This is a genomic window from Paenibacillus sp. cl6col (genome assembly GCF_900102125.1).
In the GTDB taxonomy this organism is placed as follows: Bacteria; Bacillota; Bacilli; order Paenibacillales; family Paenibacillaceae; genus Paenibacillus_B; species Paenibacillus_B suaedae.
This window is the reverse complement of sequence record NZ_FNAZ01000003.1, coordinates 464,458-522,128: the sequence shown is the minus strand read 5'-3', so window position 1 is coordinate 522,128 and position 57,671 is coordinate 464,458. Positions and strand designations below refer to the sequence as shown.

53 protein-coding genes and 1 pseudogene (2 of these 54 only partly in view) are annotated in these 57,671 nt (G+C 48.2%); 50 read left to right on the top strand and 4 right to left on the bottom strand.

All coding sequences use genetic code 11. The annotated features are described in order from the left end of the window. The 5 genes from typA to BLS15_RS28945 all read left to right on the top strand — a co-directional run. Nucleotides 1-19 carry the 3' end of a translational GTPase TypA gene (gene typA / locus BLS15_RS10420; RefSeq protein ID WP_021256779.1) on the top strand. Its footprint begins 1,829 nt before the window's first position, so 19 of the gene's 1,848 nt are visible here — the last part of the coding sequence; its start codon lies off the left edge, out of view; its stop codon occupies nt 17-19. Between the two features lie 40 nt (nt 20-59). After that, nucleotides 60-344 (top strand): YlaH-like family protein, encoded by a 285-nt coding sequence (locus BLS15_RS10415; RefSeq protein ID WP_021256778.1) that lies wholly within the window; start codon nt 60-62, stop codon nt 342-344. 60 nt (nt 345-404) lie between these two features. After that, nucleotides 405-683 carry a hypothetical protein gene (locus BLS15_RS10410; RefSeq protein WP_028531282.1) on the top strand — a complete coding sequence of 93 codons (279 nt, stop codon included), beginning with the start codon at nt 405-407 and terminating at the stop codon, nt 681-683. A gap of 12 nt (nt 684-695) precedes the next feature. After that, a complete protein-coding gene (locus BLS15_RS10405) occupies nt 696-1,841 on the top strand; it encodes an LCP family protein (protein WP_021256776.1) in 1,146 nt (381 codons plus the stop codon). A gap of 82 nt (nt 1,842-1,923) precedes the next feature. After that, the gene (locus BLS15_RS28945) at nt 1,924-2,085 is read left to right on the top strand and encodes a hypothetical protein (protein ID WP_155987174.1); all 162 of its coding nucleotides are present in this window, start codon (nt 1,924-1,926) and stop codon (nt 2,083-2,085) included. Nucleotides 2,086-2,158: 73 nt separating this feature from the next. Here BLS15_RS28945 and BLS15_RS10400 read toward each other — a convergent pair whose 3' ends face one another. Further along, complete coding sequence (locus tag BLS15_RS10400; RefSeq protein ID WP_021256775.1) at nt 2,159-2,692, bottom strand: YhcN/YlaJ family sporulation lipoprotein; 534 nt, start codon at nt 2,690-2,692, stop codon at nt 2,159-2,161. A gap of 156 nt (nt 2,693-2,848) precedes the next feature. On the opposite strand from BLS15_RS10400, the gene BLS15_RS10395 reads away from it, so the two are divergent. Next, the gene (locus BLS15_RS10395; RefSeq protein WP_021256774.1) at nt 2,849-4,186 is read left to right on the top strand and encodes a PhoH family protein; all 1,338 of its coding nucleotides are present in this window, start codon (nt 2,849-2,851) and stop codon (nt 4,184-4,186) included. 154 nt (nt 4,187-4,340) lie between these two features. After that, on the top strand, nt 4,341-5,705 hold the full coding sequence (locus tag BLS15_RS10390; protein ID WP_021256773.1) for an extracellular solute-binding protein: 1,365 nt from the start codon (nt 4,341-4,343) through the stop codon (nt 5,703-5,705). A gap of 87 nt (nt 5,706-5,792) precedes the next feature. Here the strand turns inward: BLS15_RS10390 and BLS15_RS10385 are convergent, their stop codons facing one another. Next, entirely contained in the window at nt 5,793-6,905 is a 1,113-nt protein-coding gene (locus BLS15_RS10385) for a coiled-coil domain-containing protein (RefSeq protein WP_021256772.1), read from the bottom strand. 165 nt (nt 6,906-7,070) lie between these two features. On the opposite strand from BLS15_RS10385, the gene BLS15_RS10380 reads away from it, so the two are divergent. Then, nucleotides 7,071-8,204 carry a class I SAM-dependent methyltransferase gene (locus BLS15_RS10380; RefSeq protein WP_021256771.1) on the top strand — a complete coding sequence of 378 codons (1,134 nt, stop codon included), beginning with the start codon at nt 7,071-7,073 and terminating at the stop codon, nt 8,202-8,204. 115 nt (nt 8,205-8,319) lie between these two features. Here BLS15_RS10380 and BLS15_RS10375 read toward each other — a convergent pair whose 3' ends face one another. Beyond that, the gene (locus BLS15_RS10375; protein ID WP_021256770.1) at nt 8,320-8,556 is read right to left on the bottom strand and encodes a DUF2626 domain-containing protein; all 237 of its coding nucleotides are present in this window, start codon (nt 8,554-8,556) and stop codon (nt 8,320-8,322) included. A gap of 336 nt (nt 8,557-8,892) precedes the next feature. Between BLS15_RS10375 and BLS15_RS10370 the strand changes: the two genes are divergently transcribed. The 34 genes and pseudogenes from BLS15_RS10370 to BLS15_RS10210 all read left to right on the top strand — a co-directional run bounded on the left by BLS15_RS10370 (nt 8,893) and on the right by BLS15_RS10210 (nt 46,173). Continuing rightward, the gene (locus tag BLS15_RS10370; RefSeq protein ID WP_021256769.1) at nt 8,893-9,537 is read left to right on the top strand and encodes an RsfA family transcriptional regulator; all 645 of its coding nucleotides are present in this window, start codon (nt 8,893-8,895) and stop codon (nt 9,535-9,537) included. A 120-nt stretch (nt 9,538-9,657) separates the two neighbouring features. Next, complete coding sequence (locus BLS15_RS10365; RefSeq protein ID WP_090511351.1) at nt 9,658-10,647, top strand: ketopantoate reductase family protein; 990 nt, start codon at nt 9,658-9,660, stop codon at nt 10,645-10,647. A 47-nt stretch (nt 10,648-10,694) separates the two neighbouring features. Continuing rightward, nucleotides 10,695-11,081, top strand: a complete 387-nt coding sequence (locus BLS15_RS10360; RefSeq protein ID WP_021256767.1) for a DUF3397 domain-containing protein — start codon at nt 10,695-10,697, stop codon at nt 11,079-11,081. 176 nt (nt 11,082-11,257) lie between these two features. Continuing rightward, nucleotides 11,258-12,889, top strand: coding sequence for a bacillithiol biosynthesis cysteine-adding enzyme BshC (gene bshC, locus BLS15_RS10355; RefSeq protein WP_090511348.1), 1,632 nt, complete (start codon nt 11,258-11,260; stop codon nt 12,887-12,889). 99 nt (nt 12,890-12,988) lie between these two features. Then, entirely contained in the window at nt 12,989-14,275 is a 1,287-nt protein-coding gene (locus tag BLS15_RS10350; protein ID WP_021256765.1) for an adenosylhomocysteinase, read from the top strand. A gap of 196 nt (nt 14,276-14,471) precedes the next feature. Then, entirely contained in the window at nt 14,472-15,542 is a 1,071-nt protein-coding gene (locus BLS15_RS10345) for a DUF4349 domain-containing protein (protein ID WP_090511598.1), read from the top strand. A gap of 190 nt (nt 15,543-15,732) precedes the next feature. Then, nucleotides 15,733-16,164 carry a division/cell wall cluster transcriptional repressor MraZ gene (gene mraZ, locus BLS15_RS10340; protein ID WP_021256763.1) on the top strand — a complete coding sequence of 144 codons (432 nt, stop codon included), beginning with the start codon at nt 15,733-15,735 and terminating at the stop codon, nt 16,162-16,164. Between the two features lie 64 nt (nt 16,165-16,228). After that, entirely contained in the window at nt 16,229-17,182 is a 954-nt protein-coding gene (gene rsmH, locus BLS15_RS10335) for a 16S rRNA (cytosine(1402)-N(4))-methyltransferase RsmH (protein WP_090511344.1), read from the top strand. 14 nt (nt 17,183-17,196) lie between these two features. Next, nucleotides 17,197-17,586: a cell division protein FtsL gene (locus BLS15_RS10330; protein ID WP_021256761.1), complete on the top strand. Its 390-nt coding sequence runs from the start codon at nt 17,197-17,199 to the stop codon at nt 17,584-17,586. A 13-nt stretch (nt 17,587-17,599) separates the two neighbouring features. Further along, nucleotides 17,600-19,783: a penicillin-binding transpeptidase domain-containing protein gene (locus tag BLS15_RS10325; RefSeq protein ID WP_028531279.1), complete on the top strand. Its 2,184-nt coding sequence runs from the start codon at nt 17,600-17,602 to the stop codon at nt 19,781-19,783. Between the two features lie 129 nt (nt 19,784-19,912). Further along, nucleotides 19,913-21,847 carry a stage V sporulation protein D gene (locus tag BLS15_RS10320; RefSeq protein WP_021256759.1) on the top strand — a complete coding sequence of 645 codons (1,935 nt, stop codon included), beginning with the start codon at nt 19,913-19,915 and terminating at the stop codon, nt 21,845-21,847. Nucleotides 21,848-21,850: 3 nt separating this feature from the next. Beyond that, on the top strand, nt 21,851-23,347 hold the full coding sequence (locus BLS15_RS10315) for a UDP-N-acetylmuramoyl-L-alanyl-D-glutamate--2,6-diaminopimelate ligase (RefSeq protein ID WP_090511341.1): 1,497 nt from the start codon (nt 21,851-21,853) through the stop codon (nt 23,345-23,347). Beyond that, nucleotides 23,344-24,750: a UDP-N-acetylmuramoyl-tripeptide--D-alanyl-D-alanine ligase gene (gene murF / locus BLS15_RS10310; RefSeq protein ID WP_090511338.1), complete on the top strand. Its 1,407-nt coding sequence runs from the start codon at nt 23,344-23,346 to the stop codon at nt 24,748-24,750. Before BLS15_RS10315 ends, murF begins: the two co-directional genes overlap by 4 nt. Nucleotides 24,751-24,777: 27 nt before the next feature. Continuing rightward, nucleotides 24,778-25,740: a phospho-N-acetylmuramoyl-pentapeptide-transferase gene (gene mraY / locus BLS15_RS10305; protein ID WP_028531276.1), complete on the top strand. Its 963-nt coding sequence runs from the start codon at nt 24,778-24,780 to the stop codon at nt 25,738-25,740. Nucleotides 25,741-25,743: 3 nt separating this feature from the next. Then, nucleotides 25,744-27,162: a UDP-N-acetylmuramoyl-L-alanine--D-glutamate ligase gene (gene murD / locus BLS15_RS10300; RefSeq protein WP_090511335.1), complete on the top strand. Its 1,419-nt coding sequence runs from the start codon at nt 25,744-25,746 to the stop codon at nt 27,160-27,162. A gap of 47 nt (nt 27,163-27,209) precedes the next feature. Beyond that, entirely contained in the window at nt 27,210-28,307 is a 1,098-nt protein-coding gene (gene spoVE, locus BLS15_RS10295; RefSeq protein ID WP_021256754.1) for a stage V sporulation protein E, read from the top strand. A gap of 5 nt (nt 28,308-28,312) precedes the next feature. Next, the gene (gene murG, locus BLS15_RS10290) at nt 28,313-29,419 is read left to right on the top strand and encodes an undecaprenyldiphospho-muramoylpentapeptide beta-N-acetylglucosaminyltransferase (protein ID WP_021256753.1); all 1,107 of its coding nucleotides are present in this window, start codon (nt 28,313-28,315) and stop codon (nt 29,417-29,419) included. Nucleotides 29,420-30,163: 744 nt separating this feature from the next. Beyond that, the gene (gene murA, locus BLS15_RS10285) at nt 30,164-31,447 is read left to right on the top strand and encodes a UDP-N-acetylglucosamine 1-carboxyvinyltransferase (RefSeq protein ID WP_021256752.1); all 1,284 of its coding nucleotides are present in this window, start codon (nt 30,164-30,166) and stop codon (nt 31,445-31,447) included. Between the two features lie 113 nt (nt 31,448-31,560). Beyond that, nucleotides 31,561-32,493: a cell division protein FtsQ/DivIB gene (locus tag BLS15_RS10280; protein ID WP_051613961.1), complete on the top strand. Its 933-nt coding sequence runs from the start codon at nt 31,561-31,563 to the stop codon at nt 32,491-32,493. Nucleotides 32,494-32,772: 279 nt separating this feature from the next. Then, a complete protein-coding gene (gene ftsA, locus BLS15_RS10275; protein ID WP_021256750.1) occupies nt 32,773-34,017 on the top strand; it encodes a cell division protein FtsA in 1,245 nt (414 codons plus the stop codon). A gap of 52 nt (nt 34,018-34,069) precedes the next feature. After that, a complete protein-coding gene (ftsZ, locus tag BLS15_RS10270) occupies nt 34,070-35,203 on the top strand; it encodes a cell division protein FtsZ (RefSeq protein ID WP_021256749.1) in 1,134 nt (377 codons plus the stop codon). A gap of 238 nt (nt 35,204-35,441) precedes the next feature. Further along, the gene (spoIIGA, locus tag BLS15_RS10265; protein WP_021256748.1) at nt 35,442-36,431 is read left to right on the top strand and encodes a sigma-E processing peptidase SpoIIGA; all 990 of its coding nucleotides are present in this window, start codon (nt 35,442-35,444) and stop codon (nt 36,429-36,431) included. A gap of 97 nt (nt 36,432-36,528) precedes the next feature. Beyond that, complete coding sequence (gene sigE / locus BLS15_RS10260) at nt 36,529-37,251, top strand: RNA polymerase sporulation sigma factor SigE (RefSeq protein ID WP_028531271.1); 723 nt, start codon at nt 36,529-36,531, stop codon at nt 37,249-37,251. A 130-nt stretch (nt 37,252-37,381) separates the two neighbouring features. Next, nucleotides 37,382-38,164: an RNA polymerase sporulation sigma factor SigG gene (gene sigG / locus BLS15_RS10255; protein WP_005548072.1), complete on the top strand. Its 783-nt coding sequence runs from the start codon at nt 37,382-37,384 to the stop codon at nt 38,162-38,164. A 140-nt stretch (nt 38,165-38,304) separates the two neighbouring features. Next, nucleotides 38,305-38,592, top strand: a complete 288-nt coding sequence (locus BLS15_RS10250) for a YlmC/YmxH family sporulation protein (protein ID WP_036592529.1) — start codon at nt 38,305-38,307, stop codon at nt 38,590-38,592. A gap of 49 nt (nt 38,593-38,641) precedes the next feature. Beyond that, nucleotides 38,642-39,499 (top strand): peptidoglycan editing factor PgeF, encoded by an 858-nt coding sequence (gene pgeF, locus BLS15_RS10245; RefSeq protein ID WP_021256745.1) that lies wholly within the window; start codon nt 38,642-38,644, stop codon nt 39,497-39,499. Then, nucleotides 39,498-39,888 (top strand): annotated as a pseudogene (locus tag BLS15_RS10240) (alanine racemase); the annotation flags it as partial. The gene pgeF and the pseudogene BLS15_RS10240, both read left to right, overlap by 2 nt. Then, the gene (locus BLS15_RS10235) at nt 39,888-40,340 is read left to right on the top strand and encodes a cell division protein SepF (protein ID WP_021256744.1); all 453 of its coding nucleotides are present in this window, start codon (nt 39,888-39,890) and stop codon (nt 40,338-40,340) included. The pseudogene BLS15_RS10240 and the gene BLS15_RS10235, both read left to right, overlap by 1 nt. 2 nt (nt 40,341-40,342) lie before the next feature. Beyond that, entirely contained in the window at nt 40,343-40,615 is a 273-nt protein-coding gene (locus BLS15_RS10230; protein WP_036592436.1) for a YggT family protein, read from the top strand. 19 nt (nt 40,616-40,634) lie between these two features. Then, nucleotides 40,635-41,426 (top strand): YlmH family RNA-binding protein, encoded by a 792-nt coding sequence (locus BLS15_RS10225; RefSeq protein ID WP_028531269.1) that lies wholly within the window; start codon nt 40,635-40,637, stop codon nt 41,424-41,426. 89 nt (nt 41,427-41,515) lie between these two features. Next, the gene (locus BLS15_RS10220) at nt 41,516-42,007 is read left to right on the top strand and encodes a DivIVA domain-containing protein (protein WP_021256741.1); all 492 of its coding nucleotides are present in this window, start codon (nt 41,516-41,518) and stop codon (nt 42,005-42,007) included. 120 nt (nt 42,008-42,127) lie between these two features. After that, nucleotides 42,128-42,328 (top strand): hypothetical protein, encoded by a 201-nt coding sequence (locus BLS15_RS28525; RefSeq protein WP_139170655.1) that lies wholly within the window; start codon nt 42,128-42,130, stop codon nt 42,326-42,328. 80 nt (nt 42,329-42,408) lie between these two features. After that, nucleotides 42,409-45,501 (top strand): isoleucine--tRNA ligase, encoded by a 3,093-nt coding sequence (ileS, locus tag BLS15_RS10215; RefSeq protein WP_028531268.1) that lies wholly within the window; start codon nt 42,409-42,411, stop codon nt 45,499-45,501. Nucleotides 45,502-45,885: 384 nt separating this feature from the next. Continuing rightward, nucleotides 45,886-46,173: a DUF5665 domain-containing protein gene (locus BLS15_RS10210; RefSeq protein WP_051250047.1), complete on the top strand. Its 288-nt coding sequence runs from the start codon at nt 45,886-45,888 to the stop codon at nt 46,171-46,173. Here the strand turns inward: BLS15_RS10210 and BLS15_RS10205 are convergent. Beyond that, the gene (locus BLS15_RS10205; RefSeq protein ID WP_090511332.1) at nt 46,167-46,913 is read right to left on the bottom strand and encodes a TraR/DksA C4-type zinc finger protein; all 747 of its coding nucleotides are present in this window, start codon (nt 46,911-46,913) and stop codon (nt 46,167-46,169) included. The two genes, BLS15_RS10210 and BLS15_RS10205, sit on opposite strands and share 7 nt — an antisense overlap. Nucleotides 46,914-47,095: 182 nt before the next feature. Here BLS15_RS10205 and lspA point away from each other — a divergent pair, with 182 nt between their 5' ends. From lspA to carB, 8 genes are all read left to right on the top strand, one after another. Then, nucleotides 47,096-47,608, top strand: a complete 513-nt coding sequence (lspA, locus tag BLS15_RS10200; RefSeq protein ID WP_021256737.1) for a signal peptidase II — start codon at nt 47,096-47,098, stop codon at nt 47,606-47,608. 26 nt (nt 47,609-47,634) lie between these two features. Further along, entirely contained in the window at nt 47,635-48,597 is a 963-nt protein-coding gene (locus BLS15_RS10195) for an RluA family pseudouridine synthase (protein WP_021256736.1), read from the top strand. 198 nt (nt 48,598-48,795) lie between these two features. Then, a complete protein-coding gene (locus tag BLS15_RS10190; RefSeq protein ID WP_090511327.1) occupies nt 48,796-50,049 on the top strand; it encodes an LL-diaminopimelate aminotransferase in 1,254 nt (417 codons plus the stop codon). Between the two features lie 355 nt (nt 50,050-50,404). Continuing rightward, nucleotides 50,405-50,947 (top strand): bifunctional pyr operon transcriptional regulator/uracil phosphoribosyltransferase PyrR, encoded by a 543-nt coding sequence (gene pyrR, locus BLS15_RS10180; protein WP_021256733.1) that lies wholly within the window; start codon nt 50,405-50,407, stop codon nt 50,945-50,947. 5 nt (nt 50,948-50,952) lie between these two features. Beyond that, nucleotides 50,953-51,861: an aspartate carbamoyltransferase catalytic subunit gene (locus tag BLS15_RS10175; protein WP_021256732.1), complete on the top strand. Its 909-nt coding sequence runs from the start codon at nt 50,953-50,955 to the stop codon at nt 51,859-51,861. Between the two features lie 110 nt (nt 51,862-51,971). Beyond that, a complete protein-coding gene (locus BLS15_RS10170; RefSeq protein WP_021256731.1) occupies nt 51,972-53,246 on the top strand; it encodes a dihydroorotase in 1,275 nt (424 codons plus the stop codon). Between the two features lie 81 nt (nt 53,247-53,327). Further along, complete coding sequence (carA, locus tag BLS15_RS10165; RefSeq protein ID WP_021256730.1) at nt 53,328-54,458, top strand: glutamine-hydrolyzing carbamoyl-phosphate synthase small subunit; 1,131 nt, start codon at nt 53,328-53,330, stop codon at nt 54,456-54,458. Nucleotide 54,459: 1 nt separating this feature from the next. Continuing rightward, a protein-coding gene (gene carB / locus BLS15_RS10160) for a carbamoyl-phosphate synthase large subunit (protein WP_028531262.1) crosses the window boundary here: on the top strand, nt 54,460-57,671 show its 5' portion. 7 nt of this gene lie beyond the right edge of the window; the window shows 3,212 of its 3,219 coding nt (coding positions 1-3,212); its start codon is at nt 54,460-54,462; the stop codon falls past the right edge of the window.

Sequence of the window (57,671 nt, the reverse complement as noted above, 5' to 3'; positions counted from 1 at the left end):
ATCCGAATCCCATGTATAATGGGATTTGGACAACTTTGGCAAAGGAGTGAGCGTTTACGATGCAGGAATGGTTGGCTTCCCATCCCTTTGTAAGTTATGCGCTTATTTATCTGTTAATCGTGTATGTGTTCAATAAAGTCTTCCGTGTGCAGAAACTCCCGATATTGAAGGAGGTACTGATCTATTTGCTGATGGGATTGGGCGCGTTTGTTCTGCTCATCTTCCAAATAGACAAGCTGCCAATCATTCAATGTTTGTTTGTCGCGGTCGCTTTGATGTTCATGGTACGCATTCGCTATTTTATGGAAGCTCGCCGCAAGAAGGCGACAGATTCAAAGAACTAATGGATTGTGCGTCATCGTTATCACCATCACCGACACGCAAAGGGGAGAGAAGGCCGGATGATGAAGCTGCAAGTTGCACTATTCAATTGGCTGCAAATTCATATTGTGTCTGAGCAGCGCCCGGATGATGGGGCAGCGAAGGAGACGGTACAATTTTTTGAGACAATCTTGAAGGAGGATCATCAACTGACCTCCTTCGAGGCTTGCTTGGATGGATCGGATGAGCGATATGTCATTACGTATTGGCGGGAAGAAGAAATGAGTACAGAAGTATTCGACCGCGAAGATGCAGAGCGATTATGGCAGGACATCGAAGCGAATCCGAAATACAATGAGTAAGTGAGGTAAGATATGAATTCATCGACACCATTGCCACCTAGAACGAAGCAGAAACGGCGGAAGTCTCCTGAGAGGAAGCCCTCCGAAGGGAAGTCTTCCACGAAGAAGCGAGGGATGCCGAAATGGTTGAAGGTGACCCTTATCACCGCGCTTATCGCAGCTGTTGTCGTTATATTCATTGTCGGATATTTTGCTTGGTATGCGAACAACAAGTTGAACGATATTTCTACAGTTGCTAAACAGGGCGGCGGCAGTTCAACGGTGCAAGATACGCTTTCACCGAACAAGGAGCCTTTTTCCTTCATCTTGCTCGGTATCGACTATCGGCCAGAACTGCCTGGACGTCGTACTGATGTTGTCATGGTCGGCGCAATGCATCCGGAAACACAGGAAGCGGTGCTTGTTTCTTTGCCGCGTGATACGTATTTCGAACTGCCCGGCTATCATCCGGATAAGCTAAATCATTATTATCCGAAGTTCTTCACACTTAAGGAGCAAGGCAAGCTGGACAGCGCTACTCCAGAAGATGAGATGAAACTGATGCTTGGCAAGTATATGGGCATGCCGATCGACTATGCCGCAGTGATTAACTTCCAAGGCTTCTCTGATGTCGTGGATGCAGTCGGCGGCGTCAACGTGAACGTGGATCAGAATATGTGCTATAACGATAATGCGGATGGAACCCATATCAAGCTGAAGACAGGCCAGCAGACGCTCGACGGCAAGAACGCCCTTGACTTCGTTCGCTACCGCAAATCGAACTGCCGTCCAATGACGAAGGGCACGACAGATGCGGATCGCAACGTCCGCCAGAATGCAGTGCTGAAGGAAATCGTCGGCAACATGCAATCGCTTGGCGGACTAACAAAGGTAACAGGCGTTATTGATGCGATGGCTGATAACTTCAAAATTGATATGACACCGGATCAAATTCGAAGTTCCATTTCTACGTACTTAGGAATTAACCGCGATAACATTCACTACATTTCAGTAGATGGGAATTGGGTTAGCCCGTACATCTATCCGGACACGGTGAAGTTGGAAGAGGGCAAGCAGGCGATTAAGGATGTACTTGCCGGCAAATCATTGAAATCAACCTTATCCGGAGAAGGTGGAGCGGACTCGCAGCATGCGAATACAACCCAACCTGGCTCCTAAGTGGATAAGGGTATGCAATTTTTGAAGCATCATTAATATAATAGAGTAAAGCTGCAATTATGATGTGGAGGAGGTCTGAGTGATGTCCGAAGCTTTGATGATGGGTAATCCCTTATTGCAACATAAGATGTCCCAAGGGTCTCATCTGTTATCCGATCAAACAGGCATCGGGACGGCCTATTGCCCATCTGCAGCTGTTATGCTGGATCATGAATATGACGATGTCTTCATGCGAAAAGCCTAGTGGAACCCCACTAGGCTTTTCGTGCGTCAATATGCTTGTCCGGTCTTCACGCGGCCGTGCGGCAATCATGCAGCTACATCTGTTTTTTCAGTTTAGGCTGGTCTGTATTGCGGGATGGATCAATATGTTGGACGTCGCTTGGCATCTGCGGCACGATGCGGCCCATTATATCTGCAAGTTCTTCTGTAAAGCCAGAAATAGGGTGGCCTTGCCGAATATCAACCGCCATCTCATGAAGACGCTGATTCAAATCGATATCTGCGGTAACAAGTGCATGGGCGCCATATTTGTCTTTGCTGAGAACCTCTGCAACGGAATATTTGACAGTTCCGACTCGAGAGCGTTCTAGGCTCGCATCGACGTCAATCCCGACAATTGCGGTATTGCCGAATACGACACAGTTAACGTTGCGAACCCCCGGCACCTTCCTAGCCAGCGCAGTTAAGTGTTCGCGAACGGCTTCCCGATCGTGAATGACCGGTTTTCCATTATTCGTTGATCTCGCCTTAACTTGATTGGAGGAGTTATTCGTAGCAGCGTGCTTATTCGCGTTTCCGCATCCGGCGATGAGTCCGATGACAAGCATGGCAATTAGCAATATACGCATGAATTCATCGTTCCTTTCTTTGTTCGTTGGTCAAATAAGTAGTGCGGCATGTGTACTGACTATAGTGTGAGCGGTGCCTGCATTTTTTATGTAACACCGAGCGCGGCTGTCCGCTGGTGTTGCAAGTACGGGCATGCGAACTGAAAGGGAGATCCTATGAGTAAAATTTTTGTACTGGATACGAATGTGTTGCTGCATGATCCGAACGCATTATTTGCATTTGGCGACAATGAAGTGATTATCCCGGCAGTTGTACTGGAAGAGATTGATTCGAAGAAACGAAATGCAGATGAAATCGGGCGCAATGCCCGTACTGTTTCCCGCTTGCTAGACGGGCTCCGCGATGTAGGGCATCTTCATTCGGGGGTTAAACTGCACAACGGTGGAACGTTGAAGGTGGAGTTGAATCATCGCAGCTTTGTCAAAGTACAGGAGATGTTCGGGGAAGTATCGAATGACAATCGGATCTTGGCCGTGGCATTGAATTATCATTTAGAGCAGGAGGAACGGCAATCCGAGCCAGCAACTGTCATTCTAGTAAGCAAGGACGTGCTTGTACGAATCAAGGCAGATGTATTGGGATTGCATACAGAGGACTATATGTCAGATCGTACCGTACAATCTGGCGATGAGTTGTATAATGGCTGCGTCACCTTATTCGTTCATCCTGGGGTGATCGATGAATTTTATTCCTTCCGGCATCTCCCCATCCGCAGCTTAAATGTCAATATGTCATTTCACCCGCATGAATTCGTCATCTTGAAAGATAACATGGGGACGAGTAAGTCTGCTTTGCTCAAGGTGAGCGCAGACGCCAAGAAGCTTGAGCCGCTATTTCTCAGTAATGATCCCGTGTGGGGCATTACTGCACGGAACGCTCAGCAGCGTATGGCGCTTGAGCTGCTGCTCAATGACGATATTCCCCTTGTCACTATGGCAGGGAAGGCAGGTACAGGCAAGACGTTGTTGGCGCTTGCAGCTGGCCTCATGAAGGTGGAAGATGAGCGCAAGTATAAGAAGCTTCTCATTGCAAGGCCAGTAGTGCCAATGGGGAAGGATATCGGGTACTTGCCAGGGGAGAAGGAAGAGAAGCTTCGGCCTTGGATGCAGCCGATTTATGATAATTTGGAATTTCTGTTCGATACGAAAAAAGCTGGGGACATTGAGAAAATATTGCTGGGTATGGGCAATATTCAAGTTGAGGCGCTCACTTATATTCGTGGCCGTTCCATACCAGGACAGTTCATCATCATTGATGAGGCTCAGAATTTATCCAAACATGAAGTGAAGACAATCGTATCCCGAGTCGGGGAAGGAAGTAAAATTGTCCTCATGGGAGATCCAGCGCAGATTGATCATCCTTATCTGGATTCAGCAAGCAATGGTCTCACCTATCTGGTGGAACGGTTTAAGACAGAAAGTGTAAGCGGCCATGTCACCCTTGAGAAGGGAGAACGCTCCCGACTCGCTCAGCTTGCAGCTGATCTCCTATAGAGTCATTAGTGAGCGACAGCCCTCAGAGCCTCTGGATAGTCCCAGGGGCTTATTTTTTTGCTCTAATGACGCATTCAGATAGGGACAGCTAGTGCGTTCGGTGCTACAATAAGGAGGTGGAAAAGTCAAAAATGGTAACGTGGGAGGAGAATGAGTGCCGAACTTAAAAAAGCTGCTAGTTGCGGTTATTATGATTTTCGTTTCGTTACTCTTGCTGTCCCAATTTCATATAGATGATCAATTATTCGTACCATCACAGCCCTCAACGAATGAGGTAGCCAATCGGCCGCCTAAGGCGAAGAAGAGTCCAGAAACGTGGAAGCAGCTAAGAGTGCAGGTGAACCTGTCACCTATATCATTTATCCAACTCAATCAAGCCAATCAGACTTTTATTGACGAAACGGGCATCTATGTAGAGCTTGTCAATACGACAGATAAATTGACTGATGCTGAATGGTTCAATCAGCTGGTTCAGGAATATAGTGCGGACATTATGCTGTCAGACAGTGTTTCCGTAATGGGCTTTGCCAAAAAGGGGTGGCTGCTGCCGATTGAGCAGTCATCGAATGCTGGCTTCTCCTCTCCGGCATGGCTAATGAATCAACTGAAGTGGAATGGGTATACGTGGGGAGTACCTGCTCAGATTGATCCTTATGTGCTGGTATGGAACAAGGAATTAATGGCCGGCAGAACCAAAGAATCCTTGCCTTCTAATTGGGAGGAGTGGAAGAGGATCCTTGACCCTAGCAGTCAGGAGGGGGCTTCTGCTCTGCTTGAGCGTGGTACAGCTGCTGTAGAATTGCGTGCTATGCCTCAAGCCTGGTTTGCCTGGCATGATGGAGATAAGGAAGCCTTCTTATCGTTAATTCGGCGGTTGGGCTTGCTATGGCCGGAAGTGAATCAAGCGCCATTGATGCGTGCCGATTGGTATGCGAAGGGAGTTGCCGACAATGCGCAAGGATCCGGTCTTAAGTGGAACCAACAGTTAGCCCAGCTGGAGTCTTATCGAGCTCATTTTATACCTTGGGGAGAGAAAGCGAGCAAAACAGATACGTGGGATTTGCTGCGTGCCGGTCGAGTAGCCTTTGGGATCGTTCCCTATTCGGAAGCAGTGGCCGAGGTTAGTGAACCGCTAGCGATTGAAGCGCCAGCCGATGTACATCTTCCTGCTGGGCAGTGGGCAACAAGCAGAAGCTATATGATTGCTTCCAGTTCACAGCATGAAGCGGAGGCAAGGCAATGGATTGATTATATGACAAGTCTTGCGGTTCAGCGAGAATGGTACGATACATTGTCTGTGCTGCCTGCTCACGAACAAGCATACATAGATCGCTGGAGAGATATCCGTCGCTGGCTGCCAGATATGTTCCTGCCTCAAGCCAATCAAGGAGCGGCGTTATTTCATGCAATGGAACCGATTTATGGATGGATTGGGACAGCTGAGCTTTGGCTGAAGGGGGCTGCAACAACGGAGCAGCTCCAGAAGGAATGGAATCATTCAAGCACGATCAGCAGATAGCGGGATTGAGTATCCATCCATGGTACAATGCACTGGATACGGCCATCTGCTGATTCTCTGACGAGGAGAAGTTCTAGCCTTACCGCCTTACCAGCTGAGCGCCAGCTTGACGGTAAGGCTTTTGTCTTCAATTGTCACTTCTTTGGCTTCAATAAAAGATACGAGCTGCTTCGGGTAGAAGCCAAGATCGAATTTTTCCTCCAACTCTGTACGCGTCGACTCGGGCAGTTCAAGCCCATTGAACAACATTCGATCAACATGGAACAAGATTCGATTCTCAGGTTCCGATTCTATCGTATAATGCCCTTCGATACGTACGCTCATGCCAGAGCGCGAGCCTTCAGCGGCGATCATGCCTTCCTTGAATTGGAATGCAAAGGTTTCGAACATGGGATCCTGCTCACGGAGAAACTGATTGAGTTGTTCTTCCTTGACTGTGATCGTATAATTAGTACCCTCGATGCTAAGGCTTCCACTATTTTTGACAAAATCGGGGAGCTTGTTCATCGCATTGGCCAATGCTCGGAAATAATGACGAACTTCATAAAGTCCAACGTTCTGCCAGTAAGTTGTAAACTCTTGTATAAGTGCATTCATCGCTTTAGGATCACTGCTGGCCGATATGTCAGCGTCCAGCTTCTGCTGCAGCCGCTTGAGCCGATCGCGCTGATCAATCAGCTGAGTGCGTACCGTTGAAAGCTCCCTTTCCAGACGCATATGCTGATCTCTTGTCTGACGCAAGGCTTGCGTTTGTTCCTTATAGTCATTCATAATGTCCTGATCAGACTGGAAGAGGATCTGGAAATATTCGAATAACTGAAACATATCTTGCAGCTGATCCGCAGAGAGAACAGCCTGGAGCATCATGTCTCGTTCTCCAATATAATAAGCGCGAAGCACACGACCGGCTTGTTCTCGCTTCTGTTCCAAGGCGGCTTCGCGGGTCTGAAGCTCAGCTTCCGTTCGTGAACGTTCTTTGGCTGTCGATGCTTCCTGAACGGAGATACGATCGATCTCCTTATCCAGTTCTGTGATAGAGAGACTCTGTTGAAGCAGCTGCAGCTCTTCAGCGGTAGGCTGAATGCTCCATTGTACAGGCGAAGCTGGCTCCGCACCTGTCGCACACGGAACGATCGCGATGAGCTGCATCGATAGTAGAAGTCCGATAAGCGAGCGCCATGCGCGTGTCGTTATGGTCATGAGGCGACCTCCTTAAATAGTTGCACAACATTATCGTATGTTCAGATCGGGTTGGACATGACCTGAACTCGTGGTTGTGTACATAGAGTTGTATACATGGATGATACTTGCATGACTTAGCAAGATACTTCTATTGAACCTGCATAGATAGAAAGGAAGGACTGTATGTCTCATTATCAGCCGAATCCCGTCCTCATTCAATACTTAATTAACCAAATTGAACAATCCGATAGCAGCTGCATCCCTTTTTCGCAGTTTATGGGCACCTGTCTGTATCACGCAACAGACGGATATTATATGTCAGAACGACCGAAGATTGGGCGTAATGGCGATTTCTATACAAGCTCGAATATCGGCTCAATCATGGCTGAGATGCTTGCTGTCTATGTAGAACGACGCACAAGGGAGCGTGGCTGGGATGCTGATTCCATCACGCTGGTAGAATGGGGAGCTGGTACAGGACGACTCGCACTGCAGATGAGCCAGCGGCTTAAGTATGATCGCTTCGAAGGCTATAAGCATGTCATTGTGGAAAGAAGCCCGCATCATCAGAGACTAGTATCCGAATTGCTCGGAGGAGAGCGGGTTCCAATTACATGGTGGGATGAACAGGTGTTTGAACAAGAGGCTCCTACACGGCGCCTGTTCGTTGTAGCCAATGAACTGCTTGATGCATTCCCAGTCGAGCGCATCCGGCATCATGATGGCCGGTATGAACAGTGCTATGTGAAGTGGGATGAGGAGAAGGAGCAATTCATGCCGCTATGGCTGCCCGCAACGGAAGATATTCTCCTATGGCTAGAGGAACATGAAATTCAACTTGTGGATCAGCAAATTTTTGATGCGGGGATTGCGATGACGGCCTGGATGACCTCAATTTTAAGTCAGGTGGGGGAAGCAGAGTTCATATTTATTGATTATGGGGATGGAACGAATGAGCTGACAGCAGCACATCGGATGGAGGGGACACTGATGTGTTACCATCGTCATCAGGCTCATGACAACCCTTGGATTCATATTGGCGAGCAAGATATCACGTCGATGGTGGATTTCGATATTTGCCAGCGTGTTGCGAAGCAAGTGAATGCTGCGATCATCGGTTATATGACACAAAAGTCATTTTTACTCGAACAGGGGTTGCTAAATGAATTGCAGCAGCATACCAACCCAGATCCGTTCAGTGCGGAAGCGCGTCGCAATCGTGCCATTCGACAATTGCTGCTGAGTGATCAGATGAGTGAACGGTTTCATGTACTCCTGCTGTCTTGCGGTTCGGAATCGGAAATTGGAATATTATAAGATTCAACACAAAAGAAGCGCCAAGAGATCGCCGATCTCTTGACGCTTCTTTCTGTATCTATTCATTCTTTCATTCATTATCCGTCCGCAACAAGTCAACAGACAGTGATGCTGCTTAGTAAGGGTTTTTCATAACGAAGACGCTCCAGTACGAAAAGCCGCTGAAGCATACGACCATGTACGCCCAAAACAGCATTGTATATGTACGTTCGGACAATTTCAAGTAACCCAGCAACACAAAAAAAGCAGTCTGCATGAAGAACAGGAGCGCCATCTCAATCATGTCTCCTGCGAACGCCATCAGACCGATTACTAATGTCCAGAAGCCGAGTACGCGATACATCCGTGCCACGATTCATCCCCCTCTCGTTACGTTAAACCCAACATTTACTATTGACATTATAGCGTTCTAGCCATCTGGTGTAAACTGCCAATCTTGATGGATTAACGAACTTTTTCGGAATCTCCCCTTCATTGTGATCTATTGTATGGACAGGCATACGTATGATTCATAGAAAAAATGGATATACATTTTAGTATCCGATAGATTCTATGAACTCTACCATGGGCATAGAGATGGAATAAGCGGTTGATTACCGACTGATCATCCTTCGTCACTTGCTTCAATGCATATGGCGTGGGTGCTGTATACAACCGAATTGAATGAGTGTCGTTAGGAGGGTATCGCATGACAGCAATTAGACAAGATGCGTGGACAGCGGACGATGATTTGATTTTGGCAGAAGTGACGTTAAGACATATTCGAGAAGGAAGTACCCAGCTAGCTGCTTTTGAAGAAGTAGGGGAAAAGATTGGCCGCACCTCTGCGGCTTGCGGATTCCGCTGGAATAGCTGTGTCCGTAAAAAATATGAAGCTGCCATTCAGCTTGCAAAAGCACAGCGTCAAAAGCGAAACTATATGAAAAAGCAGCCTATTGGTGCACAGGTGGCCTCTATTGCATTGGCGGACAGTGAAGAAGTCGGCCTTAAGCCAGAGCTCATTACCGAAGAATCACTTTCCATGGATATGGTGATCCGCTTCTTGCGTCAATGGCGCAACAGTTATCAAGAGCTGTCGCGTCAATTGAAGCATACGGAGAAAGAACTGCATGAGAAGGAAGAGCAGTATCACCGTCTGCGTGAAGAGAATGAGTATCTCTCCAAACAGGTGAATGCCGTTCAAACGGATTACCGTACGGTAAATGATGATTATAAGGCGCTCATTCAAATTATGGATCGTGCTCGCAGATTAGCGATTTTAAGTGAAGAAGAGGACGACTCCAAAACTCGCTTTCGGATGGACGCCAATGGCAACCTAGAGCGAATTGAATAGTTCCATCCGCTTACAGAAAGCGTGAAGGGAGAGCATTGCTCACTCTTTGCGCTTTTTTGTGTTTTTGCATTCGGTTTGATATAACAAATAGATACTTGTACACAAGGGAAGGTGCCTGATATGGTTATCGATATTATTGGCGGGGGGTCATTGGGGCTGCTTCATGCAGCGATGCTGATGAGAACACGTAATTCAATAGATAGCAGCAATACAAAGGTGAGGATGTGGACACGAACTCCGGAGCAGGCGGAGCTAATTCGTAGTCAAGGGATTCACCTCGAGGATCTGGATGGGAGGCAGGCCCATATCTATCCAGTACATGCGTATCCGTTGGCAGAAGCAGGAGAAGTACTTGAACGGACAGGTATGAGAGCGAGCAGCATATGGTTGTTCGTGAAGCAGACACATATTGATTCTGAGCTTCTTAGTCAGTTAGAGAAGTTTCCTAGAGAGCAGACAGCTTCATTGGTGTGCTATCAGAATGGGGTTGGTCATATGGAAGCACTTAGTGCGATATGGCCGCACGAGCAATTAATATGGGCGGTTACAACGGAAGCGGCTAAGCGAGTAAATTGCAATGAGGTTGTACATACGGGGCACGGGCATACGTCAATTGGCATCTGGGAGCCTGCTGGAAGCCGAACAGAACAGAAGGAATTAGTCAATTCTTTATGTTTGTCAACAAAGAAGTTGCTAGAAAATGCAGGATTTCAAACGTTTTTGTCGAACAACATCGAAGGTATGGTTTATCAGAAATTGCTTATCAATGTCATTATTAACCCATTAACGGCTGTGCTGCGCATCAAGAACGGTCAACTGCTGCTGCAAGAGGACAGGCTGTCTTTAATGAAGGAGTTGTTCGGTGAGGCTGCTGCGGTATACCGAGCGGCTCATATTTCTATCGATGAAGAGAAGGATTGGGAGCGGGTTGTTCAGGTGTGCCGGATGACTTCGTCCAATTCGTCGTCCATGCTTCAAGATGTAGAAGCGGGAAGAAGGACAGAAATAGAGGCAATAACGGGGGCACTTATCCGAATGGCTGATCGATATGAGGTTGCAGTACCGCTTCATCGTATGATGTACCGTCTTATTCTAGCAAGTTGCGAATAACATTTCCCGTGCTGATCCCTTGTTGAGAGGAGTGAGTCTACCCGAATATGTTTCAACTGATGTTTGACGGATTCGTTCTGCTTTCTTTACTGCCCTTCTTCCCATTTCTTATTACTTGGCTAATTGGTAGGGGGCTGCTTAAACCGAAGAAGAGGGCAATTAAGCTGGCAATGGATATAACGACGGTGTTTCTCATTGCCTCGGTAGGCGGTTTATATAATACGTTGTTTGATTCTAAGGCAGGATTTTATTGGATACTGTTCTTTCTGTTAATCGCAGCAGGGTTAATCGGTGGGTTGCAACAGCAGAAGTATGGCAGGTGGGATCCGAGAAAATTGATTCGTGTCATTTGGCGAATAACTTTCTTCTTGCTTGGCGTACTGTACGTTTTCTTGCTATTGATTGGAATAATTATTTATTCGGCAAGCATGTAGGATAAGCTATACTCATAAAGGTAGATTATTGATAGGACTCATGCGTCAATATCAATGGATGATGGCAGCTAGTTGTTGAATTGTGCATGAAGGAATGGAATACATAATCTTTGTTTTGACGGTCAGAAGCCGCATTGTGTACAATCGAGACGAGGCAAAAAGGGAGGCGGCTATCTTTGAAATGGCCAATATTATCTATTCCGGTTCAGCAACCGCTGACCGTACAGTACATGGAACGCGAACCATCTGTTGTCGAGACGTTCTACGAATATCATCCGGACTTGGATTGGGAGAAGAGAGCGGATTGGGTGGAGCGTTCGGGACAGCTAAGAGTGAATCGCACACGCTTGGTCGATGTGCTTACCCGCTATAATGAGCGGTTCAATAACAGCCAAGCTGTACGAGATTCCATAGAACGACTGAAGGATGAGCGGTCGTTAGTCGTTGTAGGGGGACAGCAGGGCGGCTTGTTTACGGGTCCGCTGCTTGTTCTGTATAAAGCAATTTCCATTATTCGAATGGCGCAAGAAGCAGAAATCAAATTAGCAAGACCAGTGGTTCCTGTCTTCTGGATTGCTGGAGAGGATCATGATTTTGATGAGGTTGATCATACGTATGTGGTAACCTCCGATCCTGCTGTACAGCGTATACGAATGGAGAAGCCAGGTGATCGTCGTGCCCCTGTGAGCCATGTGAAGCTGGATGCTGCTGCATGGGAATCGGTTCTTACAGAGCTAGAGAGTTCCTTGCCCAAGACGGAGTTTACACCAGGGCTGCTCGAGCACCTGCGCGAATCAGTGGCTACTTGTGCCACGCTGTCAGATTCCTTCGCAGCGACTATGGGCCGACTATTTGGTGAATATGGACTCGTGCTCATCGATTCGGCAGATGACGGACTGCGCGAGCTTGAAGCGCCTATGTTCGAGGCGATCCTCCAGCACAATGACCGACTGGAGAAGGCTTACGACACCAGTGAGCAGCAGCTTGCTTCTTATGGCTATAGCCCTCAGGCGGTACGTTCCGAACACAGCGCGAATGTGTTCCTCGTGCGTGACGGGGAGCGACACTTGCTGCATAAGGAGAACGGGCAATTCGTCAATCATCGCCAAGGAATATCGTGCACGATGGAGCAGATGTTGGACATCGCACGGAATTCACCGCAGGAGCTGAGCAATAATGTATTGACGAGACCGCTTATGCAGGACTATTTATTCCCAGTACTGGCTACCGTGCTTGGACCAGGAGAAATTGCTTACTGGGCGCAGACGAAGCAGGCATTCAGAGAGCTGGGAATGAGAATGCCAATCATATGGCCACGCATGGGATTTACTTGTATTGAGGGGACACTAAATAAGCTTCTGGATAAGTATGAGTTGTCGGTTGAAGATGTTGTGTATCATTACGAAGCAAGAAGAGCTTCGTGGTTGCAAGCGCAGGATGCACTTCACTTGGATGAACGCTTCGAGACGCTGCGTGCAGAAGTGGATACTAGATATACCGAGCTGCTGGAGGACCTTGTCGTATCGCTTCCTGCACTTGGGAAACTTGGTGCTACGAATCATAATAAAGTACTTGAACAGATTGATTTCCTTCATCACCGTGCTAAGGACGCGATGGCGAAGCAGCATGAATCAGGTTTGCGGCAATGGGAACGGCTGCATGTCTCCCTTCATCCGCTTGGCAAACCACAGGAACGTGTATTGAATATGCTAGGGTATGCCTGCCGTTACGGTGAGAATTGGTTTGCGATGTTGATGGAAGCTCCTGTCGTATGGAGAGGGGAACATCGCATCGCCCTGTTGTCATAAGCTATGTTAAGAGCATGAGCTGGAAAGACCCGATTTCCTGAAATCAAGACGGATCATGAAATGGCTTCTTAATCCAAAATGGGAGAGGATGAACTGTCCATGAGTAATACACCAACTCGTAATACAAATGCGGCAAACAAGAGCATCATCCGAGATATTGCATTGGCACCAGAAGGTCATTTGAAAATTGAATGGGTTCAAGCGCATATGCCTGTGCTTAACCGCATTCGGGAACAATTTGAGGCGGAGCAGCCATTCAAAGGACTCAAAGTAGCAATATCGCTTCATTTGGAGGCGAAGACCGCTTATTTGGCGAAGGTCGTTCAAGCTGGTGGCGCAGATGTAACGATAACAGGAAGCAACCCGTTGTCGACGCAGGATGATGTATGCGCTGCGCTAGTTGAAGACGGCATTACTGTATACGCCAAGTACAACCCAGATCCGGAAGAATATAAGCAGTTGCTTATTCACACATTGGAGACGAAGCCTGATTTGATTATCGACGATGGAGGAGATTTGGTCTCGATTCTGCACGCTGAGCGCCCTGACTTGCGTGATCAAGTGAGAGGCGGCGCGGAAGAAACGACTACAGGCATTCTCCGCTTGAAGGCGATGGAGAAGGATGGCACGCTTCAATTCCCGATGGTTGCCGTTAATGATGCGTATTGCAAGTATTTGTTCGACAACCGTTATGGTACTGGTCAGTCGGTATGGGATGGCATTAATCGTACAACGAATCTGGTTGTAGCCGGCAAGACGGTGGTCGTGGTCGGGTACGGATGGTGCGGCAAGGGGGTTGCTATGCGTGCCAAAGGTCTCGGCGCGAATGTCGTTGTTACCGAGGTGGACGCGATCAAAGGCGTAGAAGCCTACATGGATGGATTTACAGTGCTGCCGATGATCGAGGCCGCTCGTGTAGGAGATATCTTTGTGACCGTCACAGGCAACCGTGATTGCATCCGTGGTGAGCATTATGACGTGATGAAGGACGGTGCCATCTTGTCCAATGCTGGACATTTCGATGTTGAAGTGAATAAGCCTGAGCTTGCGGCTCGTTCCACATCTGTACGTACGGTACGCAAGAACATTGAAGAATACAAGCTGCAAGATGGCCGCAGCATCTACTTGCTGGCTGAAGGCCGTCTAGTCAATCTGGCTGCAGGGGATGGCCATCCAGCTGAAATTATGGATATGACATTTGCGCTTCAAGCAATGTCCTTGAAATATGTAAATGATCAATATCAATCCATTGGGAAAAAAGTTGTCAATGTGCCGTATGAGCTTGACGAGCAAGTTGCACGCTACAAGCTGGAGTCGCTCGGAATCTCCGTAGACACGCTTAGCAGCGAGCAAAAGTCTTACTTGGAGAGCTGGCAAGAGCACTGATGGAATGAAGCGATGAAGCCTGTATCAGACAAGAAGGAAGAACCGCCATTAGCGATATGTTAGTGGCGGTTTTATTTTGTGTATGAAGCTTACCTATGCAACATATTTCTTGGCAATTCGTCTATTGATTGAGTATGGAGAACAAAGCCATTACATCCAAGATATCCATGCCAAGATGATAGAGGGGGCATACGGGATGAAAAAGAGAAATTGGGGATGGCAAACAGTCGTGCTGGCGTCGCTTCTGCTGTTGCTGCTTCTTGGTGGCTGTAGTTCGGCATCAGACAGTCAAGGGTTAAAAATGGCGGGGAATACAGCGCCAGAAGCGGCTCAGATGGAAGCGACTAGTAATGATGCTGCTGTAAGCAGAGAGGAACCATTACAGGTGGGTGCGGGGCAGCAAGTGCAGGTAAAGACCGATCGCAAGCTCATTTATGAAGCGCAGCTTCGCATGGAAGTTGCCGACTACGGGGCTGTGAAAGAGAAGCTGAATCGATTCATTGCGCAATCACAAGGCTATGTGCTGCAATTTTCGGATCAGGAGACAGACAGCGAGCGAGGCGGATCCTATGTCATTAAGATTCCTGCTGTTGGATTTCAATCGTTCATTGATGAGCTAGGCAAGTGGGAGTCGATCTCCTATACTCGTCAATATTCGGCTAATGATGTGACCGAGGAGTATGTTGATTTACAGGCGCGGCTTAAGGCGCGCCGCACAGTAGAGTCAAGACTGCTGTCCTTCATGGAGAAGGCCACGAAATCGGAAGATTTATTAAACTTCTCGAATGAGCTGGGGAATGTACAATCGGAAATTGAACAAATTGTGGGGAAAATGAGGTATTATGATAACAATGTAGCGATGTCCACGATTACATTGGATATGGTTCAACGGCTTAAAGCGAAGCGTGGTCAAGCGCTTGAGGATGCATTTGGAACTCAAGTAGCGGATACCCTTGTAGGCAGTTGGGACGCTCTTTTAAAATGTGTGAAGTCTATTGTTCTCGTGCTTGTTGCGCTGCTTCCTTTTCTTTGTGCGCTGCTCATTATCGGAACTCCGATCTGGCTTATCACCAGAAAGAAGAGAGGAAGGAATGGAAACTTGAGCGGGAATACCGGGGAGAATGTGTTGGGATCAATAACACCAGCAGATGCTGAGGCGGCAGAGGCAGCATTAGAAGACGCAAGTAAAGACAAGGCTGCGGATTCTTCTGAAGTGCAGAGTGACACAGGCAACTCGGCTGTAGACAATGGCGAAGATAGAAGGTAAGAGCATGATTAGGCATGCTGATGTCCTGTCTTTGTATGTGTTAATGGAAACATATCCAAAATTTATATAGGCCTATTTCGCAATAAAATCCTGCTTTCTAGCAGGATTTTTTTCTTTTATGGCGAAGTATACATTCGTTGTGGAGGAAAGTGGGGCACTGTGGTGGATTTAGGGGGAGGAGTGGTGGCTGATGTTTATGGGCGAGTATCAACATAGCATCGATGACAAAGGCCGTCTCATCATACCTGCTAAGCTGCGTGACTCTTTAGGAATCACATTTATACTGACTCGAGGGTTGGATCAGTGTCTCTTCGTCTACCCTATGAATGAATGGGAAGCACTTGAGCAGAAGTTAAAGGCACTTCCCTTAATGAAGGCTGATGCTAGAGCCTTTACCCGTTTCTTCTTTTCTGGGGCAAGTGAATGTGAATGGGACAAGCAAGGTAGGGTTACAATCCCTTCCCATTTGCGCGGCTATGCACATTTGGAAAAAGAATGCATGGTTATCGGTGTCCAGAATCGGGTAGAGATTTGGAGCAAGGATGCTTGGGAACAATATGTAGAGCAGTCGGAATCCGCATTTAACGAAATTGCGGAGACGTTGGTTGATTTTAATTTTTAGGTGAACATCAGGACTATCATAACGCATCGCAGCTAGATGGGAACCGAAATTGGGAGGTATTGCGTTGTTTCATCATATTACCGTGTTGAAAGAAGAATCGGTAGAAGGCTTGCGAATACGTCCTGACGGCATTTATGTCGACTGTACGCTAGGAGGAGCTGGACATAGCGAGCGAATTGTTTCTCAGCTGTCATCTGCCGGAAGACTAATTGCGCTGGATCAGGACGATTGGGCGTTGGATAATGCGAAGGTTCGGCTTGCGTCTTATTTGGATCGAGTAACGCTTGTCAAAACCAACTTCCGCCATTTGGAGGAAGCATTGATTCAAGCGGGTGTACCGCAGGTGGATGGAGTTCCACAAGTGGATGGGATCCTATTCGATCTTGGCGTATCATCGCCTCAGCTTGATGAAGGAGAGCGTGGATTCAGCTATAACCATGACGCGCCGCTGGATATGCGTATGGATCAGAATGGCGAATTGACAGCTTACGATATTGTCAATGGCTGGTCAGAAGCCGATATCGCGAAAATTTTGTATCAATACGGGGAAGAGAAATTCTCGAAGCGTATTGCCAGAGAGATTGGCGCAGCTCGCGCTAAGCAGCCCATTCAGACGACCGGAGAACTCGCAGAGCTGGTCAAGGCAGGTATTCCTGCTGCTGCAAGACGAACAGGCGGACATCCTGCGAAGCGAAGCTTCCAGGCGCTCCGAATTGCTGTTAATGACGAGCTTGGCGCTTTTGAAGATGCCTTACATCAAGCGGTACGCTGCTTGAAACCGGAAGGAAGAGTGGCCGTGATTACGTTCCACTCGCTGGAGGATCGGATCTGTAAGCACATTATGAATGATTATGTAGGAAAATGCACATGCCCACCGGGGTTGCCAATGTGTGCATGTGGCCACAAAAGTGTATTGTCGTTAGTGAATCGCAAACCAATTGCCCCGAATGATAACGAGTTGGCAGACAACCCGCGGTCGCGTTCGGCTAAGTTGCGTGTTGCTCAAAAATTGGGATGAGGGGGAGCAGATAAATGGCCTATGTGCGCGGCAACCTGGCGATGCGTCCAGAGAAACAGACACAGCAGAAGCCTCGATATCGTCAAACGAAGAAGAAGGTAACCCGGAAATCTACTCTACCTACTCGAGAGAAGCTGCTTTATTTGGGCACAATCGGTTTCTGCGCGGGCGTAGCTTTGTTCATCATTAGTGGGTATGCCAATATTTACAACATGAACCTGAAGGTTCAAGAAACGAAGCGGGCAACGGTTGCACTGACGAATGAAGTGTCGGAGCTAACGGTGGAGAAGGAGAAGCTGTCCGATTGGAATCGGATTGAACGCGAAGCAAGAAAGAATGGTTTGCGCTTCCCTGAGACATTATCTGAGATCGAAGTATACAAACAACAAGTAGGAAACGATTAAACGAGGGATGAAGATGGTCAAACGAATTAAGTTGCGCACGTTGACGATCGGGGGCTTATTCACCCTCTTTTTTATTGTCATTATTGGGAGACTGTTTTGGTACCAAGTTATTAATCAGCCATTTTGGATGGCGGAAGCCAAGCAGTCTTGGGCTGTGAAGAAGGAGATTACCCCAGTTCGAGGCACGATATATGACAAGAATGGTGAAGTGCTTGCTATGGATGCACCTGCATACACAGTAGCGGTCGGCCCTAAGATCATTCAGGAACTGCGCACCTCGAAGAAGTTAGTTGAGAAGAATATTGATGTAGAGCGGCTTATCGTAGAAAAACTGAGCGTCATACTGAAAAAACCTGAGAACGAATTGTATGAGCTCGTCCGCAAGAAGAAAGACAAGGATGAGTTCTATGCGCAGGTAGAAGTTCGCAGTGAAGGCTGGAAGGTGAACGATGAGACTGCACAGAAGCTAAGAGACTTCACAGATGAGTTGAAGAAGACGACAGAATTGAGAGATGTCGGACTCTACCTCTTGCCTGAGGTGAAGCGTTTCTACGCGAAAGAATCATTGGCGTCGCATGTGCTTGGTTATACAGATAAGCAGGGCAATCCGATTGGCGGAATTGAGAAGCTGTATGACGAACAGCTGCGCGGAGCTGCAGGGATGCTCCAATATGAGAAAGATCGGATGGGTAATAAGCTGCCGAAGGCTTCGGAAGTATACAAGCCATCTAAGGATGGAGACAACATATACCTCACTATCGATCGTAATATTCAGCAATATATTCAAGATGCGATGCGTGAGGTGTACAATAAATACTCTCCTCATAGCATGACGGTAATAGCAGCAGATCCGAAGACTGGCGATATATTGGGGCTCGCGAATATGCCAGATTTCAATCCGAATACGTATTGGGATGCTAAGGACATTGCAGCTTTTTACAATCATGCGGTTCAGTCTCGATATGAGCCGGGCTCAACATTCAAAATTGTGACACTGGCCGCGGCTGTGCAGGAAGGCATCTTTGATCCGAATGCGACATTCGTTTCTGGACGCATCTATGCGGGAGGACGGCTCATCCACGACGTTAACCGTGATGGATGGGGGAGAATTACGTACTTCGAAGGTCTTAAGCGATCCAGTAACGTTGCCTTCGTTAAACTTGGATTTGAGCAATTGAAGGAAGAGCGCTTGAAGGCGTACATTGAGAAATTTGGCTTTGGCAAACCGACAGGCATTGAACTTCCCGGAGAGAACAATGGTCTTATCCGATTTGAATATCCGGCAGACGTGGCTGCGGCATCGTACGGACACGGTAAGGTTCAAGTCACGCCAATCCAGCAAATTATGGCAGTGGCAGCTGTAGCCAATGGCGGCAAGCTTATGAAACCGCATATTGTTCGGAAGGTTCATGATCCCGTTACGGGTGAAGTGACTGAACGCAAGCCGGAGGTAGTTCGTCAAGTAATCGACCCAGGCGTTGCAAAAACGGTAAGTGAATATTTGGAACAGGTTGTTGCGGATCAGCAGATTGGTACAGGTAAAAATGCGTATATCGAAGGATATCGCGTTGCCGGCAAGACAGGTACAGCATTGAAGGTCATTAACGGTGAATATGCCACGACTCGTGCGGTAGTATCTTTCGTCGGCTTTGCTCCTGTTGAGGATCCACGTATTGCTCTTTTGGTTGTTGTGGATGATCCGCAGGATTATTGGGAAGGTGGCGGCTTTGTAGCGCCGCTCATGTTCAAGAAGATCGTATCGCAGTCGCTGCGTTACATGGGTGTTCCTTCTTCAATCTCCGGCCAAGAAAAGGGCAGTGACAAGAAGACGGGTGCACCAACAACCGTTAAGGCACCTGATATTCAGGGCCTGAAGCCTTACGATGCCAAACAGCGATTGGCTGAGCAAGGCATCGTCTTCGAGACGGTTGGAGCAGGGGAGAAAGTGAAGCGTCAATATCCGGCGCCAGGCGAGCCATTGGCAATCGGCCAACGGATATACCTGCTTACTGACGAGCCTGATAAGCTGCCTTTGCCGAACTTTAAGGGCAAATCGCTGCGTGATGTCATGGAGATCACCTCCATGCTCGGTTGGGAAGTTCGTGTTGATGGAGAAGGCTACGTCACCGAACAAAAAGAAACCAATGAAAATGGGGCACGTATCGTTCATATTAAATTGGAGCCGAAACATCCGTAAGGTGTGAGGCGGAGAAGGAAAAAAGTGGTCTTGTGTAGGCTTACGGATCATCCTCTTGAAGCTTGTTCTATCCGCTGGTTGTCCCGAATAGGTTGTTTATGAACCGATGTCGGACGAGGGAGGGTATATATGAAGGTTACAGGGGTGACGATCCGTAAGAGGTTAATCGTTGGAATGGTGCTCATATCGATTGGATTTATCGCGCTCATTGTCCGCTTGGCGTATGTGCAGTTGTGGGAGGGCAAAGATCTGGCGAATCTGGCAGAAGATTCGTGGCGGAGGGAGATTCCTATTTCCCAGAAGCGCGGTGAGATACTGGATCGCAAAGGCGAAAGAATCGCCTACAATATCAGTTCTCCAACGATATGGGCTATTCCTGTGCAAATTGAAGACCAGAAAGCCACTGCAGCACAAATTGCACCTCTCCTTGGGATGAAAACGGAAGTTGTAGAGCGCATGATTGCGAAAGGGCAGTCTGTGAAGCAGATTAAGGGCGGCGGTCGTAAAATATCGCTTGAAACAGCGGAAAAAGTACGGGAGTTGAACTTGCCGGGGATCGTCGTGGCAGAGGATAATAAAAGATATTATCCTTATGGCGATTTGGCGGCTCATATACTCGGCTTCACCGGTATAGACAATCAAGGGTTGACAGGTATTGAGCAGAGGTATGATTCTGCATTAACCGGCTTGCGAGGGAACATCGCCTATTTGTCTGATGCAAGTGGAAATCAGATGCCGAATTCCTCAGAAAAGTACATCGTTCCCCGAGATGGATTAAATTTGCAATTGACGATTGACAAGCAGATACAGACAATTATGGAGCGGGAACTTGATCGTGCGATGGAGGAATTGAAGCCGAATCAGGCGCTGGCGATTGCCATGGATCCGAATACGGGTGAAATTTTGGCAATGGCAAGCAAGCCAAGCTACGATCCGGCTCATTACAAGGACTTCCCCTCTGATGTATATGATCGCAACCTGCCCATTTGGATGACTTATGAGCCGGGTTCTACGTTCAAGATCATAACGCTTGCTGCTGCGATACAGGAGGGCAAGGTTGATCTGTACAATGAACATTTTTTTGACCCTGGACGTGTAGAAGTCGGTGGAGCGAAGCTGCGCTGCTGGAAACGCGGGGGTCATGGCAGTCAGACCTTCTTGGAAGTCGTCCAAAATTCGTGCAACCCAGGCTTTGTTGCACTTGGTAATCGACTGGGTAAAGAGACATTGTTCGATTACATACGCAACTTTGGTTTCGGACAGAAGACAGGCATTGACCTGAGTGGAGAAGCAAGCGGAATTTTGTTCAAGCTTAGCCGGGTAGGCCCTGTTGAGCTTGCCACTACTGCGTTCGGACAAGGGGTATCTGTCACGCCTATTCAGCAAATTACGGCAGTGTCTGCGGCCATCAATGGAGGCAAGCTGTTCAAGCCGCATGTGGCGAAGTCATTCATTCAGCCGGAGACAGGGATGGTTGTTGAAGATATTAAGCCGGAATTGGTCAGACAAGTCATCAGTCCAGAGACCTCAAGCAAGGTGCGTGATGCTCTTGAACATGTGGTTGCTCAAGGCACGGGGAGAAATGCTTTTATCGATGGTTATCGCGTTGGTGGCAAAACAGGTACCGCACAGAAGGTTATCAATGGCAGATATTCACCGAACGAGCATATTGTATCGTTCGTTGGTTTCGCACCTGCTGATGACCCGAAGGTTGTTATCTATACAGCAGTTGATAATCCGCAAGGCATACAATTCGGTGGTCTTGTAGCTGCGCCGATTGTGAAGCGGATTATGGAAGATACGCTCCATTATATGGGCGTTGAGCCGCGGAAGGAACAAGTTTCTCGCAAGTATCGTTTCGATGAGACGCCGGTTGTTGTCGTTCCTAACTTAGTAGGGAAGACCTTGACTGATATCTACGAAGATATGAATATGAATTTTCAATTAGCCAAATCCGGTACGGGCAACACCATTATTCATCAGGCGCCTAAGCCCGGAACCCGTGTAGATCGAGGATCTACGATTCGAATCTATATGGGAGAAGAGAAAGAGACGGAGGAATAATTCATGCAACAGATGCAATTGGCTGAAGCTTGCTCACGAATGCTGACAGCGAAGTGCAAGGGAGACGAACATACAGTCGTAACAGGACTCGCGATGGATTCACGCCATGTGGCGCAGGGGGATCTGTTCTTCTGTATTTCTGGTACGGCCGAAGACGGCCATCGTTATGCAGAGCAGGCGGTTCAAGCTGGTGCAGCTGCACTTGTGGTAGAACGTGAATTGGAGCTGCCGGTTCCTCAATTGATTGTGAAGAGTGCTAGACATGCACTTGCAGTACTGTCAGATGCGTTCTATGGTTCACCTAGCCGCAGTATGAATCTAATTGGCATTACGGGAACGAATGGTAAGACAACAACCACGTATTTGATTGAAAAAATCTTGAATGATGCGAAGCGAAATGCAGGTGTCATCGGAACGATTCAAATGCGTTATGCAGGCAAGGTGTTCCCAATGTCGCGTACAACTCCGAATGCCTTCGAACTGCAAAAGTCGCTTCATGACATGGTGAACGAGGGTGTAGATGCCGTGGCTATGGAGGTATCTTCCCACGCACTCGTACAGGGACGTGTACAAGGCTGCCGTTTCCGTACGGCTGTCTTCACGAACTTAACACAAGATCATCTGGACTATCACGAGACGATGGAAGCATATCGTGAAGCCAAAGGCCTGTTGTTCTCACGGCTAGGCAATACATTCTCTGACGCTGAGGAAGATCGCTCCTATGCGGTGCTCAACGCAGATGACCCGGCTTCTGAATACTTCGCAAGCATGACAACCGCTGAGACGATCATGTATGGCATGACAGAGCAGGCGGATGTTCGTGCCGAGAATATTCGGATTACGGCAAAAGGAACGAGCTTCACAGTTCATACATTCAGAGGCTCGGCAGACATTCAGCTGCGTATGGTTGGTAAGTTCAATGTATACAATGCATTAGCAGCGATTGCTGTAGGACTCATTGAAGGCATCGAACTGGATGCGATTCGTGTGAGCCTTGAAAGTGTTGCTGGAGTTGACGGGCGTGTAGAAGCTGTTGAGGCAGGACAATCCTTTGCCGTGATCGTGGACTACGCGCATACACCGGATGGACTGGAGAATGTGCTGCAGACGGTGAAGGAGTTCGCAGAAGGACGTGTCATCAGTGTATTTGGCTGTGGTGGAGACCGAGATCGTACGAAGCGTCCGCTGATGGCCAAAATCTCGGCGAAATACGCGGATTATTCCATCGTAACTTCCGATAACCCTCGTACGGAAGACCCTGATTTGATTATTAAGGATATTGTAGCGGGCCTTCATGAAGTGAACTTGGATCCAAGCCGTTATGAATGCATCGTTGATCGCCGTGCTGCCATCACGAAAGCTATTGAAATGGCAAGCCCGCACGATGTAGTATTGATTGCGGGGAAAGGCCATGAAACTTACCAAATCATCGGCAAGGAAACATTTGACTTCGATGACCGCTTGGTGGCCAAAGAAGCGATAAGGGGCAAAGTTCAGTGATTGAAACAACGTTACGAGAAGTAGCGGACTTGTGTGGAGGGACACTCTCTGATCCCTCCTATGGAGACCGCACGGTAAAAGGGGTTAGCACGAACTCGCGCAAGATCGATTCTGGTGTATTGTTCGTGCCGCTTCATGGGGAACGATTCGACGGACATCTGTATGCGGATCAAGCCTTGAAGGATGGGGCAGCGGCTGCGATGTGGCAGTCCAATCATGATGATATGCCGCAAGGCTATCCGCTCATTATGGTGGACAACACATTAGAGGCGCTTCAGCGGCTGGCACAAGCTTATTTAGCCCAGCAGCAGGTTAAGGTTGTAGCCATTACAGGCAGCAATGGCAAGACGACCACGAAGGATATGATTGCTTCTGTTCTTGCGGAACGTTATCGTGTTCACAAGACGGATGGCAATTTCAATAATCATATTGGCCTTCCGTTAACGATATTGTCCATGCCGAAAGATACGGAAATTGCAGTTCTCGAAATGGGGATGAGCGGGAGAGGTGAAATTGAACTTCTGTCTTCCATCGCTCAGCCTGACGCAGCAGTCATTACAAACATCGGGGAAGCGCATCTGCTGCAGCTTGGTTCCCGGGAAGAGATTGCGCGTGCTAAGCTAGAAATTACTAGCGGACTACGAGAAAATGGAGTGCTCATCTGTCATGGAGACGAACCACTCGTTGACATGGCACTTTCAGAAGAAGCGACGAAGCGGCCTGAGCATATGTCAGTTATTCGCTTCGGTGCAGGTATGCAGTGTGATGTTCGACCAGAGCATATCGATCTTCATGAGGCGGGGACGACGTTCACGGTTGCGGCATCAGGCAGTCAGAAGGCTTTGACTGTCGAGCTTCCGCTCTTAGGCAAGCACAATGTCATTAACGCGTTGGCTGCTGTTGCAATAGGCCGCTTGTTCGGTCTGACTGACGAGCAGATTGCGCATGGTCTTGGCAATGCACAAATAAGCGGGATGCGATTTGAACGGACGATTACGTCTGGCGGATGGGTGTTGTTAAATGATGCCTATAATGCAAGTCCGACTGCGACGAAGGCTGCGCTTGATGTGCTTGCTGGACTGCAGGGCGGCAAACGGATTGCGATTCTCGGCGATATGCTAGAGCTGGGCTCTGATGAGGCGAGGCTCCACTATGAAGTAGGAGCATCCATACGCCCGGGCAGCTTGGATCTATTGCTCACGTATGGCGAACTGGGCCGTGAAATTGGATCGGGTGCTCTGCAACATTTTGCAGAGAACGCCGTTTATTCATTTGATGATAAGGCAGCATTGAAGGCTTGCCTGCTGCAGCATGTTCAGGCGGGCGATACCGTGCTTGTGAAGGCATCCAGAGGAATGAAACTAGAAGAAGTTGTTAATGAATGGACTAGTGTCCATCATTAATGGGTTGTGTAACGGGAGGTGTAAGGATTGGACTTCAAGTTGATGTTAATGACAATCGGTGTATCTTTTCTCCTAGCCGTCATATTGGGCCCGTTAACGATACCGCTTCTTCGTAGGTTGAAGTTTGGTCAGCAGGTTCGTGACGATGGCCCGAAGGCTCATTTGAAAAAAGCAGGAACGCCAACGATGGGTGGCGCAATTATCTTACTTGCGTTTGCTCTCTCTTTCCTTAAATTTTCGGTGATGGATACTGATTTCTATGTGCTGCTTATCGCAACACTTGGATTTGGCTTAATTGGATTTTTAGATGACTATATTAAAATTATTTTTAAACGTTCGCTCGGTTTAACTGCAAAGCAGAAGCTGATTGGACAGCTCATTTGTTCAGGACTCATTTGCTTCCTGTTGTGGCAGTCCGGTCACAGTACAGTTATTTCGATACCAGGGACGTCTCTAGGGCTTGATTTTGGATGGTTCTACTATCCGTTCATCGTCCTGATGATGCTTGCCGTGAGCAACGCGGTCAACTTCACAGATGGCTTGGATGGCTTGCTTGCCGGTACAAGTGCGATTGCATTCTCAGCATTTGCAATCATCGCGATGCAGGCATCGGAAATATCGGCTGCGGTCAGCGCGGCAGCTATGGTTGGCGCAGTACTCGGGTTCCTCGTGTTCAATGCGCATCCAGCTAAGGTATTCATGGGCGACACAGGCTCGCTCGGGATTGGTGGAGCCATTGCAGCGGTAGCGATTCTAACGAAGACAGAACTGCTCATCATTATTATTGGCGGTATCTTCGTCATTGAAATGCTGTCGGTAATTATTCAGGTCGTATCCTTCAAGACACGCGGCAAGCGCGTGTTCAAGATGAGCCCGATCCATCATCACTTTGAACTGAGTGGATGGTCGGAATGGCGAGTAGTTATTACGTTCTGGCTTGCGGGAATCGTATTAGCCGGACTTGGATTATGGATCAACAAGGGGATGTAACGAATGAATCACCCAGAAACGTATCAAGGGAAGCGTGTCGTCGTACTTGGCTTAGCCAAGAGCGGCGTCAGCGCAGCGCAATTGTTCCACAAGTTCGGTGCGGTTGTCACCGTCAATGATAAGAAGGATCGCGACAAGTGCCCCGAAGCTTCGGTATTAGAAGCTTTGGGCATTTGTGTTGTATGCGGGCATCATCCAGATAACTTGATCGATGAGCAGGTATCGCTTGTAGTCAAAAATCCGGGAATCCCCTATACGGCTCCTCCAGTAGCCCGCGCTGTGGAACTCGGCATCGAGGTCGTAACGGAGGTAGAGGTTGCGTATCAGCTGAGTCCAGCTCCGATTATCGGGATTACGGGAAGCAATGGGAAGACGACAACGACAACATGGGTAGGCAAGACGTTGGAAGCTGCAGGAATGAAGCCGATTGTTGCAGGCAACATAGGCACTCCGCTTTGTCAGGCGGCTCAGGATGCGGACGAGGACAATACACTGGTTGTGGAACTCAGCAGCTTCCAGTTGAAGGGGACAAGCGCTTTTCGCCCTCGCATTGCATGCTTGCTTAACATTGCTGAGACACATCTTGACTATCATGGCTCAATGGAGGATTACGTCAATTCGAAGGCACGATTATTCGCCAATATGGGAAGCGAAGATATTGCGGTGCTGAACGCAGATGATGAGACTTGCTGTAGTCTTGCATCCGATATTCAAGCGACGAAGTGGTGGGTATCTTCGATGAAGCGCGTGGAGCGCGGCGTATTCGTAGAGCCATCCTATGAGTTTGAGGCGAAGGAAGAGGAGCGAATGATCGTCTATGCAGATGGCACAGGCCAATTGCATCGGATTCTTTCTGTCGTGGAACTCGGCATCCCAGGAAGATATAACGTGGACAACGCCTTGGCAGCGTGTGCCATTTCGATTGCAGCGGGTGTAGAGCCTTCAGCACTTGCAGAGCCTCTGCGTTCGTTCCAAGGGGTAGAGCATCGTCTTGAATTCGTATGCGAGCAGGACGGTGTGAAGTACTACAATAACTCCAAGGCTACGAATACGAAGGCTACCCTGATGGCATTGGGCGCATTCGAACGCAATATTATTCTTATTGCGGGTGGACTTGACCGAGGGCTTGACTTCCATGAGCTGATCCCCATTATGGGAGAGCGAGTAAAGGCAGTTGTTACGATGGGCCAAACGCGTCACATTATGAGACAAGTTGCCGAGAAGGCAGGTTTAACGGATATATCTGTCGTCGACAATGTAGATCATGCAGCCGACGCAGTGAAGGAAGCTGTCGATATGGCGCACGCTTATGCGAAGCCAGGCGATATCATTCTCTTGTCACCAGCATGTGCAAGCTGGGACATGTTCCCGTCTTATGAAGATCGGGGACGCATGTTTAAAGCGGCGGTGCATAGTCTGTAGTAGGGGGGTGTTCAAGCCCCTACATTGTCCTAATAGAGGTGTACCGCATGGTCAAAGCACGCACTGCGCCCGATTTGTGGCTAATCGTCTCGGTACTGTCCCTGCTATCGATCGGTATGATTATGGTATACAGCGCCGGTGCTGTTCTCGCCTTCCGGGAATATGGAGATTCGTTCTACTTCGTTAAGCGTCAATTGCTGTTTGCTCTGCTGGGGATTGCTGCGATGTTCGTTACGATGAATACGGACTATCGCGTATGGAAGCGATATGCGAAGATTGGACTTCTTATTTGCTTCGTGCTCCTGATTGTTGTTCTCATTCCGGGAATCGGCAATGTTCGGGGTGGGGCGCGAAGCTGGCTAGGCATCGGTTCGTTTGGCATACAGCCGTCCGAGTTTATGAAGCTCGGGATGATTCTGTTCATGGCCAAAATGCTCTCCGAGGAGCAAACGAGCATTACGAGCTTTACAAAGGGGCTGCTGCCGCCGCTTGCGATTATGGGAACGGCGTTCGGACTTATCATGCTGCAGCCGGATCTCGGTACAGGAACGGTCATGGTTGGTGCGGTGCTGCTTGTTATTTTTGTGGCGGGAGCTCAGATGAAGCATTTGCTGTCGCTTGCTGCAGTTGGGGTAGCTGGGTTCGTTGGACTCGTGCTCGCTGCGCCCTATCGGCTTCTGCGGATTACCGCATTTCTTGATCCTTGGCAGGATCCGCTGGGGGCTGGATACCAATCGATTCAGTCGTTATTTGCTATAGGGCCAGGCGGTCTTATGGGACTTGGCCTCGGTGCCAGCCGCCAGAAATACAGCTATGTGCCTGAGCCGCAAACTGATTTTATCTTCTCGATTTTAGCAGAGGAACTAGGATTTTTAGGTGCAGTTACGGTTTTGATTTTATTTCTTATCTTAGTGTGGCGAGGTATGCGAACTGCTCTGACGGCGCCTGATAAATTCGGCAGCCTGCTGGCGGCAGGCATTGTTGGAATTGTGGCAGTTCAAGTGATCATCAATATTGGTGTCGTAATTGGACTCATGCCAGTTACGGGAATAACGCTGCCATTAATTAGTTATGGTGGCTCGTCGCTGACCTTAATGCTGACTGCACTAGGAATTTTACTGAATATATCACGTTATGCGAGGTGAAAGTCATGCGCGTCGTGCTCAGCGGTGGCGGGACAGGTGGACATATCTACCCGGCAGTCGCCATTGCAAGGGAATGCGAGAAGCAGTATCCCGGCAGCGCTTTTTTATATATCGGAACAGAGAAGGGATTGGAGAGCCGTCTCGTTCCTGAAGAGGGCTTGGATTTTCGGGCGATTGAAATTACAGGATTTCGCCGCAAGCTTTCAATGGAAAACTTCAAGACGATCATGCGTTTCATTCGCGGTGTAGGCAAGGCTAAAGAAATGCTGCGAGAATTCAAGCCTGATGTAGTCGTTGGAACGGGTGGATATGTGTGCGGTCCCGTTGTATACGCTGCAGCGAAGCTTGGAATTCCGACCGTCATTCATGAACAGAATGTGATTCCAGGCTTGACGAATACGTTTCTAAGCCGATATACGAGTACAGTTGCGGTTAGCTTCGAGCAATCGACTCCGTATTTCAAGAAAGCAAAAAACGTAGTTTATTGTGGGAATCCGCGAGCAACGGCAGTGATGGAAGCGGAGAAAGCACGCGGCTTCGCGACTCTTGGATTGCCGAGCGACAGCCGAATTGTCCTCATCGTAGGCGGTAGCCGAGGTGCAAAGGCAGTGAACGAAGCGATGATCGGCATGGCGCCATTACTGAAGCAATTGCCGGATGTACACTTCGTGTATGTGACGGGGCAGAACTATTATGAAAATACACGGAAGGCTGTGCTGCAGACGAGTGATGCAGTTCGCAATCATCTGCATGTCCTGCCTTACATCAGCAACATGCCTGAAGTGCTTGCGGCAACAACGCTCGCTGTCAGTCGAGCGGGAGCTTCTTCACTTGCAGAGATGACTGCTCTCGGAATTCCTTCCATCTTGATCCCGTCGCCAAATGTGACGAACAATCACCAGGAAGCGAATGCGCGCTCCTTGCAGGATGAGGGAGCAGCCATTATGATTACCGAGAAAGAACTGTCGACAGAAGCTTTGTTCGGCCATATCAAGTCGTTGATGACTGATGAAGCGAAGCGAAAAAACATGTCTGACGCTGCCAAGTCTTTTGGACAGCCAGATGCAGCTGCAAGAGTAGTAGCTGAATTACAACGATTATCGGGCAAGTAAGCTTGCCCGATTTTTTTGTGCCTAATTTACGAGCTTAAGGGGTTTGATGCAGCTATTGTCCTGAAATTGTCAGAACGTCATATAGTAGAAGAATCGGGAATGGGCTCCTGTCACACAACGTTTCGCCCGAACATAATATACTCTATACATCGTGACAGATTCCCCCAGACCGCTGCCTCGTCGTACACTCTTCAAGATTGCACGGCTTGTGAATATGAACCTAAGTATAGCTGACGGCAGCTCACAATCCTTGTGAGATGGTGTGGCGTGGCTTTGCCACGGAAGCGAGGAAGGCAAATTGGTATGCTGGAGCGACCCTCCATTCATGCAGATGGAGCTATCCACACACAGTGTAGAGCTGTCGAGGCTTGAATATGCTGAGCGCATTCATGAACGGTCTGAAGCGCCGTATCCATGAGTGCAGGAGCGCACGGGTCGGATGTGTCACGAATAATTGATACTGCTGAGATTGAACTGGGATAGGGAAATTGGTGAGTGAAATGACGGAACCTGTGCATTTTTCGCATACGGCCCTCTGCGCTGCTTAACAGGTTTGTCGGAAATGCGACGCTAAGCTCTTCAGCATAGGGGATGCCAATTTCATTGTTATCACCGGTCAAGCAACAGCGTCAGACGTGCTTGCCCTTATAGCGTGCATTCAACAGATGATTCAAGAGATACAATCATGCAGCGTTGGTGCCGAAAATCGAGTAGTGGGTGAGCGGTAATCTCGGAGGTGACACATTGGACAAATTGGTGATTGAGGGTGGAAGGCCTCTATCTGGTACGATTCGTATCCAAGGAGCTAAAAATGCCGCTTTACCAATTATGGCAGCCTCGATTCTAACCGATGGCATCGTTAGGCTAGAGAACGTTCCGCAATTGCTAGACATCGAAGTCATGCAGCACATTATGCGAAGTCTGGGCTGCAGGACGATCCAAGATGGAGGGACGGTCTCCATTGATACGTCAGGCGCCCATTCCACGCATGTGCCGGAGGATTTGATGCGCCAGATGCGTTCTTCTATTTTCTTGATGGGGCCGCTGCTTGCAAGGTTTAAGGAGGTTCACATCTATCAGCCAGGTGGCTGTGCAATCGGTGAGAGGAAGATTGATCTGCATCTGCGTGGACTGCAGTCATTAGGCGCAGAGCTGGAGCATTGCGGCAATCGAATCACATGCCGTGCAGAACGGCTCATTGGGACAGATATTCATCTTGATTTTCCAAGTGTTGGTGCCACGGAGAATGTGATGATGGCAGCCGTTCTCGCAGAAGGAACGAGTGTCATAACGAATGCAGCAAGAGAACCGGAAATTGTTGACTTGCAGCATTTTCTGAACAGCATGGGTGCACAGGTGTCAGGAGCCGGTTCAGACACAATTGTCGTTGAGGGCGTTACGAAGCTAAGAGGAAGCCAATATGAAGTGATGCCTGATCGCATTGTAGCGGGTACGCTCATGATAGCCGCTGCGGCAACCCGAGGAGCAGTAACGCTGACCAATGCGCATGCGAGCCACTTGACTTCGCTAATCCATATCCTGCGTCGCGCCGGTGTTCAGATCGCAACGAGTGATGGTATAATCAACGTAACTAGCTTTGGTAGAGCGAAGGCTGTAGAGCGAATTGTAACGTCGCCATATCCTGCGTTCCCGACTGATTTGCAATCTCAGCTGATGGTGTTACTGTCACTTGCTGATGGGGTAAGTGTGATGAAGGAGACGGTATTTGAAGGCCGTTTCCGGCATGTCGAGGAACTCGCCAGAATGGGAGCAGATATTCGGGTTGATCTGAGTAATGCATTTATCAAAGGTGTGCCAGAATTGTATGGTTCGACAGTCGAGGCAACCGACCTGCGCGCAGGAGCGGCGCTCGTTATTGCTGGGCTTGCCGCAAGCGGTCGTACCGTCGTAGAGAATGTTCATCACATTGATCGCGGATACGATAGTATCGAGCATATGTTTACTAGGCTCGGCGCGAAGATTGAACGAATCACGTCTGTGCCTAAGCTTGATATTGCCAACGGATAATGCAATAATTTATACTCGGTCCCCTTCTTTGATACGGAAGGGGACTGTAGTAGTTCTCGTATTGATGTTTCTAGTTACTTTGAAATGTGTATTGATAGAAGGGGATGAATCCAGTGTCATTGAGAACGATACCCCCGCTGCCTGATAAGCCGGTGAGGAAGAAACGGATAGGTGTCAGAGTGAAATGGCTGCTCCTCTTCCTTCTAGTTGTGCTGCTTGTTGTCCTGTTCTTCAGGTCATCAATCAGTAAAATAAAAGAAGTTCGCTGGATTGGGAATCATCTCGTCAGTTATGAACAATTAAGCAGCAGCAGTGGTGTGAAGCCGGGTGAACCGTATTTCGGAACGAGTGAAAGTTCTGTTGCGGAACGAATCAAGGCGGAGTTCCCATTTGTCAAATCGGTTCAAGTGGACAAGCAGTTCCCAAGTGTCATTGAAATTTATATTCAAGAATATGCTCCAGTTGCTTATGAGTTGACGGAAGATGGGAGCATCCAAGCGTGCTTGGAGAATGGTGCGGTGATCTCGCTGAAGGACAAGCAGAAGCTTGTACTGGAGAAGCCGGTTCTTACACAGTGGGAAGGTCAAGCCGACTTGAAGACCGAGCTAAGCAAGGCACTTGCGGCTACGCCAAGAGGGCTGCTGGCTGATATTTCGGAGATCCGCTACTACCCGTCCTCTTCTTATCCTGATCGGATTAAGATGTATACACGTTCTGGGTTCGAAGTGGTTACGACTGTGCCTCTACTTCCTGATAAGATAGCTTACTTAAGCGGTGTCGTGGAATCTCAGTCTCCTGGACGGATAACGATGCTGAAGGCAGACTCGTACATTCCGTATTCCAGCCTGCCAAATGACATCGAGGCTCTCGAGGGAGCCAAAGAGGACAAGGGAGAAGCTGAAAGCTCAGAGCAGAATAAGGAAGGCACCGGCTCGGAGAATACAAATGAGAAAGTACGTGGATCTGAGCAGGAAAAAGGAGCTGACGCAGAGAATGATATAAAGGAACCTGAGAAAGGCCAAGAAACAAACAAGGAAACGGAATAAGACAATGGTTCATCCATGAATGAGCAAAATATGGAGAGATAAAAAAACTCTACTCAATAAACGGAAAAAATGCTAGAATAAAACTTATGGGTATTTCCGTTCTCTCCTTCTTTTTTCTTCACGTTTTTAAGAAAGAAGACGGTTACTGCTTATATGGAAGGAATTTGTCTTCAAAAAATTTGTAGAAAAAAGAGGGAATGACTAAACTTTGTTGAATACATACAAAGTGTCCGGGGATACAAACATACCAATTGATTGGGAACTAGGAGGTGCCACGGGTTGAGCAGCAATGACATCATTGTGAGTTTGGACATCGGTACATCCAAAGTGCGCGCTATCATCGGGGAAATTAACAACGGAACGCTGCAAATTATCGGCGTTGGATCTGCTGACTCAGAAGGTATTCGCAAAGGTGCGATTGTAGATATTGATCAGACTGTCCAGTCAATTCGTAATGCGGTAGAGCATGCGGAGCGAATGGTCGGCATTGAAATTACGGAAGTGTACGTAGGCATATCAGGCAATCATATCGGCTTGCAATCCAGCCATGGAGTTGTCGCGGTATCGAATGAAGACCGTGAGATTGGCGAAGAGGATATTGAGCGTGTGCTCAAAGCAGCAGAAGTTATTGCTTTGCCACCAGAACGTGAAATCATCGACGTGGTTGCAAAGCAATATGTTGTTGATGGACTGGAGGATATTCATGATCCTCGAGGCATGATAGGTGTTCGCTTGGAAGTCGATGCTACGATTATAACTGGGGCGAAGACAGCTGTACATAACTTGTTGCGTTGTGTGGAGAAGGCTGGCTTGCATGTCAAGGATCTAATATTAATGTCTCTTGCCGGAGGGCAGTTGGCATTGTCTAAAGATGAGAAGATGATGGGCTCCGTCCTTGTAGATGTCGGTGCAGGTGCTACAACTATTGCTGTGTTCCAAGATGGAACGCTTGCTGCTACATCTACATTGCCTATTGGCGGGGACTTCGTTACGAACGATATCGCATATGGTCTTCGAACCATGTCTGACCATGCAGAGAAAGTAAAGCTGAAGTTCGGCTGTGCATGGATTGAGGACGCGCTAGAGGATCATGTGTTCAAAGTAACGCGTATCGGCAGCAATGTGGAGAAGGAATTCAATCAAGTATTTCTTGCCAACATCATCGAACCACGTATGGAAGAAATATTCCAGCTTGTCAAAAATGAAGTGAAGCGACTAGGCTTCACGGAGCTGCCAGGTGGGTATATTCTGTCTGGAGGCACAGTCTCTATGCCTGGAGTTCTGAAGTCCGCCCAAGCTGCCATGCAGACTTCGGTACGAATCGCGGTACCTGACTTTATTGGTGTACGCGATCCAGGATTCGTAAGCGGTGTTGGGGTATTGCATCATGTGTTGCGCTCCGTTCGTCCACGCAGTGCAGGTGGCGCCAAGAAAGCGGCAACTCGGAAGCCAACTCCAATGGAATCATCAAACAAACCTAGCTTCATTGATCGGTTAAAAAATATGTTTAGTGAATTCATTTAATAAAAGTTGACTTCAGGCCATCGGTGCACAATGAAGAGGAGATGGAGGACTCATGTTGGAATTTGAATTTGAGATGGAACAGTTGGCCCAAATTAAAGTTATTGGTGTCGGTGGCGGCGGTAGCAACGCGGTTAACCGAATGATTGATAATGGCGTTCAGGGCGTTGAATTTATTACAGTAAATACGGATGCGCAGGCGCTTCACTTTGCGAAGTCCGAGCACAAGCTGCAGATCGGCGACAAATTGACGCGCGGTCTTGGTGCAGGTGCGAACCCAGAAGTAGGGAAGAAGGCTGCAGAAGAATCCCGCGAGTTGATCAGCAATACGCTGAAAGGTGCAGACATGGTATTCGTTACTGCCGGTATGGGAGGCGGAACAGGTACTGGTGCTGCTCCTGTAATTGCTGAGATCGCGAAGGAATGCGGCGCATTGACTGTTGGTGTCGTTACGCGTCCATTCACATTCGAAGGCCGCAAGCGTTTTTCGCAAGCAGAAATCGGTATCGAAGCTTTGAAGGAAAAGGTAGATACGCTTATCGTAATCCCGAATGACCGTTTGCTAGAAATCGTAGACAAGAAGACACCAATGCTGGAAGCTTTCCGCGAGGTTGATAACGTACTCCGTCAAGCTGTGCAAGGTATTTCTGACTTGATCCAGGTTCCAGGTCTTATCAACTTGGACTTCGCGGATGTGAAGACGATTATGACTGAGCGTGGTTCTGCCTTGATGGGGATTGGTGTTGCGAACGGTGAGAACCGTGCTGCTGAAGCTGCACGCAAGGCGATCATGAGTCCATTGCTCGAGACTTCCATTGATGGTGCTCGTGGTGTTATCATGAACATTACAGGTGGCGCAAATCTGTCCTTGTATGAAGTCAATGAAGCAGCAGAAATCGTTACGGAAGCTTCCGATGTGGAAGTAAATATGATCTTCGGTGCGATCATCGATGAGAATATGAAGGACGATATTAAAGTTACGGTTATTGCGACAGGATTCGAGAGCAAGGCGGCTGCGCCAATTCCAGGACGTCGTCCAGCTGCTGGCTCGACTAGTTCAAGCTCTGGCGAATCTCAGGAATCTCGTTCCTCGTCTACATTGCGCCCGTTCGGCAATCAACCAGCGTCTGATCAGCTGGATATTCCAACGTTTTTGCGTAACCGTCCACGCAGCACAAATAACGAATAATACGTACTACTTTACTATAAGCGTCTGCCCGTTAAGGGCAGACGCTTTTTGCATTTTCCACAACTACCTCCGACGGCGGCTAGCGCTGTTATCTAATGGTCCTTCCCGATGAAGATTGGAATGATCGACAAAAAAAGTGCCATTCCACACCCATCATTAGACAGACTTCGAATACATCACTCTTTATACTAATTAATAACTTCCCAATAGTTGGCGGCAGAAAAAGGAGGGAAGCGCATTGACCGTCATCTATGCCGATCTTCTATTCGGCCTAAACTTAGTATTGGATTGGACGCTGCTGCGAATGACTGCGAAGATCCGCGGAATCCAGTTTTCGCGCTGGCGGATCGTTGCCGCAGCAGGCTTGGGTACTGCGTATGCAGCAGTGCTCTTTATTCCTTCTTATCCGATCCTCTATACGTATGTTGGCAAATTACTCTTATCTATACTTATGATCATCTTGGCGTTTGGATTTCAGAATGCCGGATATTTTCTTAAAAATGTTGCTGTCTTTTATTTTTCAGCCTTTGTCATTGCTGGCGGGGCATTTGGGCTGCAATATTTGCTGCAGGATGCGCGGGCTTGGACAATATCCGATCGTGCGACACAATGGATGGATGCTCATCGCACTACCTTTCAAGCTGGAATCGGCTTTCTCGTAGTAGCTCTTCCTGCCTCTTACGCATTATTCCGTCTCGTATGGCGACATAGTGCAAGACAGCAGCAGGTAGTGAAGCAGCTGGTGCAATTGGATATCTATATAGGCGATACAGTTCGACATTGTACAGGACTCGTAGATACGGGAAATCATCTGCGAGACCCACTAGGAGGAGCGCCTGTAGTGGTAACGGAGTCGAGGCTGTGGGAGGGCGTTCTGCCTTCTGAATGGTTGAAGAGGCTTCGGTCAGAGCAGCCATTTGATATGCTTCAGTCTTGGAAGGGTACAAGTGAAGACGGAGGAATGCTGGACGAATCCCGGCTACGGCTCATCCCTTATCGTGGGGTGAATCGTGACATGCAGTGGATGATGGGACTGCGTCCGGATTCGGTTCGGATACGCACAGAGAACGAGACTTATCTATGTACGAAAGTAATTATCGGGTTGGATGGCGGGACATTGTCACATGATGGTGCCTTCCAAGCCATCGTGCATCCAGATTTGCTGCAAACTTCAGAGAATGAGTCTGCCTATCATGCTATGCCGGATTCTACTCACCGCGCTTCGTAAGCGGCCTGCTAGGATGAACATTGCTATTATTCTATCGATTATACTGATGTACCTATACGAACGACCCTGTCATCACTAAGTTGTAGGAGGATTGGCGATGCGTTTGCAATGGAAACTGAGGATGCAGCTACACTATTATCGACTGTTATTCTGGCTAGGACTGAAGCGGGATGAGATTTATTATATTGGCGGAAGCGAGGCGCTGCCTCCACCATTAACCAGGGAAGAAGAGGAATTTTTGCTGTCACGGCTGTCGACCGGGGAGTCAGCAGTACGAGCAATGTTGATTGAGCGTAATTTGCGTCTCGTTGTTTATATTGCGCGCAAATTTGAAAATACAGGCATCCATATTGAAGATTTGGTCTCGATCGGTGCAATTGGACTGATTAAGGCTGTTAACACCTTTGATCCAGAAAAGAAAATCAAGCTTGCTACGTACGCATCGCGCTGTATCGAAAATGAAATTTTGATGTATTTGCGACGTAACAGCAAGACAAGAACGGAAGTATCCTTCGACGAGCCGCTCAATATTGATTGGGATGGCAACGAATTGCTGTTATCGGATGTGCTCGGAACAGAGAACGATACAATTTATAAAAATATTGAAGAGCAGGTCGACCGCAAACTGCTGCACAAAGCCTTGGATAAGCTAAGTGATCGGGAACGAATGATCATGGAGCTACGCTTCGGATTGACAGATGGAGAAGAGAAGACACAGAAGGATGTGGCCGATATGCTGGGCATATCCCAGTCGTATATTTCCCGGCTTGAGAAACGGATTATTAAGCGTTTGCGCAAAGAATTTAATAAGATGGTGTAAACGTTTCACTGCTTGAACGGGTGCGGAATACGGCTCAATCGGAACTATTCAGGCGCAGGAAAAGCAGGAATAAAAAAGCACCCCGGGGAGATAATGTACATTAATGTTTCATCCCTGGGAGGTAATACGAATGACCCGAAACAAAGTCGAAATTTGCGGTGTCGATACATCGAAGTTGCCCGTCCTCACGAACGCCGAAATGAGGGAATTGTTCGTGTCATTACAGGAGCGAAACGAGCTATCGGCTCGGGAGAAGCTGGTAAACGGTAATTTGAGGCTCGTATTGAGTGTGATCCAGCGATTTAACAACCGAGGCGAATTCGTTGATGACTTATTCCAAGTTGGCTGTATTGGATTAATGAAAGCCATTGACAACTTCGACCTTGGTCAGAATGTTAAATTCTCTACATATGCGGTTCCGATGATTATCGGAGAAATTCGCAGATACTTGCGGGACAATAACCCAATCCGGGTGTCCAGAAGCTTGCGGGACATCGCGTATAAAGCATTGCAAGTGCGCGACTCCTTAACCAATCAGAATTCTCGTGAACCGACGATTCACGAAATCTCGGAGGCGTTGAATGTTCCGAAGGAAGATGTCGTGTTCGCACTTGATGCGATTCAAGATCCTGTGTCCTTGTTCGAGCCAATTTATCATGATGGCGGTGATCCGATTTATGTGATGGATCAAATTAGCGATGAGAAGAATAAGGACGTGTCATGGATCGAAGAGATCGTGCTGCGTGAGGCAATGCGGAAGTTGAACGAACGTGAGAAGATGATTTTATCGATGCGTTTTTTCGAAGGCAAAACCCAAATGGAAGTTGCAGACGAGATTGGCATTTCACAAGCGCAAGTATCTAGGCTAGAGAAATCCGCAATCAATCAGATGCAGAAGCATGTTCGCACGTAAATACCTAGTTTGAACAGATAAGCCGTCCGCGGTTAAGCGGCGGCTTTTTTTATGTCTGTCAGGGCATTTTGCCCAATGCAGTCATATACTAAGGTATGTACGCTGGCTACGGTCAAATTCCTGGTGGAATGGTGATTGCGATGAAAATTTCTGATTTTCAAACGAAGGATGTAATCAACATTATCGACGGCAAGAAATTAGGTCAAGTAAGCGATGTAGAGCTCGATATGAAACAGGGAAGAATTGAATCCATCGTTGTTCCCAATTACAGTAAGTTCATGGGGTTGTTCGGTGGCGGAAGCGAGTTGATCATTCCTTGGCGAAATATTGTTAAGATCGGCGCTGATGTCGTTCTGGTGAAAATGGAGGAAATGAAGCAAGCGCGAACTGAAGAATATGACAGCACTGCCTTTGTACAGAAACAATAGGCTTCACCGTACGGTTTGTGGTAAACTGTACGGTGAGGTGATTATCGTCATGGAACCATTTCAATTACAGAAGCCTGAGGCAGCAGAAGGGCCTGTCCTATTGAATGTCAAGAAATGGACAGAGGCTTATCCAGAGTTGACGGCTGGTTTCACAACAAGAAATGGCGGCGTGAGCAGTGAGCATTTTAACTCATTGAATTGTGCGCTGCATGTACACGATAATGAGGCAGATGTCATCCATAATCGCGAGCTTGTCGCCAAAGCGTGCGGCATGCCATTTGAAGCATGGACATGTGGTGAGCAGGTGCATGGAAGTCATGTTCATGTCGTTACAGAGGAAGAACGAGGAAAAGGAAGGCTGAATCGTGAAGATGCGATTCAAAATACGGATTCTTTGGTTACTGATGTTACGGGAGTTCTATTGACTTCATTTTATGCCGACTGTGTTCCATTGATGTTCTTAGATCCGATCCAGCGCGTGGTCGGTCTTGCACATGCAGGGTGGAAAGGAACCGTCAGCAATATTGGCGCTGCAACGGTACATAAGATGCAGGAGCAGTTTGGCTGCCGTATTGAGCATATTCAAGCAGCGGTTGGACCATCGATTGGCTCCTGCTGCTATGAGGTGGACGAGCGCGTAATTGGCGAAGTGCGGCGTGTGCTCGCAGGCGATCCACAAGCGGATCAAGTTCAGAATGATATCATCCGTCCGACAACATCTGGGCATGCTATGCTTAATTTGCGTGAATTGAATCGACATTTGTTGATCCAAGCAGGAATTTTGGCAACAAATATCGAATGTACTACACTGTGCACCGGTTGCAATATAGATATGTTCTATTCCCACCGAATGGAGGGTGGGACGACCGGACGCATGATGAGTTGGATTGGCTGGAAGAAGGGATGACAGAATGACGCTGCAGCAACGAATCGAAGCTATAGGGCGGAACATTCGCTGCTTCATTCAGGTGAATATCTAGGGTGAGGAATCCAAGCATGGATTAGAACCGGAACAAGCCGCGGCATTTGTGGAGCAATTGCGCGCGTTTCCTCATATTGAGCCGATTGGACTAATGACGATGGCTCCATACGAAGCTGAACCGGAACATACGAGACCCGTATTTCGCAGATTACGGCATATTACGTGAGTTGCGAGACGAATTTGGATCATCGTTGTCCATATCATTGCCGCACTTATCGATGGGGATGCCCAATGATTTTGAAGTCGCTGTGGAAGAGAGGGCGACATGGCTGAGATTTGGATCCGTCCTAGTTGGGAAGGAAGGGGAAACGTAATGGGTGTAATGAACCGATTTATGAATTTTCTAGGACTTCAAGAAGAAGAAGAAATCATTGAGCGTGAGAAGGTAGTAACGGATATGAACGAGCAAGAGGTAGAAGCGCCGAATTTTGACCAGCGCAAATCCTCTAAGGCTGCTAATGTAGTGAGCATACACTCACAGAAGTCCTCCAAGATGGTGCTATATGAGCCGCGTTCTTATGATGAGGCCCAAGAGATTGCGGATCACTTGCGTTCACGGCGCTCGGTTATCGTGAATTTGCAAAGAGTTCGGAAGGATCAAGCTTTTCGGATTATTGATTTCTTGAGTGGCACGGTCTATGCATTAAGCGGAAACATATCCAAGGTTGGTGGAAATATATTCGTGTGTACCCCCGAGCAGGTTGAAATTCAAGGTTCCATCACAGAAATCCTACACGACGATTACGAAAACATGCAAACGAGGTGACCTTGTTGGAGTATCAGATTGCTGAATACGTGTATTACCTGTTCAACATATACAGATGGTTAATTATTGTTTATATTTTGATGTCTTGGGTACCTAATGTACGCGAGAGCTTTATCGGCGAGATTCTAGGCAAGATTGTTGAGCCTTATTTGGCTCCGTTCCGCCGTATTATTCCGCCAATCGGCGGGATGCTGGACATTTCCCCAATCGTGGCATTGTTCACGCTTGAGTTCGTGTACAGAGGTGTAATTGCTGTACTTCAGTATTTTATTTAGCAATAGGTGAGTGCTAGTGATGACAGCAAATGAAAATATTTATACGCATTTTCACCCTGATGAGCGTGTGTTTGTCGATCGCGCTGCGGAGTGGGTGGAACGTGCGGCGCAAGTCCACGAGATCCGTCGTACTGATTTTTTGGATCCGAGACAAGCTTTTATTGTGGCTACATTGGTCAATCGGAATGCTGATGTTCAGCTGCGCTTGGATGGAGGGCATGAGCAGGCCGAACGCAAGCGTGCGCTCATTGCTCCTGATTATGTATACGCAGACGGAGAAGAAATGGGGATGCAAGTCCTTCAAATTACTTCTTCCGACCGCAATTGGGGGCAGCTTGAGCATGGCGATTTCTTGGGAGCTGTGCTCGGGCTTGGCATAAAGCGAGACAAAATTGGCGATATTCACGTTAACGATGATCGTTGCCACATTGTGATCACAGAAGAAATTGGGGCTTTTCTCGATACACATCTGCGTCAGGTACATCGCGTGAATGTAATGACCGAGATTGTCCCATTATCCGAGCTTCGTACTGCTCATGCAGAGCTGAATATGATGTCCATAAGTGTTGCATCCCTTCGATTGGATGGCATTGCCAGCGATGTATTCAGACTTAGCCGAACGAAGATCGTAACCCCGATCAAGGCGGGGAGATGCAAGGTGAACTGGAAGGTAGAAGAAAATCCGTCCACCCAGCTCCAAGCGGGGGATGTTGTCTCCTTGCAAGGGTTCGGACGATTCAAAGTAATAGAAATTGAAGGCGTGTCGAAAAAAGGCCGCATGCGTATTTCGGTAGGTACTTATACACGTTGAGCTCGCTGTAGTTTGTACGTTTGCAGCTAAGAGGGTTCGAAAAGACATGATTTGCCGCATGCTTTTGTAATTTTGAGGAGGTGCACACGATGCCATTGACACCACTAGACATACATAACAAGGAATTTAGCCGCAAGCTGCGCGGTTATGATGAGGACGCTGTTAACGAGTTCCTCGATCAGATTATTAAAGATTATGAAGCGCTAATTCGCGAGAACAAGGAACTGCAAAACCATGCAAACTCCTTGCAGGACAAGCTTGACCATTTCGCGAATCTTGAGGAAACCTTGAGCAAAACGATCATCGTTGCACAAGAAGCTGCGGATGAAGTGAAGAGCAATGCGAAGAAGGAAGCACAGCTTATCGTCAAAGAAGCTGAGAAAAATGCAGATCGCATCGTGAACGATGCACTGGCGAAGTCGCGCAAAGTTGCGTTGGAAGTTGAGGAGCTTAAGAAGCAATCCTCGATTTATCGTGCACGCTTCCGCACATTGGTTGAGGCTCAGATGGAGCTGCTCAATCAAGACGGCTGGGATGCGCTTGAGCGTGAAGAAGTGAAGGAAGTTAAAGAATTGTATTAGTCGTAGGGGCGGCTGATTGACATTTGCCGCAAAACACGATATAAATATGTATTAATAACGTGATATTCAATGACGGGAACGCACTGACACGCCCATCCGTTCTTCAGAGAGTCGGAGCAGGTGAGAACCGACGAACGAATCGTGTTCAGACATCATCCCAGAGAAGATATGCCGAATCCAGCTGGTTGGATTAAGGCTGGCGTAGTAAGCATATCCGGATCCCCTCCGTTATTGGGGGCTTGTATGCTTGGAGAAGCATGCATGATGAAGGTGCCGTACGACAATGTTGTAAATCATTGTTGGACGGAACAAGGGTGGTAACGCGAGCAGAACCTCGTCCCTTTTTGGGAGGAGGTTTTTTTTGTTTCCTCAATTATGTATCGAAGAAAGGAAGTATCACTGTGAGAAAAGTTGATGTCAAAGAACGCGCCCGGGAACGGGAGCTGCGTGTATTGGCGAAATGGAACGCGGAAGATACATTTGCCAAGTCCATCGAGCATCGCGCAGACAAACCTAATTTCGTATTTTATGAAGGACCGCCTACAGCAAACGGAAAGCCTCATATCGGGCACGTGCTCGGACGTGTAATTAAGGACTTTATTTGCCGCTACAAGACAATGTCCGGCTATCGTGTCGTGCGTAAAGCGGGCTGGGATACACATGGTCTACCTGTAGAGCTTGGTGTTGAGAAGCAGCTTGGCATTTCTGGCAAACAGGAAATTGAGAACTATGGGGTAGAAGCATTCGTTAAAAAATGTAAAGCGAGTGTATTCGAATATGAGAAGCAGTGGCGTGAGCTTACGGAAGCGATCGGGTACTGGACGAATCTCGATGATCCATACATCACGCTTGATAACAACTATATTGAAAGTGTGTGGCACATCCTGTCCACGATTCATAAAAAAGGATTGTTGTACCGTGGGCACCGTGTAAGTCCATATTGCCCATGCTGCCAAACGACACTCAGTTCGCATGAGGTAGCACAAGGTTATGAAACGGTTAAGGATTTGTCTGCAACTGTGAAGTTCAAGCTGCATGACAATGGCGAATATGTGCTTGCTTGGACAACCACACCGTGGACATTGCCAGCACACGCTGCACTTGCCATGAATCCGAACATGGATTATGTTCGCGTTCAGCAAGAAGACGGTGTATATATCGTTGCGAAAAATCTGGTTGAAGATGTGATGCAGGGCGAGTACACGATCTTGTCTGAGCATAAAGGCTCTGAGTTCATTGGCAAGACGTATGCTGCTCCATTCCCATATGTGATGCCCGAGAAGGGACATCTTATCGTCGCTGCTGATTTCGTAACAGATTCCAGCGGTACGGGTATCGTTCATATGGCCCCGGCTCACGGTGAAGACGACTACAAGAGCTGCCGTGAGAACGGAATCAGCTTCATCAGTGTTGTGAATGCCCAAGGCCGCTATAACGATGAGATTACTGATTTTGCAGGCCGCTTCGTGAAGGATTGCGATATCGACATCGTGAAGAAGCTGTCTGAGAACGGAATCTTGTACTCCAAGGAAAAATACGAGCACAGCTATCCATTCTGCTGGCGCTGCAAAACGCCGCTTCTCTACTATGCGACAGAATCGTGGTTCATTGAGACGACAGCGGTTAAAGATCAATTAATAGCAAATAACAGCAAGGTCGACTGGTACCCTGGTCATATTCGCGAAGGCCGCTTCGGCAACTTCTTGGAAGACTTGGTGGACTGGAATATTAGCCGTAACCGTTACTGGGGCACACCGCTAAACGTATGGGTATGCGGATCCTGTAAAGGTGAATACTCGCCAGACAGTCATCAAGACTTGCGTGATCGTGCGACGATGCCGGTAGATGAGAACCTGGAGCTGCATAAGCCATATGTGGATGAAGTTAAGCTGCACTGTCCGCATTGCGAACACGGTGAGATGGAACGTACGTCAGAAGTTATTGACGTATGGTTCGATAGTGGTTCGATGCCATTCGCTCAGCATCATCATCCGTTCGGAGATGAGAAGAAGTTCGAAGAACAGTTCCCTGCAGACATCATCTGTGAAGGAATTGACCAGACTCGCGGCTGGTTCTTCAGCTTGCTCGCCGTTGCAACACTGTATAAAGGCATAGCGCCATACAAGGCCGTTATCTCAACGGGTCACGTGCTCGATGAAAATGGACAGAAAATGTCCAAATCGAAGGGTAATGTTATCGACCCATGGGATATTATCAATGAGTACGGTACAGATGCATTCCGCTGGGCATTGCTGTCGGATAGTGCACCTTGGAACTCGAAGCGCTTCTCGAAGCAAATCGTAGCAGAAGCGAAATCCAAAGTAATTGATACGCTTGTGAACACGCATGCCTTCTATGCGCTGTATGCTTCCATTGATCAATATGATGCTAGTGCATATGAAGAGCGTCCGTCGAACAACAAGCTGGATCGTTGGATCTTGTCTCGCTTGCATACGCTGATCGCAAGTGTAAGCAAAGGACTGCAAGCGAATGACTTCTTGAATCCGGCAAAAGCTATCGAGTCTTACATCGATGAGTTGAGCAACTGGTACATCCGCCGTTCCCGTGACCGCTTCTGGGGCAGCGAGATGACAGAGGACAAGTTGTCCGCCTACCAAACGCTTCGCCGTGTTCTGCTCACGTTGTCCAAACTTATCGCGCCATATGCTCCGATGATTGCAGAAGACATCTACATGAATCTTGGCGGCACAAGCGAGAGTGTGCACTTAGCTGACTATCCTGTTGCAGATCAAGCCTTGATCGATGCCGAATTGGAACGCGATATGGAAACAGCTCGCGAAATCGTTGAGCTGGCACGCAACGTACGTAATGAAACAGGCATCAAGACGCGTCAACCGCTGTCTGAGCTTATCGTGTCCATGGATCGTGAGTTCCATCTGGAGGCTTATGAAGAAGTCATCAAGGAAGAGATCAATGTGAAGGAGATTCGCCTCGAGACAAGCGACTCCGGCTTTGTTGATTTCACATTGAAGCTGAACCTCAAAGTAGCGGGCAAGAAATACGGCAAAAATGTCGGTGTCCTGCAAGGCGCTTTGAAGTCGATGGCTGCTGAGGACACTCGTCGTATCGTCGAATCCGGTGTATGGAACTTCACGAACCAAGACGGTGAGAGCTTCGAGGTGACACGTGAGGAGCTTCTGATTGAGAAGCAAGCGAAATCTGGCTTCGCATCAGCATCAGGTTATCAAACTACAGTCGCATTGAATACGGAGATTACGCCGGAACTCGAGCAAGAGGGCTGGGTTCGCGAAGTTGTTCGCGGTATCCAAGACTTGCGCAAGAAGCTTGATCTGCCAATTGAGAAACGGGTCGATATCGTTCTGGATGTCGATGCGCAATTGCAAGCGGCGATTCAAGCGTTCGAGTCCACACTGCGTGATAACGTACTCGTTGCGAACTTGTCGTTTGGTTCTCAAGAGAGTATGGAATCCGTTGATTTGGGACAGAAGACGATCCGTGTCGCAATTGCGTAACAGTTCCTGCGTATAGATGTTTCCAATTCAGGGGAATCTATAGTGGTCGTTAATCGCGGACGAGTATAAGAGGGGAGAGCGTTGACCTTGCAGATGGATAATCCATCTGTTCGGTCACGCTCTTTTTGCGATATAAGGGGATGCAGTACATCGGCTTTCACAGAGGAGGAAATGTCTGTCATGACAGAGCATGATTCGAACAATTCTACAAATCCGCATAACCCAAGTGCCGAGCGTGAACAAACAATAATTCAACAAGAGGATGATACTCACATAACCAAGGGTAAGGAGCAACTCACGGATTCGAGTTCATTGGATACCCAGGGAGAATCGAAAGCAGGCAGCTCGATCACCTCTCCCCAAGATGAAGAAGATGCTAAAAAAATGATGAAGAGCATTCATGATTATACGCTGCAAATCGCACAAGCGATGGAGAAGTCTAGAATTTCAGAATACAATGAATTGCTGTTCAATCCGCGCAAGCTGATCTGGGTGAACCTTATGGGTGGAGCGGCCCGCGGTGTTGGAATTGCGATTGGATTTACGCTATTTACGGCTATCATTGTCTACATTTTGCAATATTTAGGCGCGCTCAATCTGCCTATCATCGGTGATTTTATCGCTGACATTGTACGGATCGTTCAACATCAGCTTGATGCGAAGTTCTATTGATTCCCATCGTAATCGGCATCATATTCTTGATCAGGCTCGAATAACCCGACGCCCTCTTGGTTATCCATATATTGACGATATTGACGATTGCGAACGATAGTTACATGGCGTCCTGTCATATCCGTAGCGACAAAGCTCTCATAGGCTTCAACACAGCCATCGAGTTCTTCGGATGCTTCGATGTAGAGATTGCCATAATCATCGACGTCGTGTTCTTCATGCATGGCAGGTGTATTGGATGTCCCCCAGGACTCGACTATTTGCCAAGCATCTTCACCGTCGAAGCCATTTTGCGTATCTTCGTCAAGGCTAGTCCTCCCGAATGGAGGCATAAGAAACTGTTCTTCGACCGGCCGACGTTCGGACACAATCTGCTCAGGGGAATGCTCGACGCAATACATCGTGGAAGGGACGGCTTCAAGACGTTCATAAGGGATGTCTTTGCCGCATACAACACACTTGCCGTATTGTCCCTTATCCATGCGGGATAGTGCAGTATCAATGCGTTCAAGCAATATTTCATCGTGCTCATTTAGTGCGATGTCCTTACCGCGCTCGAACATCTCAGTACCAACGTCCGCGGGGTGATTGTCCAGTGTAGATAGCTCTCCTGTGTTTTCACGTAAAGAATTGGACAAGCCATAATGATCTCCGTGATGAAGACGGCGCTCGATCTGAGCCTTGGATTGCAGCAATTGTTGTTGCAAGCTGTTTAATTGTTCAGAGGATAGTCGATTCATTCGTGCAGAACGCTCCTTTCGCGTTGGCGTAACTTATGTCTAGCATGTGCAAGTTGAAGGACGTTCCTGCGTGGTAAATGGCGTAGGCGTTGGATTGGTTTGGGTTCGGCTCCTGTGATACAATGAGCACAGCTTCAAGTTCTTTCACACTTAATAAAAATTAAATGAGGTGACTGTGGCACGTGTGGTACTATATTATCGCCTTTATCGTTTTGCTGATTGATCAAGTAAGCAAATGGATGATCGCTACGAATTTGCAACTGAGAGAAAAAATTTCGGTAATTGGTGACTTTTTCTTGATTACGTCGCATCGGAATACGGGGGCGGCCTTCAGTATTTTAGAAAATCAACGCTGGTTCTTCATTGTCATTACGATAGTGGTAGTAATCGGACTTGTATGGTATATGCAGAAGATTAAACACCAGAGTGGGGTCATATTACCACTGGGACTCAGCTTTATCTTAGGTGGGGCGATTGGCAATTTTATCGACCGTCTGCTTACAGGGGAAGTTGTTGATTTCCTGCAGTTCAATTTCGGGTCTTACACGTTCCCAATATTCAATGTAGCAGATATGGGAATTTGTATCGGAGTAGGACTGGTACTGCTTGATGCGCTCGTTACCGTGAAGCGGGAGAATCAATCCGGCACGGGTACACCTGCAGAACAACAAGATCATTCATCGAACCAAGCATAGGATTAGCATAGAGGGGATTGTAAGCAATGACAGAAGAACATCAAATGCAAGAACAAGCAGGGGACGAAGGTCGGGAGCCATACATATGGACGGTCGAGTTGGCTAATGCAAAAGATCGGATCGACAAATTTATTACAGAGTCAATTGAAGAAGAGGTTTCTCGGTCACAAGTCCAACTATGGATACGTGATCAGCATGTGCTCGTGAATGGTAATCCAGTGAAGCCGAACTACAAAGTAGCTGCCGAAGATGTCATCACACTGACAATGCCAGAGCCGGAGTCTGCCGATATTGTAGCTGAGGATATTCCACTGGATGTATATTTTGAAGATAAGGACGTTATTGTAATTAATAAGCCGCGTGGTATGGTTGTCCATCCAGCACCAGGACATACCTCGGGGACGGTTGTTAATGCATTGATGTTCCATTGTCGTGATTTGTCTGGTATTAACGGCGAACTTCGGCCTGGAATTGTTCACCGCATTGATAAGGATACATCAGGCTTGCTGATGGCGGCCAAGCATGATCGCGCACATGTTCACCTGGCAGCACAGCTGAAAGAGCATTCGGTTACACGGAAATATGTGGCGCTTGTGCACGGGAATGTGCCTCATGATCAAGGAACAATCGACGCCCCAATTGGGCGTGATACCCATGATCGGAAGATGTACACCGTAACCGAGAATAACAGCAAGCATGCGGTGACACATTTTAAAGTAATGGAGCGGTTCGGGGACGCGACCCTTGTTGAATTGCAATTGGAGACAGGTCGTACACATCAGATCCGTGTGCATATGAAATTCATTGGTCATCCTCTTGTCGGGGATCCAATGTACAGTCGAGGGACGCGCGGTCTGACTATGAATGGACAGGCATTACATGCCATGACGCTGGGATTCGTACATCCTGCAAGCGGGGAGACTGTGGAACTTCATGCTCCGCTTCCGGAAGACATGGAGAACTTGCTTCATTCCATTCGCAATAGATAGTTGCTGTTTAGTCATAATTATGCAAATTAAACCATGATATTTAGTTGTAAAACAGTGTGTATTCTTATATTCGTATGAAAAAAGTGCAAATTGTATTGGAGATCGTTCATTCCTTTCGTCGTCATTATCAAGCATAGTTAATACATTGGCATCATAACCGATGATATAAGACTAGTGCAGGAGAAAGGGCTGGATAAGATGACGACAGAATTTTATCAAAACACATATATTCAACATACATTTGCAGAGCGAATTGGCGGAGCCAATTACGGAAAAGACACGAATATCTACAAATTTGAAAAGATCAAACGAGCTAAGGCTGCTGCCAAATTACAGTTCCCTGATGTGGAATTAATCGATATGGGTGTCGGTGAACCGGATGAAATGGCTGACGCAGGTATCGTGGCTGCATTGGCAGAAGAAGCGTCCAAGCCTGAAAACCGCGGTTATGCTGATAATGGAATTGCAGAGTTTAAGCATGCTGCGGCAACCTATTTGAAAGAAGTATTTCAGGTCGAAGGGATTGATCCAGACACTGAGGTGCTTCATTCCATTGGTACGAAGCCAGCGCTTGCGATGCTGCCTTCCTGCTTCATCAATCCAGGGGACATTACGATTATGACGGTTCCTGGCTATCCGGTAATGGGTACGCACACGAAATATTTAGGAGGAGAAGTGTATAACATTCCGCTTACGGCTGACAATAACTTCTTGCCTGATTTGGATGCGATCCCTGAAGAGGTGTGCCAACGGGCCAAGCTGCTCTATTTGAACTATCCGAACAATCCAACTGGAGCAGTAGCGAGTGTTGAGTTCTTCACCAAGGCCATTGCTTGGGCGAAGCAGCACAAGGTCATCATTGTACATGATGCCCCTTACGCAGCGTTGACCTATGACGGCAACAAGCCGCTAAGCTTCTTGAGCGTACCTGGGGCGAAGGACGTTGGGGTTGAGCTCCATTCCTTGTCCAAGTCGTACAACATGACGGGATGGCGCATTGGCTTTATTGCCGGCAATCCGCTCATTGTGAAGGCATTCGGTGACGTCAAGGACAATAACGATTCCGGCCAGTTCATCGCGATCCAGAAGGCAGCTGCATACGGCCTGGCTCATCCAGAGATTACGAAAGCGATCGCTGACAAATACTCTCGCCGTCATGACCTGCTAGTTGCAGCACTTAATGAAGCGGGATTCCGTGCCGTTAAGCCGCAAGGTTCCTTCTTCCTCTATGTTGAAGCGCCAAAGGCGGTGCAGGGAGGGCCAGAATTTAGAACGGCTGAGGACTTCTCCCAATATTTAATTCGAGAGAAGTTAATCTCGACAGTGCCTTGGGATGATGCAGGACGCTTTATTCGGTTTTCAGTTACGTTCCAAGCCCGGGGCGAGGCGGAAGAGAAGCGTGTAATGAGTGAGCTCAAGCGCAGACTTACCGACGTTGAATATATTTTCTAAAATTTATATGAGTACTATTACTTGACATGGATCGTGAGAAGTGGGATAATCCAGTTAATCAAATAAGACCTTTAAATCAGTCCCGTGAGACTGGCAAGGTAACGCTCGTTTACGAGAAAGAACACGTGAAGAGCGGAAGGAAGAAGCATGTCCGTTAGATGCCGAGAGCTATGATGGATCGCGAAGAGCTTCTACTTCTGCGCTGTAGCTTCATGCAGCTTCTTTCCGCGCATATCGTGAATGCACAACTCCTTGCCTACGGGCAAGGAGTTTTTTTGTATCTGCGCACACTATCGATAAACAGCCCAGTCCTTACTCGTGTAAGGGTGGGAAAACGGAAGGAGACAAAATCCAAATGAGCACGACCGAATTCAACATCATTATGGATGAAGCAGCGATTCGACGAGCACTAACACGGATCGCACACGAAATTCTCGAACGAAATAAAGGCATTGAAAACTGTGTACTTGTCGGAATCCGGACAAGAGGGATCTTCTTCGCAAGGCGCATTGCCGAACGAATCCAACTGATTGAGAATGTGAACATTCAAGTCGGAGAGTTGGATATCACGAGATATCGCGATGACAAGAAGCGGGAAGAGCGGGAGGCGGCAGACATTAGTGAGCCATTCCCAATACAGGATAAGAAAATTATCTTGTGCGACGATGTGCTCTATACAGGGCGGACGATTCGTGCAGCAATGGATGCACTAATGGATCAGGGCCGACCGCAAATGATTCAGCTGGCGGTACTGGCAGATCGAGGGCATCGGGAATTGCCGATTCGACCTGATTATGTCGGTAAAAACGTACCGACTTCACGCACCGAAGAGATTGAAGTTGCCTTGAAGGAATTAGACGGCATCGATGAAGTGAAAATCGTACACCACAGGGGGTAGCAGTAATGACAATACAGTTGGAACGTACGGTAAAAGACCGCAGCTTACTGGGCTTAAAGTCACTAAGCAGATTCGAAATCGAATCCATATTGAATCGAGCCGCACATTGGGATGGGCAGGATGTTAAAGTACAAGATGCATTAAAAAATAAATTTGTAGCCAACATGTTTTTCGAGAACAGCACGCGCACCCGCTGTTCGTTCGAAGTAGCCGAGAAGCGTCTGGGTGCAGAGGTTATCAACTTCTCTGCATCCTCCTCGAGTGTAGAGAAGGGCGAATCAATCTACGATACGGTTCGAACACTCGAATCTATGGGCATGGATGCAGGGGTTATCCGCTTGAAGCCGATTGGGCTCTTGGAACAAATTGCGGAACGCGTCAAGATGCCGCTGATCAACGCAGGCGACGGGAATAATGAGCATCCCACACAGGCACTCCTAGACCTGTACACAATGCGCAAGCATTTTGGACAGCTAGATGGACTGAATGTCACGATAGTCGGAGATGTTGAGCATAGCCGAGTGGCACGCTCTAATTTATACGCGCTTCGCAAGTTCGGAGCGAACGTAAGCTTCTGTGCACCGGATAATATGCGTGCTCATGATTTGGACGCACCGTATGTGACGATAGATGAAGCGCTGCAGTCAGATGTGGTCATGATGCTTCGCGTACAACTTGAGCGTCATGAATCAGAAGTGATGCACTCGACAGCGGCGTACCGGTCAGAGTACGGCATGACGCTTGAACGCGTCGCATTGATGAAGAAACATGCGATTGTTATGCATCCAGCCCCTGTCAATCGCAATGTAGAAATTGATGACGAGGTCGTTGAAGCAGAACAGTCGCGAATCTTCGAGCAAATGGCAAACGGGGTTCCCGTACGGATGGCAGTACTGGAGCGAGCACTCTCATAGGAATCACTTCTTATATAGAAGAAATCGATAGATTGAAATTGAATGAAATTGAAAAATACCAACCAGACGGACGAACACTTCACAATGGCACTGTAAGGAGAGAGAAACCGATGATCGTATTAACAAATGCAAAGATATTAAATACCGAAGGCGAATTGGTTGACGCTAACATTTGGATGGAAGAAGGCGTCATCCGTCGGATTACGAATCGCGAAGAAGCTGCTCCAGCGGGAGCAGAAGTTCATGACATCGAAGGAAAATTCGTATCGGCAGGCTTCATCGACATGCACGTTCATTTGAGAGAGCCTGGCTTTGAACATAAAGAAACGATTGCAACAGGTACTCACTCCGCGGCAAAGGGTGGATTTACAACAATCGCATGTATGCCAAATACACGTCCAGTCACAGACACACCAGAAACGGTACAACTTATACTCGATAAGGCTAAGCAAGAAGGCTATGTGAAGGTCTTGCCTTATGGCTCAATTACGAAGAGTGAGCTGGGAAGAGAGCTTACAGACTTTGTAGCCTTGAAAAATGCAGGTGTTGTCGGCTTCACTGACGATGGGGTTGGCGTACAGAATGCCCAAATGATGAAGGATGCGATGAACTGGGCCAAGGAACTGGGCATGCCGGTTATCGCACACTGTGAAGATGATTCGCTAGTTAAAGGTGCGGCAGTAACAGATGGAGAGTTCGCCCGCAAGCATGGATTGAAGGGGATTCCGAATGAATCGGAAGCGATTCATGTAGGCCGGGATGTGCTGCTGGCAGAAGCGACAGGCGTACATTATCATGTGTGCCACGTTAGCACAGAACAGTCCGTTCGGCTTATCCGTCAAGCGAAGCAGTTCGGTGTGAAGGTGACTGCAGAGATATGTCCACATCACCTGCTTCTCTCAGATGAAGATATCCCGGGATTGGATGCAAACTGGAAGATGAATCCACCGCTTCGCTCTCCTCGCGATGTAGAAGCCTGCATTGAGGCGCTGGTAGATGGCACAATCGACATTGTCGTAACAGACCATGCGCCACATAGTGAAGAAGAGAAAGCCAAAGGGATGGAGCTTGCACCGTTCGGTATTGTCGGATTGGAAACAGCATTCCCTCTCCTTTATACGAAATTTGTAGCGACAGGCAAATGGCCGCTATCTCTGCTCATCAATCGCATGACAAGCGACCCGGCAAGAACGTTCGGCTTGAATACAGGACGTCTTGAAGAAGGAGCGCCGGCAGACATTACGGTTATTGACTTGGAGACCGAGCATAAAGTGAATCCGGACGAATTCTTGACTAAGGGACGGAATACGCCGTTTACAGATTGGAGCTTGAAGGGATGGCCAGTGAAGACATTCGTAGACGGCCGTCTTGTATGGAGCAAGTAACAAGATTGATAGATAGTCCATTATAGATAGATAAGAATAGCAACGTGAAGTGCACAAGATAGAGAGCGAGGAGTGACGGACATGCAAGCAAGATTGTTGTTGGAAGATGGTACCCTCTTTACAGGAACGGGGTTCGGTGCAGACGGTGAGTCTGTAGGTGAGGTTGTATTTAATACAGGGATTACAGGATATCAAGAGGTATTGTCCGACCCATCTTACTGTGGACAAATTGTAACGATGACGTACCCGCTGATTGGCAACTACGGCATTACGCGGGATGACTTCGAATCCATTCGTCCTTACGTAAACGGGTTCGTCGTGCGCAGACATGAAGAAGTTCCTAGCAACTGGCGCGCTGAGTATTCGGTAGACCGTCTTCTGAAAGAATACGGCATCGTAGGCATCAGCGGCATCGATACGCGCATGCTGACTCGCAAGCTTCGTCACTTTGGTACGATGAAGGGATTGCTGACAACGGGCAACCAATCAATAGAAGAATTGAAGGAAATGCTAGGTGTTGCGGAATTGATGCGGGATCAAGTAGCACGCACTTCAACGAAGCAGCTGTTCTCCAGCCCTGGTGACAAAGAACGCATCGTACTTGTCGACTTCGGCGCGAAGAGCGGTATCGTGCGCGAGCTGACAAAGCGCGGCTGTGATGTAGTCGTCGTTCCTCATGACACAACAGCAGACGAAATTCGGCGCTTGCGCCCTGATGGAATTCAATTGTCCAACGGCCCTGGGGATCCGAAGGATGTGCCGCATGCTGTGAAGATGCTGCAAGAGCTTCTTGGAGAGTACCCAATCTTCGGTATCTGCTTGGGACACCAATTGTTCGCACTCGCTTGCGGAGCTGACACTGGGAAATTGAAGTTCGGCCATCGCGGTGGAAATCATCCGGTTAAAGAGCTCGCAACGAATCGCTGCTATATTACTTCTCAGAACCATGGATATACAGTTCTGGAGGATTCGGTACAAGGTACGGAATTGAAAGTAACTCATATCAACAATAACGATAAAACAATTGAAGGACTTGCACATGCGAAGTACCCAGCCTTCTCGGTACAATATCACCCAGAAGCGGCTCCTGGTCCGCATGACAGCAGCTACTTGTTCGACCAATTCATTGATATGATTCGAGAGCATAAACGCAATCAACCTAAGACTCCGCGCCAAGCGGAGCTCGTAGCACAGCTGAAAGGGGAACTATAAAATGCCGAAAAATAACAACCTCAAGAAAATCCTTGTTATCGGATCAGGCCCGATCGTAATCGGTCAGGCAGCCGAGTTCGACTATGCAGGAACACAAGCATGTGAAGCACTGAAAGAAGAAGGCATGGAAGTCGTTCTTATCAACAGCAACCCAGCTACGATTATGACAGATACAAATATGGCCGATAAGGTGTATATCGAGCCGATTACTCTGGAGTTTGTAACACAGATTATCCGCCAAGAGCGCCCAGATGGATTGCTTCCGACACTGGGTGGCCAGACTGGCTTGAATATGGCTATGGAACTTGCTCGTGCAGGTGTGCTTGAGCAAGAGAACGTGAAGCTTCTCGGGACGCAGCTAGATTCCATTGAGCGCGCAGAAGACCGTGACTTGTTCCGCGACCTGATGCGTGAACTGGAGCAGCCGGTACCGGAAAGTGTTATTGTCAACTCGGTACAGGAAGCAGTTGACTTCGCAAATACGATTGGGTACCCAATCATCGTCCGTCCTGCTTATACGCTTGGGGGTACAGGCGGCGGTATTTGTGCGAACGAAGAAGAGTTGCGCGATACGGTTGCATCAGGTATCCGCTACAGTCCAATCGGACAGTGCTTGATTGAGAAGAGCATCGCGGGCATGAAGGAAGTCGAGTACGAAGTTATGCGTGACGCGAACGACAACTGTATCGTAGTCTGCAACATGGAGAACTTCGACCCGGTAGGTGTCCATACTGGCGACAGTATTGTCGTAGCACCGAGCCAAACGCTGTCGGATCGCGAGTATCAAATGCTGCGCTCCGCATCGCTTAAAATTATCCGCGCGCTCAACATCGAGGGTGGATGTAACGTTCAGTTCGCGCTGGATCCACACAGCTATCAATACTATGTCATCGAGGTTAACCCTCGTGTCAGCCGCTCTTCTGCACTCGCTTCGAAAGCAACAGGCTATCCGATTGCGAAGATGGCAGCGAAAATCGCGGTCGGCTACACACTTGACGAAATCGTGAATCCAGTTACGGGGCAAACATACGCATGCTTCGAGCCTACACTCGATTACATCGTATCGAAGATTCCACGCTGGCCGTTCGATAAATTCACACAAGCGAACCGTAAGCTCGGTACGCAAATGAAAGCAACTGGCGAAGTCATGGCTATCGGACGTACATTCGAAGAGTCCATGCACAAGGCAATCCGCTCCCTGGAAATCGGCGTACATCGCTTGATGTTGAAAGGTACGGAAGAGCTGGACAAAGAAACACTGGGATATCGTCTGCAAACACCAGATGATGAGCGCATGTTCTTGCTGGCAGAAGCATTCCGCCGCGGATACACACTGCAGCAGTTGCAGGATCTCACGAAAATCGACTGGTGGTTCCTCGACAAGCTGGAAGGCATGGTCAAGTTTGAGGATCGCATTCGTGAAGAAGAAACACTGACTGAGCAAACGCTCTACGAAGCGAAGCGCATGGGCTTCACAGACCGCGCGATTGCTGAACTGCGCAGTGAAGGCCAGCCTGGCGGCACTTACACGAAGGAAGCCGAGGTTCGTGACTATCGGGTACAACAAGGCTTGAAGCCTGTCTATAAAATGGTCGATACATGTGCGGCAGAGTTCGAAGCGACAACACCGTACTACTACTCGACCTATGAAGTAGAAAATGAAGTTATTGAATCCAATAAAGAAAAAATCTTAGTACTTGGCTCTGGTCCAATTCGCATCGGTCAAGGTATCGAATTCGACTACTCGACTGTACATGCGGTATGGGCGATTCAAGATGCAGGGTATGAAGCAGTAATCATCAACAACAATCCTGAGACCGTATCAACGGACTTCAACACATCAGACCGCTTGTACTTCGAGCCGCTCTTCTTCGAAGACGTAATGAATGTTATTGAGCAGGAGAAGCCGGTAGGGGTTATCGTCCAATTCGGTGGACAAACGGCTATCAACCTTGCAGCACCGCTGGCAGCTGCTGGTGTGCGGATTCTCGGTTCGAGCTTGGAGAGCATCGATGAAGCGGAAGACCGGAAGAAATTCGAAGCTTTGCTGTCGCGCCTTCATATTGCACAGCCGCAAGGCAGCACGGTAACATCTGTTGACGAGGCAGTAGGTACGGCACAATCACTCGGCTACCCGGTACTTGTTCGTCCATCCTACGTTCTGGGCGGACGCGCAATGGAAATCGTGTACTCTGACCAAGAACTGTTGACCTACATGGAGCAAGCAGTGAAAATCAACCCTGAGCATCCGGTTCTCATCGACCGCTACATGCTTGGCAAAGAGGTTGAAGTCGATGCCATCTGTGATGGCGAGACGGTGCTTATCCCTGGTATCATGGAGCATGTTGAGCGCGCAGGGGTACACTCCGGTGACTCGATTGCGGTATATCCACCACAGCACTTGTCCGAAGAGCTGAAGCAGCAAATCGTGGATGTTACGATTCGCATCGCAAAGGAACTGAAGACAGTCGGCTTGATTAACATCCAGTTCGTCATCTACCATGACCAAGTATATGTGATTGAAGTGAATCCACGCTCCTCGCGTACGGTTCCATTCTTAAGTAAAGTGACGAACATTCCAATGGCGAATGTGGCAACGAAACTTATCTTGGGTACGAAGCTGAGTGACCTTGGCTATCAAGAGGGCTTGTGGCCAGAAGATGACCATGTATCGGTTAAAGTTCCTGTGTTCTCGTTCGCGAAGCTGCGCCGCGTTGAACCGACACTCGGTCCTGAGATGAAATCAACAGGTGAAGTTATGGGACGCGACAAGCAATATGCGAAGGCATTGTACAAAGGCCTTATCGGTTCCGGTATGAAGATTCCTTCCACTGGCGCCATCATCTGTACAGTAGCAGATAAGGATAAGGAAGAAGCAGTTGAATTGATGCGCGGTTTCGTGGGCCTTGGCTACAAGATCATTGCGACAGGTGGAACAGCGGTTGCGCTTGAAAATGCAGGTCTGAGCGTGACAAATGTCAAGAAACTGACAGAAGGCTCGCCTAACATTCTGGATCTCATCCGCGGAGGAGAGGCGCACTTCGTTGTCAACACCTTGACGAAGGGCAAAACGCCAGAACGCGATGGCTTCCGCATTCGCCGCGAAGCAGTAGAGAACGGCGTAGTCTGCATGACATCGCTGGATACTGTACGCGCGCTGCTGGGCATGCTGGAGCAAATCAACTTCTCATCCCGCGCAATGCCGGTTGTTCA

Bases quoted from the DNA above. Each gene is read 5' to 3' on its own strand.
- ftsZ (WP_021256749.1), top strand. From the start codon at position 34,070: ATGTTGGAATTTGAATTTGAGATGGAACAGTTGGCCCAAATTAAAGTT.
- pgeF (WP_021256745.1), top strand. From the start codon at position 38,642: ATGGAACCATTTCAATTACAGAAGCCTGAGGCAGCAGAAGGGCCTGTC.
- BLS15_RS10195 (WP_021256736.1), top strand. From the start codon at position 47,635: ATGACAGAAGAACATCAAATGCAAGAACAAGCAGGGGACGAAGGTCGG.
- BLS15_RS10190 (WP_090511327.1), top strand. From the start codon at position 48,796: ATGACGACAGAATTTTATCAAAACACATATATTCAACATACATTTGCA.
- BLS15_RS10365 (WP_090511351.1), top strand. From the start codon at position 9,658: ATGGTTATCGATATTATTGGCGGGGGGTCATTGGGGCTGCTTCATGCA.
- spoVE (WP_021256754.1), top strand. From the start codon at position 27,210: ATGGTCAAAGCACGCACTGCGCCCGATTTGTGGCTAATCGTCTCGGTA.
- BLS15_RS10405 (WP_021256776.1), top strand. From the start codon at position 696: ATGAATTCATCGACACCATTGCCACCTAGAACGAAGCAGAAACGGCGG.
- BLS15_RS10220 (WP_021256741.1), top strand. From the start codon at position 41,516: ATGCCATTGACACCACTAGACATACATAACAAGGAATTTAGCCGCAAG.
- BLS15_RS10380 (WP_021256771.1), top strand. From the start codon at position 7,071: ATGTCTCATTATCAGCCGAATCCCGTCCTCATTCAATACTTAATTAAC.
- BLS15_RS10205 (WP_090511332.1), bottom strand. From the start codon at position 46,913: ATGAATCGACTATCCTCTGAACAATTAAACAGCTTGCAACAACAATTG.
- pyrR (WP_021256733.1), top strand. From the start codon at position 50,405: ATGAGCACGACCGAATTCAACATCATTATGGATGAAGCAGCGATTCGA.
- BLS15_RS10415 (WP_021256778.1), top strand. From the start codon at position 60: ATGCAGGAATGGTTGGCTTCCCATCCCTTTGTAAGTTATGCGCTTATT.
- BLS15_RS10400 (WP_021256775.1), bottom strand. From the start codon at position 2,692: ATGCGTATATTGCTAATTGCCATGCTTGTCATCGGACTCATCGCCGGA.
- BLS15_RS10410 (WP_028531282.1), top strand. From the start codon at position 405: ATGAAGCTGCAAGTTGCACTATTCAATTGGCTGCAAATTCATATTGTG.
- murG (WP_021256753.1), top strand. From the start codon at position 28,313: ATGCGCGTCGTGCTCAGCGGTGGCGGGACAGGTGGACATATCTACCCG.
- BLS15_RS10345 (WP_090511598.1), top strand. From the start codon at position 14,472: ATGAAAAAGAGAAATTGGGGATGGCAAACAGTCGTGCTGGCGTCGCTT.
- BLS15_RS10315 (WP_090511341.1), top strand. From the start codon at position 21,851: ATGCAACAGATGCAATTGGCTGAAGCTTGCTCACGAATGCTGACAGCG.
- BLS15_RS10320 (WP_021256759.1), top strand. From the start codon at position 19,913: ATGAAGGTTACAGGGGTGACGATCCGTAAGAGGTTAATCGTTGGAATG.
- BLS15_RS10235 (WP_021256744.1), top strand. From the start codon at position 39,888: ATGGGTGTAATGAACCGATTTATGAATTTTCTAGGACTTCAAGAAGAA.
- BLS15_RS10395 (WP_021256774.1), top strand. From the start codon at position 2,849: ATGAGTAAAATTTTTGTACTGGATACGAATGTGTTGCTGCATGATCCG.
- BLS15_RS10225 (WP_028531269.1), top strand. From the start codon at position 40,635: ATGACAGCAAATGAAAATATTTATACGCATTTTCACCCTGATGAGCGT.
- BLS15_RS10210 (WP_051250047.1), top strand. From the start codon at position 45,886: ATGATGAAGAGCATTCATGATTATACGCTGCAAATCGCACAAGCGATG.
- mraZ (WP_021256763.1), top strand. From the start codon at position 15,733: ATGTTTATGGGCGAGTATCAACATAGCATCGATGACAAAGGCCGTCTC.
- BLS15_RS10325 (WP_028531279.1), top strand. From the start codon at position 17,600: ATGGTCAAACGAATTAAGTTGCGCACGTTGACGATCGGGGGCTTATTC.
- sigE (WP_028531271.1), top strand. From the start codon at position 36,529: ATGCGTTTGCAATGGAAACTGAGGATGCAGCTACACTATTATCGACTG.
- BLS15_RS10385 (WP_021256772.1), bottom strand. From the start codon at position 6,905: ATGACCATAACGACACGCGCATGGCGCTCGCTTATCGGACTTCTACTA.
- BLS15_RS10170 (WP_021256731.1), top strand. From the start codon at position 51,972: ATGATCGTATTAACAAATGCAAAGATATTAAATACCGAAGGCGAATTG.
- BLS15_RS10330 (WP_021256761.1), top strand. From the start codon at position 17,197: ATGGCCTATGTGCGCGGCAACCTGGCGATGCGTCCAGAGAAACAGACA.
- BLS15_RS10250 (WP_036592529.1), top strand. From the start codon at position 38,305: ATGAAAATTTCTGATTTTCAAACGAAGGATGTAATCAACATTATCGAC.
- BLS15_RS10360 (WP_021256767.1), top strand. From the start codon at position 10,695: ATGTTTCAACTGATGTTTGACGGATTCGTTCTGCTTTCTTTACTGCCC.
- murD (WP_090511335.1), top strand. From the start codon at position 25,744: ATGAATCACCCAGAAACGTATCAAGGGAAGCGTGTCGTCGTACTTGGC.
- BLS15_RS10370 (WP_021256769.1), top strand. From the start codon at position 8,893: ATGACAGCAATTAGACAAGATGCGTGGACAGCGGACGATGATTTGATT.
- BLS15_RS10350 (WP_021256765.1), top strand. From the start codon at position 12,989: ATGAGTAATACACCAACTCGTAATACAAATGCGGCAAACAAGAGCATC.
- BLS15_RS10175 (WP_021256732.1), top strand. From the start codon at position 50,953: ATGACAATACAGTTGGAACGTACGGTAAAAGACCGCAGCTTACTGGGC.
- BLS15_RS28945 (WP_155987174.1), top strand. From the start codon at position 1,924: ATGTCCGAAGCTTTGATGATGGGTAATCCCTTATTGCAACATAAGATG.
- sigG (WP_005548072.1), top strand. From the start codon at position 37,382: ATGACCCGAAACAAAGTCGAAATTTGCGGTGTCGATACATCGAAGTTG.
- carA (WP_021256730.1), top strand. From the start codon at position 53,328: ATGCAAGCAAGATTGTTGTTGGAAGATGGTACCCTCTTTACAGGAACG.